The 55,559-nt window shown below is 73.3% G+C and carries 50 protein-coding genes (2 of these 50 only partly in view); 18 read left to right on the top strand and 32 right to left on the bottom strand.

Translation table 11 applies throughout. From position 1 onward, the window contains the following. On the top strand, positions 1-492 hold the 3' portion of the coding sequence (locus ACGF3A_RS33270) for a sigma-70 family RNA polymerase sigma factor (RefSeq protein ID WP_393734147.1). 435 nt of this gene lie to the left of the window's left edge; the window shows 492 of its 927 coding nt (coding positions 436-927); its start codon lies beyond the left edge, outside the window; its stop codon occupies positions 490-492. Here the strand turns inward: ACGF3A_RS33270 and ACGF3A_RS33265 are convergent. Both ACGF3A_RS33265 and ACGF3A_RS33260 read right to left on the bottom strand, forming a co-directional pair. Beyond that, positions 416-880 (bottom strand): hypothetical protein, encoded by a 465-nt coding sequence (locus ACGF3A_RS33265; protein ID WP_393734146.1) that lies wholly within the window; start codon positions 878-880, stop codon positions 416-418. The genes ACGF3A_RS33270 and ACGF3A_RS33265 overlap by 77 nt on opposite strands. Positions 881-918: 38 nt before the next feature. Beyond that, on the bottom strand, positions 919-1,686 hold the full coding sequence (locus tag ACGF3A_RS33260) for an SDR family oxidoreductase (RefSeq protein ID WP_393734145.1): 768 nt from the start codon (positions 1,684-1,686) through the stop codon (positions 919-921). Positions 1,687-1,872: 186 nt separating this feature from the next. Between ACGF3A_RS33260 and ACGF3A_RS33255 the strand changes: the two genes are divergently transcribed. Together ACGF3A_RS33255 and ACGF3A_RS33250 are read left to right on the top strand one after the other, a co-directional pair. Further along, the gene (locus tag ACGF3A_RS33255) at positions 1,873-2,793 is read left to right on the top strand and encodes an RNA polymerase sigma-70 factor (protein WP_393734144.1); all 921 of its coding nucleotides are present in this window, start codon (positions 1,873-1,875) and stop codon (positions 2,791-2,793) included. Between the two features lie 100 nt (positions 2,794-2,893). After that, positions 2,894-4,336 carry an alpha/beta hydrolase family protein gene (locus tag ACGF3A_RS33250; protein WP_393734143.1) on the top strand — a complete coding sequence of 481 codons (1,443 nt, stop codon included), beginning with the start codon at positions 2,894-2,896 and terminating at the stop codon, positions 4,334-4,336. A gap of 52 nt (positions 4,337-4,388) precedes the next feature. Here ACGF3A_RS33250 and ACGF3A_RS33245 read toward each other — a convergent pair whose 3' ends face one another. Then, positions 4,389-6,389, bottom strand: a complete 2,001-nt coding sequence (locus tag ACGF3A_RS33245) for a heavy metal translocating P-type ATPase (protein ID WP_393734142.1) — start codon at positions 6,387-6,389, stop codon at positions 4,389-4,391. 127 nt (positions 6,390-6,516) lie between these two features. On the opposite strand from ACGF3A_RS33245, the gene ACGF3A_RS33240 reads away from it, so the two are divergent. Then, the gene (locus ACGF3A_RS33240; RefSeq protein ID WP_393734141.1) at positions 6,517-6,936 is read left to right on the top strand and encodes an ArsR/SmtB family transcription factor; all 420 of its coding nucleotides are present in this window, start codon (positions 6,517-6,519) and stop codon (positions 6,934-6,936) included. Here the strand turns inward: ACGF3A_RS33240 and ACGF3A_RS33235 are convergent. Further along, positions 6,926-8,194, bottom strand: a complete 1,269-nt coding sequence (locus ACGF3A_RS33235) for a serine hydrolase domain-containing protein (protein WP_393734139.1) — start codon at positions 8,192-8,194, stop codon at positions 6,926-6,928. The genes ACGF3A_RS33240 and ACGF3A_RS33235 overlap by 11 nt on opposite strands. A 228-nt stretch (positions 8,195-8,422) precedes the next feature. After that, complete coding sequence (locus ACGF3A_RS33230; RefSeq protein WP_393734138.1) at positions 8,423-9,331, bottom strand: NAD(P)-dependent oxidoreductase; 909 nt, start codon at positions 9,329-9,331, stop codon at positions 8,423-8,425. 52 nt (positions 9,332-9,383) lie between these two features. Here ACGF3A_RS33230 and ACGF3A_RS33225 point away from each other — a divergent pair, with 52 nt between their 5' ends. Next, a complete protein-coding gene (locus ACGF3A_RS33225) occupies positions 9,384-9,752 on the top strand; it encodes a winged helix-turn-helix transcriptional regulator (RefSeq protein ID WP_393734272.1) in 369 nt (122 codons plus the stop codon). Between the two features lie 125 nt (positions 9,753-9,877). On the opposite strand, the gene ACGF3A_RS33220 is transcribed toward ACGF3A_RS33225, so the two are convergent. Next, positions 9,878-11,428 carry an MFS transporter gene (locus ACGF3A_RS33220; RefSeq protein WP_393734137.1) on the bottom strand — a complete coding sequence of 517 codons (1,551 nt, stop codon included), beginning with the start codon at positions 11,426-11,428 and terminating at the stop codon, positions 9,878-9,880. A gap of 89 nt (positions 11,429-11,517) precedes the next feature. Between ACGF3A_RS33220 and ACGF3A_RS33215 the strand changes: the two genes are divergently transcribed. Further along, positions 11,518-11,865, top strand: a complete 348-nt coding sequence (locus ACGF3A_RS33215; protein ID WP_393734136.1) for a winged helix-turn-helix transcriptional regulator — start codon at positions 11,518-11,520, stop codon at positions 11,863-11,865. 25 nt (positions 11,866-11,890) lie between these two features. Here the strand turns inward: ACGF3A_RS33215 and ACGF3A_RS33210 are convergent, their stop codons facing one another. The 4 genes from ACGF3A_RS33210 to ACGF3A_RS33195 are packed head-to-tail and all read right to left on the bottom strand — an operon-like array spanning position 11,891 to position 15,328. Continuing rightward, on the bottom strand, positions 11,891-12,463 hold the full coding sequence (locus tag ACGF3A_RS33210; protein WP_393734135.1) for a GNAT family N-acetyltransferase: 573 nt from the start codon (positions 12,461-12,463) through the stop codon (positions 11,891-11,893). Next, entirely contained in the window at positions 12,460-13,647 is a 1,188-nt protein-coding gene (locus tag ACGF3A_RS33205; RefSeq protein WP_393734134.1) for an alkene reductase, read from the bottom strand. Before ACGF3A_RS33205 ends, ACGF3A_RS33210 begins: the two co-directional genes overlap by 4 nt. Before the next feature lie 41 nt (positions 13,648-13,688). Then, the gene (locus ACGF3A_RS33200; RefSeq protein WP_393734133.1) at positions 13,689-14,291 is read right to left on the bottom strand and encodes an NADPH-dependent F420 reductase; all 603 of its coding nucleotides are present in this window, start codon (positions 14,289-14,291) and stop codon (positions 13,689-13,691) included. Then, a complete protein-coding gene (locus tag ACGF3A_RS33195) occupies positions 14,288-15,328 on the bottom strand; it encodes a zinc-binding dehydrogenase (protein WP_393734132.1) in 1,041 nt (346 codons plus the stop codon). Before ACGF3A_RS33195 ends, ACGF3A_RS33200 begins: the two co-directional genes overlap by 4 nt. A gap of 97 nt (positions 15,329-15,425) precedes the next feature. Here ACGF3A_RS33195 and ACGF3A_RS33190 point away from each other — a divergent pair, with 97 nt between their 5' ends. Beyond that, positions 15,426-16,025 carry a TetR/AcrR family transcriptional regulator gene (locus ACGF3A_RS33190; RefSeq protein ID WP_393734131.1) on the top strand — a complete coding sequence of 200 codons (600 nt, stop codon included), beginning with the start codon at positions 15,426-15,428 and terminating at the stop codon, positions 16,023-16,025. Positions 16,026-16,040: 15 nt separating this feature from the next. Here ACGF3A_RS33190 and sigJ read toward each other — a convergent pair whose 3' ends face one another. Continuing rightward, positions 16,041-16,991 carry an RNA polymerase sigma factor SigJ gene (sigJ, locus tag ACGF3A_RS33185; protein ID WP_393734130.1) on the bottom strand — a complete coding sequence of 317 codons (951 nt, stop codon included), beginning with the start codon at positions 16,989-16,991 and terminating at the stop codon, positions 16,041-16,043. 130 nt (positions 16,992-17,121) lie between these two features. On the opposite strand from sigJ, the gene ACGF3A_RS33180 reads away from it, so the two are divergent. After that, positions 17,122-19,305: an MMPL family transporter gene (locus tag ACGF3A_RS33180; protein ID WP_393734129.1), complete on the top strand. Its 2,184-nt coding sequence runs from the start codon at positions 17,122-17,124 to the stop codon at positions 19,303-19,305. Positions 19,306-19,332: 27 nt separating this feature from the next. Here the strand turns inward: ACGF3A_RS33180 and ACGF3A_RS33175 are convergent, their stop codons facing one another. Genes ACGF3A_RS33175 through ACGF3A_RS33165 form a run of 3 tightly spaced genes read right to left on the bottom strand, consistent with a single transcriptional unit; the run spans position 19,333 to position 21,504 of the window. Continuing rightward, entirely contained in the window at positions 19,333-19,704 is a 372-nt protein-coding gene (locus tag ACGF3A_RS33175; protein WP_393734128.1) for a hypothetical protein, read from the bottom strand. A gap of 50 nt (positions 19,705-19,754) precedes the next feature. Further along, positions 19,755-21,029 (bottom strand): cation:proton antiporter, encoded by a 1,275-nt coding sequence (locus tag ACGF3A_RS33170; protein WP_393734127.1) that lies wholly within the window; start codon positions 21,027-21,029, stop codon positions 19,755-19,757. Between the two features lie 4 nt (positions 21,030-21,033). After that, positions 21,034-21,504 carry a cation:proton antiporter regulatory subunit gene (locus tag ACGF3A_RS33165; protein ID WP_393734126.1) on the bottom strand — a complete coding sequence of 157 codons (471 nt, stop codon included), beginning with the start codon at positions 21,502-21,504 and terminating at the stop codon, positions 21,034-21,036. A gap of 208 nt (positions 21,505-21,712) precedes the next feature. Here ACGF3A_RS33165 and ACGF3A_RS33160 point away from each other — a divergent pair, with 208 nt between their 5' ends. Next, positions 21,713-22,450, top strand: coding sequence for a TetR/AcrR family transcriptional regulator (locus ACGF3A_RS33160; protein WP_393734125.1), 738 nt, complete (start codon positions 21,713-21,715; stop codon positions 22,448-22,450). Between the two features lie 3 nt (positions 22,451-22,453). Here ACGF3A_RS33160 and ACGF3A_RS33155 read toward each other — a convergent pair whose 3' ends face one another. Beyond that, complete coding sequence (locus ACGF3A_RS33155) at positions 22,454-23,023, bottom strand: hypothetical protein (protein WP_393734124.1); 570 nt, start codon at positions 23,021-23,023, stop codon at positions 22,454-22,456. Positions 23,024-23,212: 189 nt separating this feature from the next. On the opposite strand from ACGF3A_RS33155, the gene ACGF3A_RS33150 reads away from it, so the two are divergent. Next, positions 23,213-24,520: a pyroglutamyl peptidase gene (locus ACGF3A_RS33150; RefSeq protein WP_393734123.1), complete on the top strand. Its 1,308-nt coding sequence runs from the start codon at positions 23,213-23,215 to the stop codon at positions 24,518-24,520. On the opposite strand, the gene ACGF3A_RS33145 is transcribed toward ACGF3A_RS33150, so the two are convergent. Further along, a complete protein-coding gene (locus ACGF3A_RS33145) occupies positions 24,517-25,521 on the bottom strand; it encodes a LysR family transcriptional regulator (RefSeq protein WP_393734122.1) in 1,005 nt (334 codons plus the stop codon). The two genes, ACGF3A_RS33150 and ACGF3A_RS33145, sit on opposite strands and share 4 nt — an antisense overlap. 192 nt (positions 25,522-25,713) lie before the next feature. On the opposite strand from ACGF3A_RS33145, the gene ACGF3A_RS33140 reads away from it, so the two are divergent. Next, a complete protein-coding gene (locus ACGF3A_RS33140; RefSeq protein ID WP_393734121.1) occupies positions 25,714-26,643 on the top strand; it encodes an RNA polymerase sigma-70 factor in 930 nt (309 codons plus the stop codon). Then, positions 26,631-27,125 carry an SRPBCC family protein gene (locus ACGF3A_RS33135; protein ID WP_393734120.1) on the top strand — a complete coding sequence of 165 codons (495 nt, stop codon included), beginning with the start codon at positions 26,631-26,633 and terminating at the stop codon, positions 27,123-27,125. The genes ACGF3A_RS33140 and ACGF3A_RS33135 overlap by 13 nt, the downstream gene beginning before the upstream one ends. Here ACGF3A_RS33135 and ACGF3A_RS33130 read toward each other — a convergent pair. From ACGF3A_RS33130 to ACGF3A_RS33115, 4 genes are read right to left on the bottom strand one after another with little or no spacing between them, the layout of a single operon-like run. Next, on the bottom strand, positions 27,088-28,002 hold the full coding sequence (locus ACGF3A_RS33130) for a LysR family transcriptional regulator (RefSeq protein ID WP_393734119.1): 915 nt from the start codon (positions 28,000-28,002) through the stop codon (positions 27,088-27,090). The two genes, ACGF3A_RS33135 and ACGF3A_RS33130, sit on opposite strands and share 38 nt — an antisense overlap. Positions 28,003-28,041: 39 nt before the next feature. Next, positions 28,042-29,091: an FAD-binding oxidoreductase gene (locus ACGF3A_RS33125; RefSeq protein WP_393734118.1), complete on the bottom strand. Its 1,050-nt coding sequence runs from the start codon at positions 29,089-29,091 to the stop codon at positions 28,042-28,044. After that, the gene (locus ACGF3A_RS33120) at positions 29,088-30,359 is read right to left on the bottom strand and encodes an aromatic ring-hydroxylating dioxygenase subunit alpha (RefSeq protein WP_393734117.1); all 1,272 of its coding nucleotides are present in this window, start codon (positions 30,357-30,359) and stop codon (positions 29,088-29,090) included. Before ACGF3A_RS33120 ends, ACGF3A_RS33125 begins: the two co-directional genes overlap by 4 nt. Positions 30,360-30,416: 57 nt before the next feature. After that, a complete protein-coding gene (locus ACGF3A_RS33115; protein ID WP_393734116.1) occupies positions 30,417-32,468 on the bottom strand; it encodes an FAD-dependent oxidoreductase in 2,052 nt (683 codons plus the stop codon). A 242-nt stretch (positions 32,469-32,710) separates the two neighbouring features. On the opposite strand from ACGF3A_RS33115, the gene thiI reads away from it, so the two are divergent. After that, positions 32,711-33,937 carry a tRNA uracil 4-sulfurtransferase ThiI gene (thiI, locus tag ACGF3A_RS33110; protein ID WP_393734115.1) on the top strand — a complete coding sequence of 409 codons (1,227 nt, stop codon included), beginning with the start codon at positions 32,711-32,713 and terminating at the stop codon, positions 33,935-33,937. 13 nt (positions 33,938-33,950) lie between these two features. Here thiI and ACGF3A_RS33105 read toward each other — a convergent pair whose 3' ends face one another. The 3 genes from ACGF3A_RS33105 to ACGF3A_RS33095 form a co-directional block, all read right to left on the bottom strand. Then, on the bottom strand, positions 33,951-35,087 hold the full coding sequence (locus ACGF3A_RS33105; RefSeq protein WP_393734114.1) for a bifunctional 2-methylcitrate synthase/citrate synthase: 1,137 nt from the start codon (positions 35,085-35,087) through the stop codon (positions 33,951-33,953). 126 nt (positions 35,088-35,213) lie between these two features. Then, positions 35,214-36,125: a methylisocitrate lyase gene (gene prpB, locus ACGF3A_RS33100; RefSeq protein ID WP_393734113.1), complete on the bottom strand. Its 912-nt coding sequence runs from the start codon at positions 36,123-36,125 to the stop codon at positions 35,214-35,216. After that, a complete protein-coding gene (locus ACGF3A_RS33095; RefSeq protein ID WP_393734112.1) occupies positions 36,125-37,660 on the bottom strand; it encodes an MmgE/PrpD family protein in 1,536 nt (511 codons plus the stop codon). Before ACGF3A_RS33095 ends, prpB begins: the two co-directional genes overlap by 1 nt. 151 nt (positions 37,661-37,811) lie before the next feature. Between ACGF3A_RS33095 and ACGF3A_RS33090 the strand changes: the two genes are divergently transcribed. Further along, positions 37,812-39,335 (top strand): short-chain fatty acyl-CoA regulator family protein, encoded by a 1,524-nt coding sequence (locus tag ACGF3A_RS33090; protein WP_393734111.1) that lies wholly within the window; start codon positions 37,812-37,814, stop codon positions 39,333-39,335. Here the strand turns inward: ACGF3A_RS33090 and ACGF3A_RS33085 are convergent. The 3 genes from ACGF3A_RS33085 to ACGF3A_RS33075 form a co-directional block, all read right to left on the bottom strand. Then, entirely contained in the window at positions 39,319-39,819 is a 501-nt protein-coding gene (locus ACGF3A_RS33085; RefSeq protein WP_393734110.1) for a pyridoxamine 5'-phosphate oxidase family protein, read from the bottom strand. The two genes, ACGF3A_RS33090 and ACGF3A_RS33085, sit on opposite strands and share 17 nt — an antisense overlap. An 84-nt stretch (positions 39,820-39,903) precedes the next feature. Continuing rightward, a complete protein-coding gene (locus tag ACGF3A_RS33080) occupies positions 39,904-40,941 on the bottom strand; it encodes an enoyl-CoA hydratase/isomerase family protein (RefSeq protein WP_393734109.1) in 1,038 nt (345 codons plus the stop codon). 85 nt (positions 40,942-41,026) lie between these two features. Continuing rightward, positions 41,027-41,884, bottom strand: coding sequence for an SDR family oxidoreductase (locus ACGF3A_RS33075; RefSeq protein WP_393734108.1), 858 nt, complete (start codon positions 41,882-41,884; stop codon positions 41,027-41,029). A 171-nt stretch (positions 41,885-42,055) separates the two neighbouring features. On the opposite strand from ACGF3A_RS33075, the gene ACGF3A_RS33070 reads away from it, so the two are divergent. The 3 genes from ACGF3A_RS33070 to ACGF3A_RS33060 all read left to right on the top strand — a co-directional run bounded on the left by ACGF3A_RS33070 (position 42,056) and on the right by ACGF3A_RS33060 (position 45,571). Then, positions 42,056-44,578, top strand: a complete 2,523-nt coding sequence (locus ACGF3A_RS33070) for a penicillin acylase family protein (protein WP_393734107.1) — start codon at positions 42,056-42,058, stop codon at positions 44,576-44,578. Between the two features lie 89 nt (positions 44,579-44,667). Next, positions 44,668-45,246 (top strand): DsbA family protein, encoded by a 579-nt coding sequence (locus ACGF3A_RS33065; protein WP_393734106.1) that lies wholly within the window; start codon positions 44,668-44,670, stop codon positions 45,244-45,246. Between the two features lie 4 nt (positions 45,247-45,250). Then, on the top strand, positions 45,251-45,571 hold the full coding sequence (locus tag ACGF3A_RS33060; protein ID WP_393734105.1) for a GNAT family N-acetyltransferase: 321 nt from the start codon (positions 45,251-45,253) through the stop codon (positions 45,569-45,571). Between the two features lie 10 nt (positions 45,572-45,581). Here the strand turns inward: ACGF3A_RS33060 and ACGF3A_RS33055 are convergent, their stop codons facing one another. The 6 genes from ACGF3A_RS33055 to ACGF3A_RS33030 all read right to left on the bottom strand — a co-directional run bounded on the left by ACGF3A_RS33055 (position 45,582) and on the right by ACGF3A_RS33030 (position 54,683). Then, a complete protein-coding gene (locus ACGF3A_RS33055) occupies positions 45,582-46,604 on the bottom strand; it encodes a TIGR03842 family LLM class F420-dependent oxidoreductase (protein WP_393734104.1) in 1,023 nt (340 codons plus the stop codon). 11 nt (positions 46,605-46,615) lie between these two features. After that, positions 46,616-48,025, bottom strand: a complete 1,410-nt coding sequence (gene hydA, locus ACGF3A_RS33050) for a dihydropyrimidinase (protein WP_393734103.1) — start codon at positions 48,023-48,025, stop codon at positions 46,616-46,618. A 124-nt stretch (positions 48,026-48,149) separates the two neighbouring features. Next, complete coding sequence (locus ACGF3A_RS33045) at positions 48,150-50,090, bottom strand: serine/threonine-protein kinase (protein ID WP_393734102.1); 1,941 nt, start codon at positions 50,088-50,090, stop codon at positions 48,150-48,152. A gap of 67 nt (positions 50,091-50,157) precedes the next feature. After that, complete coding sequence (locus tag ACGF3A_RS33040; protein WP_393734101.1) at positions 50,158-52,293, bottom strand: protein kinase; 2,136 nt, start codon at positions 52,291-52,293, stop codon at positions 50,158-50,160. 213 nt (positions 52,294-52,506) lie between these two features. Continuing rightward, positions 52,507-53,844: an aspartate aminotransferase family protein gene (locus ACGF3A_RS33035; RefSeq protein ID WP_393734100.1), complete on the bottom strand. Its 1,338-nt coding sequence runs from the start codon at positions 53,842-53,844 to the stop codon at positions 52,507-52,509. Beyond that, on the bottom strand, positions 53,841-54,683 hold the full coding sequence (locus ACGF3A_RS33030) for a nitrilase-related carbon-nitrogen hydrolase (RefSeq protein WP_393734099.1): 843 nt from the start codon (positions 54,681-54,683) through the stop codon (positions 53,841-53,843). The genes ACGF3A_RS33035 and ACGF3A_RS33030 overlap by 4 nt, the downstream gene beginning before the upstream one ends. Before the next feature lie 230 nt (positions 54,684-54,913). Between ACGF3A_RS33030 and ACGF3A_RS33025 the strand changes: the two genes are divergently transcribed. Continuing rightward, positions 54,914-55,559, top strand: the 5' portion of a protein-coding gene (locus tag ACGF3A_RS33025) for a class I SAM-dependent methyltransferase (RefSeq protein WP_393734098.1). Its footprint extends 128 nt past the window's final position; the window shows 646 of its 774 coding nt (coding positions 1-646); the start codon lies at positions 54,914-54,916; its stop codon lies off the right edge, out of view.

Genomic DNA, 55,559 nt, shown 5'->3' with positions numbered 1-55,559 from the left:
ATTCTCGGCAAGTCCACCGACGCGACCAAGATGCTCACCAGCCGCGCCCGCCGGAAGGTGCGGAACACCCAGCAGCCGACGGGCACCGGGCGGCGGCGACGCGAGGTGGTCCACGCCTTCCTGGCCGCGGCGGGCGACGGTCGGTTCGAGCAACTGCTGGAGGTTCTTCACCCCGAGGTGAAGTTCACCGTCCACACGCAGAACGGTACGTTCGTCACGCTCGGAGCCACCGAGGTCGCCACCCGGGCACGAGTGGCCGCCGGCGCGGCACGGGGCCATGCGGCGACCGTCAGCGGTCTCCCCGGCGTCCTCTCCTGGAGTGAGGACGGCACCCCGCTCTCCCTCCTCGCCTTCACCGTCGTCGCGGGCCGCATCACCGAGATCACCGCCGTGACCGACCCGGCCAAGCTTGCACTCATGGACCTGCCGGACCCGGTGTGGCTCCCTGAGTGGACGGCCCGGGTCGCGGGGAGTGCCCCGCGCGGAGCGTGAAGGCCCGCAGGACGAGTGCCGTCTCCATCGCGCACAGGGCCACGCCGAGGGTGACGTGTGCGGCGAGCGAGCCCTGGAGGCCCAGCGCGGTCTGGGTGAAGGTGGCCAGCAGGATGCCGACGGTGGCCTTCAGCGGCCAGGTGAGCCAGCGGTTGCGGCGCCACAGCAGGACGGCGGCCACGACCTGGAGGAACACCAGGAGTTCGAAGACGTAGGCGTTGAAGCCGTGCGGATCGATCGAGCTGACGTCGCCGTTCAGCAGCATTCCGGCGAGCAGGCCCTGCACCAGGGTCTCCAGGCAGGCGAGGGCGGCCACGGTCCGCAGCAGCGTGACGGGGCCGCGGCCGTCCACCGCCCTGGCCGCCGGAGCCGCCGTGGGTGTGTGCATCGAAGTTCCCATTTCTCTTCGTTGTTCGGCGCGAGCTCTCAGGGCTGGGCTTCGAGCCATTCCTGGAACGTGGGACCGGCGAGCCTCGCGTGGGGGCCGGGCAGGAAGGCTCCGGCCGCCGCGAGCCCGGCGTCGGGCATGCCGGAGCCGTCCACCGCGACGACCTTGACGCCCCGGCGGGCGCCGAGCAGCGTGGCCGCCTCGGCCATGCTCTCCCTGCGGGGCCCGGCGACCTCGGGGACCGGCGCTCCCGGGTCCGGCTGGGCGGGGGCTTCCGGGTCGGTGGCCAGGTCGACCAGCGTTTCGGCCACGGTGCGGCAGGCCACGAGCTGGGTGGGCAGGTCGGGGACGTAGGCGACGTCGCCCCGCTGCCAGTCCAGGAGCTGGCCGACGAACTCGTGGAACTGGGCGGCCCGCAGGAGGAGAGCGGGCAGCGGCCCTGACAGGTTGGCCTCCTCGTGCGCCTGCTGCGCGGCGACGAACCCGGCGGTCGCCTTGTCCGCGCCGATGATGGACACGGCGACGATCCGGCCGACTCCCGCGCGGTGCCCGGCGTCGTGCAGATTGCGGGTGGCGGTGCGGAAGAACTCCGTGGCGGCCTCCTGGTCGGAGGCGTGCCAGGACGCGGCGTCCAGGATGACGTCGACGCCGGTCAGCGCCTCGGCCAGGCCCTCTCCCGTGATGATGTCCACGCCGGTGGCCCGGGCCATCGGCACGACCTCGTGCCCCTGTTCCGTGAGGACGTCCACGACGTGGCGCCCCAGCCGTCCGGTCGCTCCCGCCACCGCGAACTTTCTGGTGATCATGTTCCTTGCCCTCCGTCTTCCGGTCCCGACGCACACAGGACGCCGACGCCCCGGTGGCCGTAACAGCCGGGGTGGTGTGACGTGGGCCACCGCCGGACGGTGTTACGGAACGGCGGGGTCCGGCGTCCCGTGCGGAGGACAGAGCCTCGGAGAGCAGGGCTGGGAACGAACAGGCGGGAGCCGGAGATGAGCGAGCGCAGCACACCGACCACGGGCACGGCCGGGCCGGTGGATCCCGCCACCCAGGTGTTCGTGGCCCACCGCAATCTGCTCTTCACCGTCGCCTACGAGATGCTCGGCTCCGCCGCCGACGCCGAGGACGTCCTCCAGGAGACCTGGCTGCGCTGGTCGGGCGTCGACCTCGGGACCGTACGGGAGCCGCGCGCGTACCTCGTACGGATCGCCACCCGGCAGGCCCTGGACCGGATGCGTGTGCTGGGGCGCCGCAAGGAGTCCTACGTCGGGCCGTGGCTGCCCGAGCCGCTGCTGACGGCGCCGGACGTGGCCGAGGACGTCGAGCTGGCCGAGAGCGTGTCGATGGCGATGCTGCTGGTGCTGGAGACGCTCGCGCCGGTCGAGCGGGCCGTGTTCGTCCTGCGCGAGGTGTTCGCCCTCGGGTACGACGAGATCGCGGACGCCGTGGGCAAGAGCCCGACCGCCGTCCGCCAGCTCGCCTACCGCGCCCGGGCACACGTCGCCGCGCGGCGGCCGCGCGGCGACGTCTCCCCGGCGCAGACCCGGGCCGCGCTCCAGGCGTTCCAGCGGGCGGTCGAGACGGGCGAGTTGCAGCAACTGCTCGACGTCCTCGCGCCGGACGTCGTCGCCCTGAGCGACGGAGGCGGCGTCAGGCACGCCCTGCTGCGGCCCGTCGTGGGCGCCGACAGAGTGGCCCGCCTGCTGGCGGGCGGCTGGTGGAAGCGCGACGCCGACAGAACGGTCGAGCCGGTCCACATCAACGGCGGCCCGGGCCTTCTCGTCCGGGTCGACGGGGAGATCGACGGCGTGGTGGCCGTACGGGTCGAGAACGGCCGCGTCACCGGGGCCTACCACGTCCGCAACCCCGAGAAGCTCTCCCGGGTGGCGCGGGAGACCACCGTCAGCCGCTGATTTCCCGTGCGGGACCGATGAGTTCGGCCCCGGCCGCCGGTCTGCCCCGCGTACACACGTACACGCGTACACGCACGTTCACCGAGTGAGGGATGGGCTCATGACGCACAGACGCACGGGTGTTCTGGTCGCGGCCGCGACGCTGGTGGCGGCCTCGGCCGTCGTCGGGGCCGACGGCACGACCGCGACGGCCGGAACCACCGGGAAGCCGGGCGAACGGCGGTCGTACACCGGGGAGATCGACGGCGCGAAGTACCGCGCGGAGGTCCCGGAGAACTGGAACGGGACGCTCCTGCTCTACAGCCACGGCTACTACCCGGCGGGCTGGTCCCCGGAGAAGACCGCCCTGACCAACAGCGAGGAGGCCGAGAAGGCCCTGCTCGACGAGGGGTTCGCGCTGGCCGCCTCCGACTACAAGGGCACGTACGGGTACGCCGTCGAGGACGCGGCGGACGATCAGATCGCGCTCCAGGACTGGTTCGCCGAGCACGTCGGGCGCCCAGAGCGCACGATCAGTACCGGTCAGTCGATGGGCGGCGCCGTCGCCGTGCTGCTGGGCGAGCGGAACCCGGACCGGTTCGACGGCGTGCTCGCGATGTGCGCGGAGTACGACGGCAACGGGACCTGGAACACGGCCCTGGACATGACGTACGCGCTCAGGACGCTGTTGGTCCCCGAGGCCGACCAGGACATCGACCTCGTACGCCCGCGCGACCCCGAGCGTTCGGCGAAGGTGCTGGAGACCGCGGTCGACGAGGCCCTGAAGAGCGAGCGCGGCCGGGCGCGGCTCGCGCTGGCGGGGGCGCTGGGGAACGTCCCCGGCTGGTACTCGGCGCACGAGGCGCGGCCGGTGAAGGTCGCGGACCGGGTGCGCGCGCAGGCGCAGTGGCTGCGCAACGCCTACGTCGCGGGCATCGGCCCCGTCGGTCGCGTGGACCTGGAGCGGCGCGCGGGCGGCAACCCGTCGACGAACGTCGGCGTCGACTACCGCCGCCAGCTGGCCGGTTCGGCCCAGAAGGAGCTGGTCCGCAAGGCGTACCGGGAGGCGTACCGGGAGGCCGGGGCCGCCGGTTCCGGGCTGTCGGCGGACGTGGCGAAGCTGAACGCGGGCGGGCGGATCGCCGCCGACGCGAAGGCCGTGGCGTACATGAAGCGGTACTCGGTCGTGCGCGGCACCACGCCGCAGCCCGTGCTGACGCTGCACAACGCCCAGGACGGCGGCGCGGTCTCCGACCAGGCCGGGTGGTACGCCGGGCAGGTCGCCCGCAACGGCGACGCGGGCAACCTCCGCCAGACGTATGTGAACCGGGGCTCGCACTGCGCGTTCAGCGCCGCCGACGAGATCACCGCCCTCAAGGTCCTGCTGACCAAGGCCGGCACCGACCGCTGGCCCAGCACGTCCCCGCGCGTCCTGAACCGTACGGTCGCCCGCCACGAGCCGGGCCTCCACCAGGTGCTGGATCTCGGCACGTTCGAGAAGAAGGCCATGCCCCCGGCCTTCGTCCCCTTCTCCCCCGCCCGCTTCCCCCGCCCCACCCGCTGACGCCGCCGACCGCCGCCGACCGCCGTCGCCGACGACGACCGCGCGACGCGAGTCACGGGGCCGCCGGGCGGGACCAGGCGGTCTCGCGGAGCAGGCGCAGGCCGTTGAGGCCGACGAGGACCGTGGAGCCCTCGTGCCCGGCGACGCCGAGGGGCAGGGGGAGGGTGCCGAGGAGGTCCCAGGCGACCAGGGCGGCGATGAACGTACCGGCGATGACCAGGTTCTGGAGGACCAGGCGGCGCGCGGCGCGGGAGAGCCGTACGACGGCGGGAACGGTGGCCAGTTCGTCGCGGACGACGACGGCGTCGGCGGTCTCCAGCGCGAGGTCGGAGCCCGCCTTGCCCATCGCGACGCCGGAGTGCGCGGCGGCCAGGGCGGGGGCGTCGTTGACGCCGTCGCCGACGACCAGCACGCGGCGTCCCGCGGCCTCCCACTCCCGTACCGCCGCCACCTTGTCCTGGGGCAGGAGTCCCGCACGGACCTCGGTGATGCCCACCTCGTCGGCCAGGCGCCGGGCGGCACGCTCGTTGTCGCCGGTGAGCAGCACCGGGGTGCGGCCGGTCAGCGCGGTGAGGGCGGCGACGGTGGCCGCCGCGTCCGGCCGCGGCCGGTCGGTGATCCCCAGCACTCCCACGGGAGTTCCGTCGCGCAGGACGACGACGGCGGTGTGCCCGGCGTCCTCCAGCCCGGCCACCGCGTCCCGGTGCCGCGCGGTGCCGGTGCCGGTGCCGGTGTCGGTGCCGGGCAGGAGGCGGGCGGGCGCGCCGACCTGGACGGTGCTGCCGCCGACGGTGGCGGTGACGCCCTGTCCGGGCGCCGAGACGAAGCCCTCCGCGTCGATGAGCGTCAGGCCGCGTTCGCGTGCGGAGTCGACGACGGCGCGGGCGAGCGGATGCTCGCTGGGGCGTTCGGCGGAGGCGGCCAGCCGGAGCAGCGCGGACTCGTCCAGGCCGCTGCCGGGCAGCGGGCGTACCTCGGTGACCTGGGGGACGCCCTCGGTCAGGGTGCCGGTCTTGTCCAGGGCCACGGTGTCGATCTGTCCGAGGCGTTCCATGACGACGGCGGACTTGGCGAGCACGCCGCGGCGCCCGGCGTTGGCGATGGCGGACAGCAGCGGCGGCATGGTGGAGAGCACGACCGCGCACGGCGAGGCGACGATCATGAACGTCATCGCCCGCAGCAGGGCCGCCTGGAGCGGGTCGCCGAAGGCGAGCGGGACGGTGAAGACGGCGAGGGTCGCGAGGACCATGCCGATCGAGTAGCGCTGCTCGATCTTCTCGATGAACAGCTGCGTGGGGGCCTTGGTCTCCGAGGCCTCCTCGACCATCCTCACGATGCGGGCGATCACCGAGTCCGAGGGGTCCCGCTCGACCCGTACGCGCAGGGCGCCGGAGCCGTTGACCGTACCGGCGAACACCTCGTCGCCCGGCTGCTTGGCGACCGGCAGCGGCTCGCCGGTGATGGTGGCCTGGTCGACGTCACTGGCCCCGGCGGCGACCTGGCCGTCGGCGCCGATCCGTTCCCCGGGGCGGACCAGGATGGTGTCCCCGGGGGCGAGGTGCCTGGTCTCTACGGTCTCCTCCGCGCCGCCGCCCCGGCGGTCCGGGAGGAGCCGTGTCGCGGTGGTGGGCGCGAGGTCGAGGAGGCCGCGCACGGAGTCGGCGGTACGGGCGGTGGCGAGGGCCTCCAGGGCGCCGGAGGTGGCGAAGATGACGATCAGCAGTGCGCCGTCGAGGACCTGCCCGATCGCGGCGGCGCCGAGCGCGGCGACGACCATCAGCAGGTCCACGTCCAGCGTCTTCTCCCTGAGGGCCTTCACCCCCTCCCAGCCCGGTTCCCAGCCGCCGGTGACGTAGACCCCGGCGAACAGGGCTCCCGCCAGCCACTCCGGGCCGCCCAGCGGCCGCACGGGCAGGGCGAGGAGGAACAGCACCAGCGCCGCGAACGCCCAGCGGGCCTCCGGGAGCGCCAGGACGCGGGTACGGCGCCGGGGCGGGGCGGTGCGAGGGGCGTCGGCGGGGGGCGCGGAGCGCCGGTCCAGGACTGCGGGCATGGCGGAGCGACCCTTCATGGGGCGGGACGGGGGCAGGGCAGAGCGGGACGGGGGCAGGACGGGGCAGCGCCACCACCATACAAGAACATCTGAACAGGTCTTCAGGTGTAATCGGTATGATGGCGCCATGGGCCACGGACGCGACACCACCGGCACCGCCAGCGGTACCGGCGACACCAGCGGCGCCAGCACCCGCGAGCGTCTCGACGCGGTCGGCACCGCCGACGTCGCCGCCACGCTCCAGGCCCTCGCCACCCCGTCCCGGCTGCACATCCTGGCCCGCCTCCAGGAGGGCCCCTGCCCGGTCGGCGACCTCGCGGACGCCGTCGGCATGGAGGCCTCCGCCTGCTCCCACCAGCTCCGCCTGCTGCGCAACCTCGGCCTGGTCACCGGAGAGCGGCAGGGCCGCTCGATCGTCTACTCCCTCTACGACAACCACGTCGCCGAGCTCCTCGACCAGGCCCTCTACCACGTCGAGCACCTCCGCCTCGGCCTGCGCGACACCCCCGGCGCCGAGGCCCGCCCCGCCGATCCCGTCAGCCGGTGAGGGCCCGGGTCTCCCGCTCGCTGATCTCCCACAGCGGCACGCCGTCGCAGTTGCCGAGGACGACGCCGACCCAGCCGGTGTCCGGGTAGATGTTCCAGCTGGCGACGCTGCCGGGGTTCACGCCCGCGCGCCCGTTCACCCACTGCCCGTTCACGAGGCTGACCGGCATCATGTACGTCCCGAACGAGGCGTCGGCGGGGGCCGCCCCGGCCTTCCGCAGACCGCCGCCGCCCTGCGGGGCGAGGGGGAACTTGGCGCCGGTGAACAGCTGGGCGTAGGGCCGGTCCAGCACCGTGCCGTCGCGGAGCGCGTGCGCGAACCGGACCAGGTCAGGGGCCGTGGCGAAGCCGCCGTCCCCGGGGAGGTCGATGAAGGCGCGGCCCGGGTTCCTGCCGAGCTGGTTCGGGTCCGGGCTGCCCTTGTCCAGGTTGCGGACCGCGTCCACCAGGCCGCCGTCGGCCACTCGCATGTACGAGTGCGCGAGGTGCCCGTCGGTCAGCCACTGCGGCCGCGTGAAGAACGCCGTATCCGTCATGCCGCAGCGCGCGAAGACGTGCTCCTCGACGTAGTCCCAGTACGTCGTGCCGGTCACCGCCTCCACGATCAGCGCGGGGATGGCGACCTCGGCGCCCGCGTGGTCGGTGGGGGTGCCGGGGGCGGCCACCAGCTCGGCCTTACGGGCCCACCGCTCGTGGTACTCGTGCACCTCCTCGCGGCTCTCGAAGACGCGCTGCGGGTCCTCCTCCGGGGTGTTGAGCCCGGAGGTGCCGGAGAGCAGGTGGTGGAGGGTCACCTTCTCGGCGATCTCCCCGGCGAAGCCCTTCAGATGGGTGCCCACCGTGTCCGAGAGCTTCACCTTGCCCCGCTGCGCCAGCTGCAGCACGGCCACCGCGCCGAACGGCTTGCCCGCCGAGGAGAGGTGGAACGCGATGCCCTCGTGGTTGCGGACCTTCTTCTCCCTGTCGGCCATGCCGTAGCTGCGCGACAGCACCGTACGGCCCCGGTGCGACAGCAGCACGACGCCGGAGAACCTGCCCTCGGCGGCCAGCTTCGCCACGTACCGGTCGTAGGCCCCGCCGGGCCGGGCGTCCGGCGGAACGTCGTCGGGGCCGGGGTCGGGGCCGGGGTCGGGGCCGGGGTCGGGCCGGGCCTCCGCGAGCGGGGCACCGGCCGCCGCCGCTCCGACGGCCGCCACCCCGCCCCAGCCGAGCAACCGCCGCCGGTCCACGCCACGTTCGGAATCCGGGTCCACGCTCACGTCCCTCTCCTGCCTTCTCAGGTTCATGGCTCCAGGGAAGGCGGAGGAGTGTTGCTGTGGCGTATGCGTTTTCCGATACGCCCGCGATACACGGGCGGCGGTCGGAACAGGAAGGGCCTGGGACGCCGGGGGGGGAGGCGTCCCAGGCCGTGGCTGGGGGTCGTGCCCCACCACTATCCCCCGGCGAGCGCATATATGCACCCTCCGCGTCACCCCGAGGGGGAACGGTCAGCCGTTGCGGCCCATCAGCTCCGCCAGGCGGTGCAGTTCGTCGCCACCGTGACCCAGGCCGATGGCGCGGCGGGCCAGTCCCTCGGCCGCGCGCATCAGGCTCGCGTCGATGCCGTGGGCCTCGGAGACGTGGACGATGTGGGCCATCGTCGAGGCCGCCGAGGTGAGCGGGTTGACCGTGGCGGCATAGGTGCCGTTGTCCACCTCGGCCGCGGCCTCGTCGAAGGAGGGCGGGAGGATCGCCCCGATGCCCTTGGCGAACGGCGCCAGTTCCTGGGCGGTGATGCCCTCGGCCCGGGCGATGGCCAGGGCGTGCATGTAGCCGGTCATCGAGGTCCACCAGATGTCGAGCAGCGCGAGATCGAACGCGGCCGCCCGGCCGATCTCCTCGCCGAGGTGGCTGTGGGTGCCGCTCAGCGCGTCCAGGACGGGCTTGTGCTCGCCGTACAGCTCCCGCGAGCCGCTGTAGAGGAAGACACCGTGCGGCGTGCCGATGGTGGTGGTCGGCGTCATGATCGCGCCGTCGAGGTAGCGCACGCCGTGCTCGGCCGCCCAGGTCGCGGCCTCCCGGGCGCGGTCGGGGGTGTCGGCCGACAGGTTCGCCACGGTGCGGCCCTTGAGCGCGGCGGTGACCTCGGGGCGCTGCAAGATCGAGTCGGCGGCGGCGTAGTCGACCACGCAGACGACGGTGAGATCGCTTGCCGCGACGGCCTCTTCGGGCGTCGCCGCGTCGGCCGCGCCGCGTGCGACCAGCTCCCGGTCCCTGCCCGGCGTGCGGTTCCAGACCGTGGTGGCCACCCCGGCCGCCAGGAAGGCAGAGGCCAGCGCCCGGCCCATCGGGCCCAGTCCGATCACCGTGACGGAAGACTTGGAGGTGTTCTGGGCGTTCTGAGTGTGTGCAGACATGCTTGAGCTCCGTACAGAGAAAGAATCGATGGCGAGGGAGAGGGTGGTGGCGGTGACGCGGACGCGGGCACAGGACCCGAACGTGTGCGGGGTGACCGCCGCGATCGCGGTGATCGACGGCAAGTGGAAAACGGCGCTGCTCTGGCTGCTCGAATCCGGTCCGCGCCGGCCGGGAGAGCTGCGCCGGGAGCTGCCCGGCCTGACCGAGAAGGTGCTGACTCAGGCGCTGCGGGAGATGGAGGCCGACGGCCTGGTCCACCGCGAGGTGCACGATGTCCTGCCGCTCAAGACCGTCTATTCCCTGACGGAGTTCGGCGTGGACCTGTCCAAGGCCCTGGCCCCGGTCGCGGCCTGGGGCTACCGCCGCCTGGACAGCCTGGCCGCGCGGCAGGCCGCCGACCAGCAGCACGCCGTCTCCTGACTCCTCGTACCTCCTTGCTTGTCGGGCTTGCTTGTCGGGCTTGCTTGTCGGGCCGTCCCGCACCACCAGGTTCTCCCGGCCGCCGCCCGCCGCCAAGTACCCACAAATAGGTGGCTACCAGGTGACTACTCCCCCTTGCCCGGGCGGAGCAGGACGGCCGTCATGGCCGCGGTGGCGGCCAGCCCGAGGGCCGCGACCGCCGCCACGGTGGCGAAGCCGCGGTCGTACGCCTGGCGGGCCGCGTCCAGCACGGCGTCCGCGGCCGCCGACGGCAGGGACCGCATGACGTCCTCCGCGGCGGCGAACGACTCGCCCACGGCGGCCTGCCGCTCGGCCCCGAGGCCGGGGACCGGCGGGACGGCGGCGCGGTAGACGAGGGTCATGACGGTGCCGAAGAAGGCGACGCCCAGACCCGCGCCGAGTTCGAAGGAGGTCTCCTGGATCGCGGCGGCCTCGCCGGAACGCTCGGGCCTGGCCGCGCTCATGAGGGAGTCGGCGCCCAGCGTCATCACGACACCGGCTCCGCTTCCGGCGGCGAGCAGCGCCGGGAGGAGCGTCCCGTAGCGGGCCGGGTCGCCGAGGGCGGCGATGACCGCGCAGGCGAGGGCGAACGTCAGCAGCGCCGCGGTGAGCGCCGCCCGGTTGCCCCACCGGTGCGCCAGCCACGGCGCGGCGACGGCGCCGAGCGCGTTGGCGCCGGCCAGCGGCATCAGGGCGAGCCCGGCGCGCAGCGGCGGGTCCCCGCCGACCTGCTGCAGCCACTGGGTGAGGAAGAACAGCAGGGCCACGTAGCTGCCGAAGCAGGCGATCACGCAGACCGTGGCGGTGGCGAAGCGGCGGTCGGCGAAGAGAGAGAAGTCCAGCAGCGGTTCGGTCAGGCGGCGTTGGCGGCGTACGAAGACGAACAGCAGGGCCGCGCCGCCGAGGGCGAGGGCGGCGGCGAGCGCGAGGAACCCGGCATCGGCCCCCGCCCCCGCCCCCGCATGCCCGCCGACCAGCTCGCCCGCCTGCTTCAGGGCGTACACGACGCCCGCGAGGCCGAGGACGGAGAGCACCACGCTGGGCAGGTCCCAGCGCCGGGGTACGGGGTTCTTGGACTCCGGGATCACGCGCGTCCCCACGGCGAGGAGGCCGAGGACGACGGGGACGTTCACCAGGAAGACGGCCCCCCACCCCCACCGCTCGGCGACCAGCCCGCCGATCAGCGGCCCGACCGTCGCCCCGATGCTGTGCGCCGAGGTCCATACGCCGATCGCGAGGGCTCGCTCGCGGTCGTCGGTGAAGGTGACCCGGATGATCGCCACCGTCGACGCCATGATCATCGCCGCGCCGACGCCCAGGGCGGCGCGGGCGGCGACGAGCTGCCCGGTGGAGGCGGCGGAGGCGCACGCCGCCGAGGCCAGTCCGAAGGCGAACAGGCCGCTGAGGACCATGCGGCGGCGGCCGATCCGGTCGCCCAGCGTTCCGCAGGTGACCAGCATGGCGGCGAGCGCCAGGGAGTACACGTCGACGATCCACAGCGTCTGGGAGGCGCTGGGCCGCAGGTCCCGGCTCACGCTCGGCATGGCGACGTGCAGCACGGTCAGATCGATCCCGGAGAGCAGCAGGCTGCCCGCGACCACGGCCAGGACGGTCCACCGTCGCCGCGACGGTGCGAAAGTATCGCTGTTCGGCATACGGTCAGTCTCAGGAGGTACCAACTCGCCCTACAAGTACGGTCCTTTCTGTCCCCTACTGTCATTCCGTATACCGATGGAGGTCACAGATGCGCACCACGGCCGAGGAGACTCCGGAGTACTGCGCGATCGAGTCCGCCATGGAGGTGCTCGGGGGCCGCTGGAAGCTGGCCATCCTCAAGAAGCTGGTGCCCGGGACGCTGCGCTTCGGCGAACTCAGGCGCGCGCTCCCGGCCGTCACCCCGCGCATGCTGACCCGCCAGCTCCGGGAGCTGGAGGCCGACGGCCTGGTGACGCGGACGGTATACCGGGAGGTCCCGCCGCGCGTGGACTACACCCTGACCGACGCCGGACACCGGCTGGACGCCGTCATGGACCAGCTGGACGCGTGGGGCCGGTGGTACCGGGAGACGGTACGCCCGGCCCCGGAGCCCTGAGCCCTGAGCCCTGGCAGGCACCACGTCAGCGCAGGTCGAGCCGCATCAGCACCCGGGGATGACCGGCCAGCACCGAGGTGGTGTCGGCGGCGTGCGTGAACCCGGCGCGTTCGAAGTTCTTCCGGAGCCCGGGATACGCCATCGTCAGGTCCACCTTGGCCCCGCCGTTGTCGACCGGATACGCCTCGACCGCCGGTGCGCCCTGGGAACGGGCGAAGTCGACCGCACCGGCGATGAGGGTGTGCGAGATCCCCTTCCGCCGGTGCCCCGGGCGTACACGGACGCACCACAGGGACCAGACGGGCAGGTCGTCGACGTACGGGATCCGGCGGCTGCGCGCGAACGACGTCTCCGCGCGCGGCGCCACGGCGGCCCAGCCGACCGGCTCGTCACCGTCGTAGGCCAGCACGCCCGGGGCGGGCTGCTTCCGGCACAGCTCGGCGACGTACTCACCGCGTGCCGTTCCCCGGAGCTCGTTGTTCAGCTTGGCCGGGATCCGGTAGCTCAGGCACCAGCACACGTTGGCCCCGGGCGACTTCGGGCCGACGAGCGTACGGACGTCCTCGAAGGACGAGGCCGGGCGGACCGTGAGAGTCATCGCCCCACGATGCCACGCCCCCGCCCCTCCATCAGCTCCAGCGCGGCGGGCGCTGTGGGGTAGTCCGTGTATCCCTCCGCGCCACCCGCGAAGTGCGTGTCGCGGTTGTCGGAGGCGAGGGGGTGGCCGTGGGTGAAGCGGTCGACGAGGTCCGGGTTGGCGATGAAGGGGGCGCCGAAGGAGACCGCGTCGGCGAGTTGCCGTTCGAGGATCTCGTTGCCGCTCGCTTGTGTGAAGCCGAGGTTGGCGATGACGGCGCCTTGGTAGTGGGCGCGGTAGCGGGTGAATGCGGTGAGGGCGTCGGTTCCCGAGTCGGGTTCCGGGCCGAGGAGGTGGAGGTAGGCCAGGTCGCTGTCGCTGAGGCGCTTGAGGAGCTGGTCGTACTCGGCCAGCACCTCGGCGTCCGCGGTGAAGGCAGGCCCGTGCTTCCAGTAGGGGGAGAGTTTGATTCCGATGTGGTCGCTGCCCCACACGCTGCCGACGGCGTCCACGACGTCGAGGAGGAACTGGGCCCGCTTCGCACTGCTGCCGCCGTAGGCGTCGGTGCGCTGGTTGAGGCGTGGGTTGAGGAACTGGGCCACGAGATGGGATATCTGAGCGTGGATCTCCAGGCCGTCGAATCCGGCGCGCAGGGCGTTGACGGCCGCCTGCCGGTAGGAGTCGATCGTGGTGGCGATCTCCGCGACGCTCAGGGCGCGTGGCGTGAGGGAGTCCTTCGGGCCGTCGGGGGTGTAGGACATCTCGTGGGGATTGATCGCCGAAGGGCCGGCGGGGAGCCTGCCGCCGTGGTGGTCCGGGTGGGAGGCGGCACCGGCGTGGCCGAGCTGGGAGACGATCCTGCCTCCCGCGGAGTGCACGGCTTCGGTGACCTTGGTCCAGCCGGCGGTCTGGGCGTCGGTGTAGATGCCGGGGACGTTGATGAAGCCGATCGCGTCCGTGCTGACCCAGGTCCCTTCGCTGATGATCAGACCGGTGTCGGCGCGCTGCGTGTAGTAGGTGGCGTGCAGGTCGGTGGGGGCCAGTTCCTCGTTGTCGGCCCGGGAGCGCGTCATGGGGGCCATGACGACGCGGTTGGGCAGCTTGAGCGCGCCCAGCCGAACGGGCTGGAGGAGGGGCTGGAGGAGGGGCTGGGCGCCGGGTGCCGGGGTCTGGTGGGACATGAGGATCTCTTTCGTGGCGGACATCGCTCCTCGTGGGCTTGAGGAGCACGAGCGGGTCGGTGGGATCAGTCCTGCTTGAGGGCGTGGAGGGCGGACAGGGGGCCGCCGAGCTGGATGAGGCGTCCTCCCTCGCGCAGCGTGCCGAGGTCGACGGGAGCGAAGCCGAACTCGGAGGTCAGGTCTCTCACGGTGTTCTTGGCATCGGTGTCGTCACCGGCGAGGAACAGCACCTGCCGCCCCGCCTCATGGCGGGGATCGGGTGCGATGAACTGCCCGTAGAGGGCGTTGAACGCCTTGACCACGCGTGCGCCGGGAAGCAGGGAGGACACGTATTCGCTCCCGGTCAGGTCGCCCAGGTCGGCGATCTCCGGTTTCGGGGAGAGGGAGGCGAACTGGTTGGTGGCGTCGATGACGACGGTCCCGTCCAGGCGGGGGAGCCCGGCGACGGCGTCAGGAATCCGCGGCCAGGGGACCGCGAGCACGACGAGGTCCGCGGTGGCGGCCTCCGCAGGGGTCGCGGCTGTCGCGAGCGCGCCGAGATCCTGGACCAGCGGGGCGAGGGAGGCCGGGCCCCGGCTGTTGCTGAGCACGACCTCGTGGCCGTGACGGATCGCGTGCCGGGCGATGGCCTGGGCTATCGCTCCGGCTCCGAGTGTTCCGATCCTCATCGGGCGGCCCCGTTTCCGGAGTCGGCCGTCCGCGGTGTGGTGAGCAGGACGGTTCCGCGCTTGGCCGGGCGGCGGGCGTGCTCGACGGCCGCCTTGAAGTCGGCGAGGTCGTAGTCGGCCGCGACTTCGAGCAGGTCCGGCGTGTTCCGCGCCAGGTCCTGCGCGAAGGCCACGTCCTGGGCCCGCTCCTCGGGGGTGCGGTTCGTCCAGCGCAGTATCGACATCCCCCGCACCGTCAGCGCCCGCGCCATGAGAGGCAGCGCCTCCAACGGTGTCGTGCCGGAACCCAGACGCCCGTAGGAGATCAGGGTGCCGCCGTCGGCGAGCAGTTCGGCGAGGTCCTGGGTCATGGCACCGCCGACACAGTCGAGGACCACCCGGACTCCCCGCTCACCGGCGTGCAGGCGGACCTGTTCCCGCCAGTCGTCGTCGCACGTCGCGATCACGGGCTGGGAGGGGTACGACGTCCGCACCTGCTCGGCGCCGGAGGTGCTGCGCACGAGGTTGATCAACTGCAGGTCGTGCCGGACCGCGGCCGCGCTGATCAGCCTGCCGACGGACGAGCCGGCGGCGGTCTGCAGCACCGGACCCGTCTGCCCGCTCAGGGCCTCCTCCACCGCGCGGTACAGCATGCGCAGCGTCAGCGGGTTGACCAGCATCAGGGCCGCGGTCTCGTCGCTGACTCCGTCCGGCACCGGCACTGCCAGCTCGGCCGGGACCGCGACGAAGTCGCTCCACGTTCCCGGCGCCGGGAAGACCGCCACCCGCTGCCCCGGGCGCGGCGCGCGGACGTCCGCTCCGGCGCTCTCGACGACGCCCATCCCCTCCACTCCGGGGGTCCGGGCCCCCGACTGCTGCTCGGGCTGTTCGGGCTGCCCCGGCAGGCCCTCCACACCGATCAGGTCCCCCGGATGGACGGGCCGGACCAGCATCCGAACCAGAACCTCGCCGCTGCCGGGAACCGGCCGACGGGCCTCTTCCCGCAGCGTCAGCACCTGTGCGGCATCCCCTTGCCGCGTGTACTCCACGGTGCGCATGGACGCCTCCCCTCGCTCTTTGATGATGGACATCATTAAAAGAATGATGAGAGGTAACATTGAAAACGTCAAACAGTGCCGACGCGGGAGGGCGGCCATGCCGCGGATCACCAGGGAAGACAAGGCCAGGAACCGGCAGAACATCGTCGAGGCGGCCGGGCGCATGTTCCGCTCGCAGGGCGTCGATGCCGTGGGGATCGCCGAACTGATGAAGGAAGCGGGCCTGACCCACGGCGGCTTCTACAACCACTTCGCGTCCAAGGACGATCTGGCCGTCGAGGCGTGCGGCACCTCGTTCCAGGCCTCTCTGGGCTCCCTGGAGCACCTCCTTGAGGAGGGCGCCGATCTCACCGGCCCACCGCTGAAGCGCGTGGTGGACGACTATCTCTCGGCCGCCCACCGCGATGCCTCGGACGGCGGCTGCCCCTCCGCTTCCCTGGTCACCGACGCCGGACGGCACAGCGACACGGTCCAGGGCGCCTACGCGGCCGGAGTGGAGGGGTACCTCACCGGCTTCGCCGACGAGTTCGCCCGCGAGCACGAAGGGGAGATCACCTCACAGGAGGCGCGGGAACGCGCGGTGCTGCTGCTCAGCCGACTCGTAGGGGCGATGGCCCTCGCCCGCGCCGTGAGCCACGTCCAGCCCGAACTGTCCGACGAGATTCTGCGGACCTGCCGCACCCACGCCCTCGACTGACGGCTCCCCGCCCGCTCAGTCCAGGTCCGGGACCCTTGCCAGCTTGTCGGGGTTGCGCATGAGGTCGATCGCGGTGATGCGCCCCGCGTCCACCGTGAGGGCCAGGACGGACAGGCCGCCGTGCTCGTCCCGTACGACCAGGCCCGGGGCGCCGTTGACGGCGGCGACGCGGATGTCGAGGGTGCCGGCGGCGCGGAGCCTGTCGAGCATGAGGGAGGCGATGCGGGCCGCCGTCAGCACCGGGCGCGGGGCCGTGATGACCTTGCCGCCGCCGTCGCCGCGCAGGACGGCGTCGGGGTCGAGCAGGGCGACGAGGCCCGGCAGGTCGCCCTTGTGGCAGGCGGCCATGAACGCCTCGGCCAGCTCGCGCTGTTCGGCCTCGGTCGCGGGCGTACGCGGGCGGCCGTCCTCGACCCGGCGCCGCCCCCGCGAGGCGAGCTGGCGCACGGCGGCGGGTGAGCGGCCGACGACCTCGGCGATCTCGGGGAAGGGCACGCTGAAGACGTCGTGCAGCACGAACGCCGTACGCTCCGCCGGGGAGAGCTGTTCCAGGACGACGAGCAGCGCCATGCTGACCGACTCGTCCAGCGTGACCCGGTCCGCGGGGTCGGCCGGGGCGTACGGGGCGGCCGGGGCGTACGAGCGCGCCTCGACCAGCGGCTCCGGCAGCCAGGTGCCGACGTAGTGCTCGCGGCGCGCCCGCGCGCTGCTGAGCGCGTCGAGCGCGAGCCTGCTGACGGTGGTCGTCAGCCAGGCCGCGAGGTCGCGGACGGTGCCCGGGTCGTCGAGTCCGCGCAGCCGCAGCCACGCCTCCTGCACGCAGTCCTCGGCCTCGGCGAGCGAGCCGGTCATCGTGTACGCCACCCGCAGCAGCCGCGGCCGGTTCTCCTCGAAGGCCCGCGCGAGCAGCTCCTCGGACTCCCGTACGTGCCGCTCCCGGGCGTCCCGTCCTGTCGTCTTCTCCATGCCCTGGTGACGGTGCGGAGTCGCGCCGTGTGACATCGGCGCGTCACACCTCGGAGCGCTGCGTCGTCAAGTGGCAAACGCCGGCTCAGGCCGCCCCACGCGGACGCCTGACGACATTCGGGGAAGAGACATGACGCTCACCGATCAGAAACAGACACCCAGCGCCCGACCACCCGCGAGGGAGGGGGTGTTCGTCCGGGTCGCGCGCTTCGCCCACCGCCGCCGACGGCTCGCCCTCGTCCTGTGGGTGGCCGTCCTGCTCGGCGTGTGGGGCGCCGCCTCGGCGGTGGGCGACGACTACCGCAACGACGTCTCCCTGCCCGGCACCGAGTCGCAGCAGGCCGCCGACCTGCTGGCCGAGCACGGCGCGGCGCGCGCCGGGGACACCGTCGAGATCGTCCTGCACGACAAGGGCGGCCTGCGCGGGCCCGGCGTCGAGCAGCGCGTGCAGGGCATGCTCGACGACGTCGAGGAACTGCCCAAGGTCGGCCAGGTGAGCAGCCCGTACGGCAAGGGGGCGAAGGCGCTCTCCGAGGACGGGACGATCGGCTACGCCACGGTCGTACTGAAGGTGCCGTCCGAGGAGATGCCCAAGGACGACACGCAGCGCATCCTCGACACCGCGCAGAAGGCCGAGGGCGACGGGCTCAGCGCCGAACTGGGCGGCGACGCGGCCCGGTTGCTCTCCGAGGGCGGGACCGGCGCCGCGGAGGGCGCCGGACTGCTGGCGGCGCTCGTCATCCTCGTGCTGATGTTCGGCTCGGTCATCGCGGCCGGACTGCCCATCGTCATCGCCCTGTTCGCCGTCGGCTCGACGGTCGGCGTGATCGTCGTGGCCTCGCACCTCTTCACCATCGCCGACTGGACACCGCCGGTGATGATCCTGGTCGGCCTCGGCGTCGGCATCGACTACGCGCTGCTGATCTTCGCCCGGTACCGCGCCGAGCTGGTGCGCGGCTCGGACCCGGAGCGGGCGACCGTGAACGCGATGGACGCGGCCGGGCGTTCGGTGTTCTTCGCCGGATGCACCGTGATCATGGCGCTGCTCGGGCTCGTCGCCTTCGGGCTCGGCTCGCTGCAGGGCATGGCACTCTCCGTGGCGCTCACCGTGCTGGTGACGATGCTCGCCGCACTGACCCTGCTGCCCGCGCTGCTCGGCGTCTTCGGGCGCCGCTTCGCCCGCCGGTTCACGCGTCGCGCCGAGCGGCGCGAGGCCAGGGGCAAGGCCGCCGAGGGCACCGGCTGGCGCCGCCTCGCGGGCCTCGTCCAGCGCCGTCCGCTGGCCGCGCTGCTCACCGCGGGCGTGCTGCTGGGCGCCCTGGCCGTCCCGGCGACGGGCATGCGGCTCGGCTTCTCCGACGCCGGGAGCGACGAGCCGGAGAGCACCAGCCGTCAGGCGTACGACCTGCTCTCCGAGGGCTTCGGGCCCGGCTTCAACGGCCCGCTGCTGGTGGTGACCGACGGCGAGGACGGCGCGGGCGCCTCGCGGGCCGCCGCCGCGGTCTCCCGCGAGCTGAACGGCACCCCGGGCGTCGAGGCCGCCGCACCGCCCGTGCCCACACCGGACGGCAAGGCCGCGACGGTCCTCGCCTTCCCCACGTCAGCGCCGCAGGACGAGGCGACCTCCGACCTCGTCGGCGACCTGCGCGGCGAGGTCCTCCCGGAGCTGTCCGAGCGGAACGGCGCCCAGTACCTGGTCGGCGGCGCCACGGCCGCCGCCGAGGACTACTCGGAGAAGGTCGCGGACCGGCTGCCGCTCTTCATGGCCATCGTCGTCGGCCTGTCGGTGCTCCTGCTGATGGCGGTCTTCCGCTCGGTCCTCGTCCCGCTGAAGGCCGCGCTGCTGAACCTCCTCAGCATCGGCGCCGCGCTCGGCGCGATGACGCTCGTCTTCCAGGAGGGCTGGTTCGGCGTGGAGCCGGGTCCGATCGAGGCGTATCTGCCGGTGATGATCTTCGCCATCGTCTTCGGGCTCTCCATGGACTACGAGATCTTCCTGATCTCCCGGATCCACGAGGAGTGGTCGCGCACGAAGGACGCCTCGCACGCCGTACGGGAGGGGCTCGCCCACACCGGCTCGGTGATCACGGCGGCGGGCGCGATCATGGTCGTGATCTTCGGTGCCTTCATGCTCAGCCCCGAACGGCTGCTCCAGCAGACCGGCTTCGGCATGGCGGTGGCGATCTTCGTGGACGCGGTCGTCATCCGCTGCCTGATCGTCCCGGCCGCGATGGAGCTGATGGGCCGCCGCGCCTGGTGGCTGCCCGCGCCGCTGGCCAGGCTGCTGCCGAAGGTGGAACTGGAACGGCACTGACGGCCCGGCCGTGGGGCGGCGCGCGGGTCAGCCCGTGCTGTCGTGCGGCGTCACGCGGCGGTACGCGGCGCGGGCGTGCGCCACACGCCCCGCCGCCGTGCCGAGCACGGCGGCGGCCAGCAGGCACGCCACCCACTCCGGGTCGCGGTGCCCGGCCCAGGAGATCTCCCCCGTGGGCCGCGTCGCGCAGATGTTGAGCAGCGCCCAGCACAGCAGGGCCGTGCCGGGCGCCGCCGCGAAGCGGCCCCGCAGGCCCAGCCCGGCGGCCAGTACGGAGAGCGCGGCGAGCGCGAACTCCGTACGGTCCAGGGCGCCGAGCAGATCGAGCGCGCCGACCAGCACGAGGGCGCCGAGGGAGGCCCCGAGCCAGATGAAGGGCGTGGCCACGGGTTCGGGCACGGCCCGTGGCCCCCTCGCGAAGTGCCGCCACTCCGGCACCATCGGTCCGTTCACCGTCGTCCGAACTGGTCGGCGTCGTCCGTCTGCTCCTGCCCGTCACGGGGTGCGGGCACCGTACGGGCGGCGTCCTCGGAGCCCTTGGCGTCCTTCGCCTCCGCAGCGCGGCGCTGCCGGTAGCGGGTCACCCGGGTCGCGACCGGCTCCGTGAAGCGGGCGGTCAGGGGGCCCAGGATGACGAGGATGAGCACGTACGCGGTGGCCAGCGGGCCCAGTGAGGGCTCGATCCCGGCGCTGACCGCGAGGCCCGCGATGACGATCGAGAACTCGCCGCGCGCCACGAGCGTGCCGCCCGCGCGCCAGCGGCCCTTGACCGAGACCCCGGCCCGTTTCGCCGCCCAGTAGCCGGTCGCGATCTTCGTCCCGGCGGTCAGGACCGCCAGCACCATCGCGGGGAAGAGCACCGTGGGGATGCTGGAGGGGTCGGTGTGCAGGCCGAAGAAGACGAAGAAGACGGCGGCGAACAGGTCGCGCAACGGCGAGAGCAGGTTGTGGGCGCCCTCCGCGACCTCCTCGGAGAGCGCGATCCCCACGAGGAAGGCACCGACGGCGGCCGACACCTGGAGCTGCTGCGCGACACCGGCGACCAGCAGCGTCAGGCCGAGGACGACCAGGAGGAGCTTCTCCGGGTCGTCGCTGGAGACGAAGCGCGAGATGAGCCGCCCGTACCGGACCGCGACGAAGAGGACGAGGCCCGCGACGCCCAGCGCGATGGCCAGGGTGACGCTGCCCGCGGCCAGGCCCGCACCGGCCAGCAGCGCGGTGATGATCGGCAGGTAGACGGCCATGGCGAGGTCTTCGAGGACCAGGACGCTGAGGATGACGGGCGTCTCGCGGTTGCCGAGCCGCCCGAGGTCGCCCATCACCTTGGCGATCACGCCGGACGAGGAGATCCAGGTGACCCCGGCGAGCACGACGGCGGCCACCGGCCCCCACCCCATGAGCAGCGCCATCAGGGCGCCGGGCACGGCGTTGAGCGTCATGTCGACCAGTCCGGCGGGGTACTGGGTCTTGAGGTTGGAGACCAGGTCGCTGGCCGTGTACTCCAGCCCGAGCATCAACAGGAGCAGGATGACGCCGATCTCGGCGCCGATCGCGACGAACTCCTCGCTGGTGCCCAGCGGCAGCAGCCCGCCCTCGCCGAAGGCGAGACCGGCCAGCAGGTAGAGGGGTATGGGCGAGAACTGGAAGCGCGCGGCGAACCTGCCGAGCAGCCCCAGTCCGAGAATGATCGCCCCGAACTCGATCAGAAAGACCGCGGAATGCATCCGATCACTCCCTTCCCAGAATCGTGTCCGCCGCTTCCACGCCTTCGCGGGTGCCGATCACGATGAGCGTGTCGCCGCCCGCGAGGCGGAAGTCGGGGCCGGGCGAGGGGATGGCGTGCGTGCGGCGGATCACCGCCACGATCGACACGCCCGTCTCGGTCCGCATGCAGGTGTCGCCGAGCACGCGCCCGTTCCAGTACGAGTGCGGCGACAGCTCGACACGCTCCGCCACCAGGCCCAGGTCGGTGGTGTGGAGCAGGCTCGGGCTGTGGTGGGAGGGCATCAGGGCGTCGATGAGCGCTGCCGATTCGCCCGCCGTGAGCTGCATCGACAGCGCGCATTCGTCGGGGTCGTCCTTCTCGTACGCGTTCAGCGTCCGTGAGCCGTCGCGGCGGGCGACCACCGAGAGACGGCGGTGCTCGCGGGTGTTCACGTCGTACCGCACTCCGATTCCGGGCAGCGGCGTCTGGCTCATGCGTGAACTGGGCACGGTGATTCCCCCTGGGACGAGCGAGCTTTGCCGTCACTTTACCGAGGGACAACAACGGGCATTCCGCAGCATTTTCCCGTCAAGTCAGACAGAAACCCGGGCCAGAGGGGCAAATTTCTCGCCGACGAATTGCGTGATAGCGTCTAACGAAAGCTTGACTCCCTATCGGCCAGCGGAACGGGCGGCGGCAGCCATGGCGAAGAGCGACGCGGCGAAGAGCGACGCGCCCCAGGACGGCGCGCCCCAGGACAGCGCGGCCCAGGACGACGCACCCCAGGACGGCGCGGCCCGGAGTCCGCGCGAGCGCTACCGCGCCCAGGTCCGTGCGGAGATCAAGGAGCGTGCCTGGGAGCAGATCGCCACGGCGGGCGCCACCGCGCTCTCCCTCAACGCGATCGCCAAGAAGATGGGCCTCAGCGGCCCCGCCCTCTACCGCTACTACGCCAGCCGCGACGAGGTCATCACCGAGCTCGTCCGCGACGCCTACCAGAGCCTCGCCGACACCCTCCGTACGGCCGCCGACGACGGCGCCGGCCTGGATGGGCTCGCGCACGCCCTGCGCGCCTGGGCCCTGGAGGACCCCCAGCGCTACCTGCTCATCTACGGCACCCCCGTGCCCGGCTACCACGCGCCCGCGGACGTCACCGGCATCGCCACCGAGGTGATGGAGGTCCTCCTCGACGCCTGCGCGGAGCTCCCCGACACCGGCCCCGCCGCACCCTTCGCCGCACACCTGGCCGACCACCGCGACTGGACCGACGGCCACCCGGCCCCGCCCGCGGCCCTCCACCGCGCCCTGACCTTCTGGACCCGCCTGCACGGCGTCCTCTCCCTCGAAGCCGCGGGCCACTTCACCACCATGGGCTTCGACCCCGAGCAGCTCTTCAGCGCCGAACTGGACTCGCTCCTGGCCCCCGCCTCCGGCGCCTGACGCTCACGCGCACTGCCAGAGGAAGCGGCCCTCCTTGCCGTCCGGGGAGACGAAGGCGTAGCCGACGCCCGCGTCGCCGAAGTTGGGGTGGAAGGGCTCGCCGTCGGTCAGCTGGACGACGAAGTGCCAGTCCTCGCCGGGCTCCTCCTCGCCCTGGAGCCACTTCGGCTCGACGCCCGGACCGCCGAGGAACTGGAACGAGTCCGTGGGCTCGCCGGGCCCGGGCAGATGGTCGGAACCCGGCGTCGGGCCCTCGGCCTGGGCGCGGACGGCGAGGAAGTCCGGGACGCGGCCGCCCGGCTGGACCAGCAGCGCGTTCTCCCCGCCCTCGGGCTCCCAGGTGCCGTCCACGTACTCGTCCGCGTCGTCGGCGATGAAGAGGTACGCCAGCCTGCCGCCGTCCAGCGCGAACTGGCCCAGGAACAGCATCGGTTCGCCGGTCTCCCGCGAGAGCGGCCACTCCGGCTCCGCCAGCCACACCGGCTGCCCGCCGAGCTTGGTGACGGGGCGGTCGACCGGCCCGTCGGCGGAGACGAAGACGAGCGGATCGGGCTGCGGACCGGACTGCGGCATGGCGGCTGCTCCTTGCCTCGGGGCTGAACGTGCGGAACTTACGAACGTGCGGACACCACCGGACAGTAGCCTCGCCCACTGACAGGCCCCCGGCAGGAAAGGCCCCGCCCGAACTCTTGTCGGATCGTTCAACGATTCCCTAGGCTGCGCCCGTTCGGACCGTCCCGCCCGGTCGAGAGAAGGGTCCCCATGAGCAGCCGCACGAGCAGCAGACTGACGCGCCTCGGCGCAGTCGCGGTCACCACCGTTCTGGCATACGCGTCGCTCGCCGTGCCGGGCGCGCAGGGGGCCACGAGGGCCGGGGCGGGAGCCGGGACGGGTGCCGGGGCCCGGTGCCTCGACACCTCCGCGGCCGTGACCGTCGAGGGGCGGCGGCTGGAGCGGCCCGCGCCGCGCGAGATCCTGGACCGGAGCGGATTCGACCGGGCGCGGCCCGCGTTCGTACGCGACCTGTGCGCGGCGCGTTCGCTCCCCGCCGCGAAGCGGGCCGTGGACCGGCATGCCAAGGCGCTGTGGAAGGGCGCGGTCGAGCGGGCGCGCGACCCGCGCGGCGGTGACGACCGTCCGCTGTACTGGGCCAGGCTCTCGCTGGACACCGCGCTGCGGCAGTGGAAGCCCGGCTTCCCCGTGTCCGACCGCGAGCGGGACGCGCTGCTCGCCCGGCTCGAACGCGGGTCCCGGGGGCAGGACTCGGTCGCCTTCCCGGCCGGGAAGAAGGTCAAGCGCATCCTGGTCACCGGCTTCGACCCGTTCACGCTCGACCGGGACACCCGGATCGGCAACCCCTCCGGCGCCGCGGCGCTCGCCCTGGACGGGACCACCGTACGGACCGAGTCGGGCCCGGCGAGGATCGAGACGGTCGTCTTCCCCGTACGGTGGCGGGACTTCGCGGAGGGCACCGTCGAGAAGACCCTGCTCCCCCACTTCACGTCGGGGCCGCGGCGGATCGACATGTTCACCACCATCAGCCAGGGCCGCCCCGGGCAGTTCGACGTCGAGCGCTTCAACGGCGCCTGGCGCGGCGGCTTCGCCGACAACGAGAACGCGTCCAGCACCGGCACGGTGCCGATCCCCGACGGGATCCCCTCCCCCGCGCCGCAGCCCCAGTGGACCGTCACCTCGCTGCCGTACGGCGCGCTCGCGGGGTCCGGGACCGGCAGGTTCCCCGTCGTCGACCACACGGAGGTCACGGAGATCCCGAAGGGCGGCACGGAGCCCGTGGTCCGCGAGAACGGTCCCACGCCCGGTTCGCAGGCCCGCGAGGGAGGCGGCGGCGACTACCTCTCCAACGAGATCGCCTACCGCGCCACCCTGCTGCGCGACGCCCTCCGGCTCGACGTGCCCGGCGGCCATCTCCACACCCCGGTCCTGGACTTCGGCAAGGGCAACACCGACGAGATCACCGACCCGGACTTCGAACGCAACCGCCGCGACATCACCGCCCAGACCCGCACCCTCGTCGTCAAAGCGGCGGGGACGCTCAAACCGCAGGGCTAACCGACCGCTTCGCGCAGCTCCGCGTCCCGCACGACCTCGCGCGCGATCTTCCGGATCAGGGCGACGTCGGCGCGGTCGCGGTTCTTCGCGGACCACGTGAGGGCCATCGTGCACGAGGGGCCGCCCGCCAGCGTCCGGTAGACGATGCCGGGACGGGGGTAGAAGGCGCGGATCGAGGCCGGGAGGAAGCCGACGGCCTGACGGCGCGCGACCACGTGCAGCACGCCCTCCACGTCCGCCGCCATCGGGCCGTACCGGACCTGCGAGCCGTCGGGGCGCGGGTCGACGGCCCAGTGGTCGCGCCACTCCTGGGGCGACTCCCGCGGCATCGAGACGACGGGGCGCCCGGCGAGCTGTTCGAGCGTCACCTCGTCCTCGTCCGCGAGGGGGTCCTCGTCCGCGAGGCAGACGACGCGGGGCTCCTCGGCCAGTTCGAGGACCTGGATGCCGGGCGGCGCCGGCGGCTGCAGGAAGGCGATGTCCACCTCGCCGGTCGCCAGCGCCTCGTACTGGTTGAAGAAGTTGAGGCCGCGCGTCTCGACGCTCAGCCCCGGCTGCCGCTTGGCCAGCTCGTCGAGGATGGCCTGCGCCTGCGGCATCGCGGGCTCCGCCGACAGCGTGCCGATCACGAGGCGCCCGGACATCTGCCGCGACCGGGCGTCGGCCGCGCGGCGCAGCTCGGCCATGGCGTCCGTGACCGCCCGCGCGCGGGGCAGCAGCGCGTGCCCGGAGGCGGTCAGCTCCACAGTGCGGGACGTACGGTCGATCAGCTGGACGCGCAGGCGCCGTTCCAGGGAGCGGATCTGCTGGCTGAACGCGGGCTGGGTCATGAACAGCCGCGCGGCGGCACGGCCGAAGTGCAGCTCCTCAGCGAGTGCGAGGAAGAGCCGGAGCTGATGGGTGCTCGGGTCGGTGTTCCCGTTCCCGTTCGTGGTCGTGGTCGTGGTCGTGTCGGACGGTCCGGTGGGCGAGGGCACGGCCCCGTTGCCACGTGATGCCATGGGAACGAATCTACCGTCCGGTCCCGCCCCCGGTCCGGCCTCACCTGCGACGGGGCCGAATTCTCCCTCGGCCCCGCACACGCCGACCCCCATGTGAACCGAATCACACTCCCCAGGTGTCACGCTCTCCTCTCGCGGGGTGTCCCATGCGCGGACGCCGCCGCCACTGGCGTACGAGGAGAGGAGCCGGGCGTGGCCGAAGGCAGGGAGAGCGCGTTCACCGAACACCGGGCGCTGCTGTTCACCGTCGCCTACGAGATGCTGGGCAGCGCCGCCGACGCCGAGGACGTGCTCCAGGAGAGCTATCTGCGCTGGAGCGCGGTGGACCCGGCCTCGGTCGCGAACCCGCGCGCGTACCTCGTCCGCGTGGTGACCCGGCAGGCGCTCAACCATCTGCGCGCCGTCCGCGCCCGCCGCGAGGAGTACGTCGGCTCGTGGCTGCCGGAGCCGATCGGGACGGCCCCCGAGGTGAGCGAGGACGCGGTCCTGGCCGAGTCGGTCTCGACGGCGATGATGCTGGTGCTGGAGACGCTGGGCCCGGCGGAGCGCGCCGTGTTCGTGCTGCACGACGTCTTCGGCTATCCGCATGGCGAGATCGCCGCCTCGATCGGGAAGAGCGAGGTCACCGTCCGGCAGATCGCCCACCGCGCGCGGCAGCACGTCCACGCGCGCCGCCGCCGCTTCGCGCCGGACTCCGGCGCGGGCCAGGAGGTCGTCCGGCGGTTCCTGCGCGCGACGGCGACCGGCGAGGTGCAGGCCCTGATGGACCTGCTGGCGCCCGACGTCGTGCAGATCTCCGACGGCGGAGGGAAGGCGTCCGCCGCGCGCCGCCCGCTCACCGGGCGCGACGAGGTCGCCCGGTACGTCCTCGGCATCGCCCGTACGAGCGTCACCGCGTCGACCCGTATCGAGGCCACCACCTGCAACGGCATGCCCGCGGCCCGCTGTCTGACGGCGGACGGCGCGGTCGACTGGCTGCTGACCTTCGAGATCGACGACAGGGACGGCCGGATCACCGGCCTGTACGTCGTCCGCAACCCGGACAAGCTGCGCCGCGCCAGCACGGTGCGCCCGCTCGACAGAGGGCTCGACAGAGGAGGACTCCCGCCATGGAGACCATGACCGTCGAACGCGTCATCCACGCACCGATCGAGGACGTGTTCGACTGGCTGACCACGACCACCCACTACACCCGCTCGCCGCTGGTGCTGCGCTGCCGCCTCGCCCGCCCCGGCGAGGACGCGCCCTACGGCGTCGGCGCGGTGCGCAGCCACCTGTGGATGATCGGCTGGCTCCGCGAACGCATCACGCGCTACGAGCGCCCGTACGTCACGGAGTACGTCGTCGAGCGCAGCCTGCCGCCGTCGCGGCACGAGCTGGGCCGGATGACGTTCGCCGAGGCCGACGGCGGCACCCTGGTCACCTGGACGACCCGCGCGGAGATGCGCGCCCCGCTCGTCGGCGGTTTCCTCACCCGCCACCTCGTACGGCCGCTGATCACCCGCAGCTTCCGCAGCATCCTCGACGCCGCCGACACGGCGCTGAGCCGGGAGGGCGGCCGTCCCCTCAGGGCGGGGGAAGGAGGCGCGCAGCGGTCGCGGTGATGGTGTCGACGGCGTGCGTGAGGGTGGGGATCTCGCGGGCGCCGAGGCGGGTGACGGCCACGATGCGGCGGGCGGGCGCGGGTTCGCCGTGCAGCGGGACGCGGACGACGGGCGAGTCCTCGCGCAGCCGGGCCAGGCGCGGTACGAGGATCACGCCGAGCCCGTGCGCGACCAGCGCCGTGCCCGTGTCCCACTCGTCCGCGTGGTGGGCGACGTGCGGGGTGAAGCCCGCGCTCATGCAGGCCGCCAGGACGAGTTGGTGGTACGTCGTGCCCGGGGTGCCCACGATCCACGCCTCCCGCGCGGCGTCCGCGAGCGTGACCCGCCCGCGCCCCGTCAGCGGATGCCCCTCGGGGACGACGAGGTCCAGCGGGTCGTCCAGCAGCGGGCGCTGGTCGAAGCGGCGGTCGGTCATGGGCGGCGAGTCGGCGGTGACGACCAGCAGCGCGAGGTCGGCCTCCTCGGAGAGCAACAGGTCGAAGCAGCGGTCGGGTTCGGCCTCGATGAGCCGGACCGTCAGCTGGGGGTGGGCGTCGCGCAGCGCCGCCGCCGCGGGCGGCAGCAGACGGCTGGCGGCGGTGGAGAAGCCGCACAGGGTGACCTGCCCGGTGGGCTCGGTGGCGGCGGTGGCCAGCTCGGCGCGGGCCAGCTCCCACTGCTCCTGGAGGCGTTCGGCGTGGCGCAGCAGGATGCGCGCCGCGTGGGTCAGGCGGATGCCCCGGCCCTGGTGCACCACCAGCTCCACACCGACGTCGGCGGCGAGCTGCCGCAGCTGGTAGGAGACCGCGGACGGCGTGTAGTGCAGGGCCTGCGCCGCCGCGGTCACCGTGCCGTGCTCGGCGACCATCTGAAGGATCCGGAGCCGGGCGTCTATCACCCGCACAGTGTGCACGGCCGCCGCGCCGCGGCGGTCCCGTCACGCATCGATCACCAGGTCCTCCAGCGGCGTCGAGCAGCACAGCAGGATCCTGTCGCGCGCGATGTCGCGGGGCCGGATGCCGCCGTTGTGGCGCATGTCGACGGAACCCTTCTCCAGCGTCGTCGCGCAGGAGCCGCACATGCCCTGGCCGCAGGAGGACGGCAGGGTGATCCCGGCCCGCGCGGCGGCCTCCAGGACGGAGGTCCCGGCCGCGCACTCGACGCTCGTACCGGTACGGGAGAGGGCCACGGTGTACGTGGCGCCGCCGCCCGGCACCGGCACCGGGACGGGCGGCGCGGCGCGCTCGGCGCTCTCGGTGCCCCCGGCGCTCTCGAAGCTCTCCTGGTGGTAGCGGTCCATCGGGAAGCAGGCGGCGGCGAGCATCTCGCGGACCGCGCGCATGTAGCCCGGCGGCCCGCACGTGAACACCTCGCGCGCCCCGAAGTCGGGCGCGATCCGCCGCAGCATGCCGGGGGTCAGCCGCCCCCGGAACTCCGGGGGCCCGCCGTCCTCGCAGACGTGGACGACCCGGACGCGCGGCGGCCCGCTCGCGGCGATCCGCTCCAGCTCCCGCCGGAAGGGGACGTCGTCGGGCGTACGGGCGCTGTGCGCGAAGACGACGTCCGCCGGGGAGCCGAGGTCGTGGAGGGCCCTGGTCATCGACATGAGCGGCGTGACGCCGCTGCCGCCGGAGAGGAAGAGGTACGCGGGCGCCGGGTGGCGGGCCGTGGAGAACGCGCCGAGCGGCCCCCGCGCGCGTACAGCCGTGCCCGGGGCCAGCCGCGTGTGCAGCCAGTTCGAGACCCGGCCCCCGGGGACGCGCTTCACGGTGATCGCGGCGGTACGGGGGCGGGTGGGCGGCGAGGCGAGCGTGTAGCGGCGCTCGACCTCCTCGCCGTCGATGTCGAACGTGAACGCGAGGTGCTGGCCCGGGTCGTGGCGGAAGGGGCGCGGCACGGCGCGTTCGAAGACGAAGGTCTTCATGTCGTGGGTGACGCGCTCGACGTGCGTGCAGACCAGTTCCTCCGCCTCCCCCGGCCCCGTCATCGCCCCAGCTCCTCGCGCAGCCGCGCGACGTACCAGGCGCAGAACGCCTCGACCTGGTACTCCGTCGGCGCGTACGGGCCGGGTGCGTAGGCCGGGCTGGAGACGCCGCGCTGGGCGCGGGCGACGAGGCGGGCGTCCTGCTCGTTCGTCGCCGTCCACACCTTCAGCAGGGTGTCCGGGTCGTAGTCCTCGCCCTCGACGGCGTCCGGGTGGACGAGCCAGGTGGTGCGCAGCAGCGTCCGGTCGGGGGCGAGGGGCAGGACGCTGAAGGTGATCGCGTGGTCGCCCACGACGTGGAACCAGGCGTTGGGCTGGAGGTGCAGCGCGAGGTGCCCCAGGCGCGGCGTGGGCAGGCCGCCGAGCGGGCGGCGGCAGGCGGCCGTACCGTCCGGGGTGAAGGACTCCCCCGCGAGGTCGAGCGCGTCGCGCTGGACCCGGAACCCGGTGACGCGGTCGTCCAGCTCCTCGATCAGCGCGTAGGGCAGCCCGAGGCGCTCGTACGTCGCGCGCGCCTCGACGTCGGCCCGCAGATAGCGGTCGTGGGCGGCGCGCAGGTGCGGGGGCAGGTTCGCCTCGGTGTAACCGTAGGTGGGGAAGAAGGTGCGGAGCAGCTCGGGGTGGCCGTCGCAGTGGTAGCACTCCCGGTTGTTCTCCATCACCAGCTTCCAGTTGCCCTCCTCGACGAGGTCCACGCGGGCGGCGACCCGCGCCTCGCGCAGCGCGTGCGGCAGCAGGTACGGCTCGACGCGCGCGGCGAAGTCGGCGAAGTCGGCGGGCGGCCCGTCCGGTCCGTCGGCGAGGCAGACGAAGACCAGCCCGCCGACGGCGCGTACGTGCACGGCCTTCAGCCCGTAGCAGGACGGGTCGAAGTCCGCGGGCTGGGAGGGGGCGTGGCGGAGGGCGCCGTCCGTTCCGTAGGTCCATTTGTGGTAGCCGCAGACGAGGTTGGCGACCGAGCCGCGCCCGGCGTCCAGCAGGCGGGCGCCCCGGTGGCGGCACACGTTGTGGAAGGCGCGCAGCCCGCCGTCGTCGTCGCGCAGGACGACGAGGGGGTACGGGCCGATCTCCGCGGTCGTCCAGTCGCCCGGCTCGGGGATCTCCGCCTCCACGGCCGCGAAGAGCCAGACGCGGGTGAAGACGGCGGCGAGGTCGAGGGCGTAGAAGTCCCGGTCGGTGTAGAACGGGCCCTCCAGGCTGTGCCCGGGGCGCCGCCGCGCCACCGCCTCGTGGAGCCGGGCCTGCTGCGGGATGGCCGTCGGTGCTGTCACGGTGCTCTCCTCTCCGTGCTGTCAGGGGCTGAACGGCTGAACGGCTGAACGAGCGCGTCACATCGGCAGGCAGAGCCGCAGCGCGTCCAGGACCGCGGCGTGGATGTTGCGGCTGGTGACGGCGTCACCGATCCGGAAGAGCTGGTAGCGCCCCTCGGGGTCGGCGTCGGTGCGGTCGCGCTGCGGCTCGCAGGCCAGCAGCGCGCGGTGGTCGACCCGGCCGAGGTTGGAGGAGCCGGGGAGCAGCTCGCGGTAGAGGCCGGCCTGCGGCAGCGTGCCGTGCTCGACCACGACGTGGTCCACGGTGAGCTCCGACTCCAGCGGCGCGTACTCGCTGCGCAGCGTCGCGGTGAGGCCCCCGCCCGCTGCCCGGCGCACCGCGACCAGCCGGTGCGCGAGCGTCGTGGTGACCCCGTGCTCGGCGAAAGCGCGGAGGTAGGCGGGGGAGTTCATGCTGCCGACGTCCGGGGCGAGGGTGCGCTCGGGCGTCACGTACGTGACCGGGACGCCCCGCGCGGCCAGCACCTCGACGGCGTCCAGGGCCGGGTAGGCGCCGTTGTCGTCGTAGACGAGGACGGGGCCCCGGGGGCGCAGGGTCCCGCCGAGCACGTCCCAGGTGTCGGCCACGAGGTCCGCGCCCTCCGTCAGGAACGAGGCGTCGGGCAGCCCGCCCGTGGCGACGAGGACGACGTCGGGACGTTCCGCGCGGACGTCGTCCGCCTCGGCCAGCGTGCCGGTCCGCATCTTGACACCCAGCAGCTCGCACTCGGCGACGCGCCAGTCCACGATGCCGAGGAGGTCCCGCCTGCGCGGGTTCCCGGCGGCGATACGGATCTGGCCGCCGGGCCGTTCGTTCGCCTCGAACAGCACGACGTCGTGGCCGCGTTCGCCCAGCACACGGGCCGCCTCCAGTCCGGCGGGACCGCCGCCGACGACCACGGCCCGCCGCCGGACGGCGGCGCGCGGGACCATGTGGGGGAGGCGCAGCTCCCGCCCGGTGGCGGGGTTGTGGACGCACTTGGTGTCGCCGGAGTCGTAGATCGCGTCCAGGCAGTAGCTCGCGCCCACGCAGGGCCGGACGCGGTCCTCGGCCCCCGCCGCGACCTTCGCCACCAGGTGCGGGTCCGCGATCTGGGCCCGGGTCATGCCGACCAGGTCGAGCATTCCCTCGCGGACCGCGTGCCGCGCGGTGGCGACGTCGGCGATGCGTCCGGCGTGCATCACCGGGACGTCGATACGGCGCTTGATCTCCGCAGTGAAGCCGAGGAACGGCGCCGAGGGCGTGCCCATCGACGGGATCGCCCGCGCCAGCGAGGCGTCGCTCTCGATCGAGCCGCGGATCGTGCTGAGGAAGTCGATGCCGTCCCCGACGTACGTACGGGCCGCCTCCATCGCCTCCTCGAAGGTCAGCCCGCCCGGCCGGTCCTCGTCCATCATCATCCGGATGCCGACGACGAATCCGGGCCCGACGGCGGCCCGCACCGCGCGGATCACCCGGCGCGGGAAGGCCATGCGCCGGGCGAGGCTCCCGCCGAGCGCGTCCTCGCGCCGGTTCGTCGTCGGCGACAGGAAGCTGTCCAGGAAGTGGCCGTAGGACTGGATCTCGATGCCGTCGAGCCCGCCCTGCTCGCAGCGCGCCGCGGCGTCGGCGTAGTCCTGGACGACGCGGTCCAGGTCCCACTCCTCGGCCTCCTTCGGGAAGGCGCGGTGGGCGGGTTCGCGCAGCGGCGAGGCGGAGAGGACGGGCAGCCAGTCGCCCGCGTAGTTGCTGGTGCGGCGGCCCAGGTGGGTGATCTGGCACATGACGGCGGCGCCCTCGGCGTGCACGTCGTCGGCCAGGCGGCGCAGCCAGGGCACCACCTCGTCCCGGTAGAGCAGCAGATTGCCGAACGAGGGCGGGCTGTCGGGCGAGACGACCGCCGAGCCGCCGATCATCGTCAGCCCGACCCCGCCGCGCGCCTTCTCGCGGTGGTACGCGCGGTACCGGTCCCGGGGCAGCCCGTCCTCCCCGAAGGCCGGTTCGTGCGAGGTGCTGACCACCCTGTTGCGCAGGGTGAGGCCCTTCAGCGGGAAGGGCTGGAGCAGGGGATCCGTCACTCGCGTACGCATGGCGCTCCTCAGAACGTACGGAAGGGGGCGTCGCGCCGGGCCCCACGCTGGGGGTGCTCCGGCGGCGCACCCCCAGCGTGGGGCCGGGGACGGGTGCGGACAATCAAGCGGAGTCGCAGGAAACCGTGCGAACCGCCTGCACGATCGACATCCGCCGCCGCACTTCCCCCGCCGCCCGGCGACTGCTACCGGAGCGCCGGGCCGGGCTACCGTGGGTCTCCCGACTCGACAAGGAGAGTTCCGTGCCCGGCACCCCGGACTGTGTCCTGCTCAAACACGGTGAGGTCTACCTCAAGGGCGGCAACCGGCACATGTTCACGCACCGGCTGCTCGACAATCTGCGTCACGCCCTCGACGACATGGACGGCCCCACCTGGGTCCGTACGAGCCGCAACGTCACCGTGATCGGCGGCGACGTCCCGCTGGACGCGCTGACCGCGCGGGCCCGCCAGGTGATCGGCTTCAACGCGGTGGAGCCCGCTGCCCGCGTGCCCTCCACCGAGGAGGAGATCACCGCCGCCGTGCTGGACGCGCTGGGCACCGCGCGGGCCGAGCGGCCGGGGATCTCGTTCGCGGTGCGGGTCAAGCGGCGCGACAAGAGCTTCCCCATGACCGGCACCGAGTTCGCCCGGGTGCTGGGCGCCCGCGCGCAGGAGGCGCACGACGGGCTGCCGGTGAACCTCTCGCGGCCCGACGTCCGCGTCTCCGTGGAGATCGACCGGGACGTCAGCTACGTCTCCTGGCGCCGCCTGCCGGGCCTCAGCGGCCTGCCCGTCGGCTCCAGCGGCCGCGCCCTGGCGCTGCTGTCGGGCGGCTACGACTCGCCGGTCGCCGCGCACCGCGCGATGCGGCGCGGACTGCGCTGCGACTACGTCCACTTCACCGGCGCCCCGTACACGAACCCGGCCTCGCTCTACAAGGCGTACGCCCTCGCCCGCGAGCTGAACCGCTACCAGCCGGGCGGGCGGATGTACGTCGTGGCGCTGGGCAAGGCGCAGAAGCAGCTCGCGCTCGCGGGCGCCGACCGGCTCCAGGTCGTCGCGCAGCGGCGGCTGATGGTGCGCACCGCCTCGGCGCTGGCCCGCCGCGCCCGCGCCGAGGCGCTGGTGACGGGCGACAGCCTCGGCCAGGTCGCCAGCCAGACGGTCGCGAACATGGCCGCCGTGGACGAGGCGGCGACCCTGCCCGTGCTGCGGCCGCTGCTCGGCTGGGAGAAGCAGGAGATCATCGACGAGGCCCGGACCCTGGGCACCGCCGAGATCTCCGTCCTCCCCGACGAGGACTGCTGCCAGCTCCTCGCCCCGCCCCGCGTCACCACCCGTGCCCCGATGCGGGAGCTGCGCACGGTCGAACGGCGGCTGGAGATCGACGAGCTCGTCGAGGAGCTGCTGAGCGGCGTCCAGGTCCTCCGCCCGGGCCGCGACGTCACCGAGGGCGCCGAGGGCGCCGAGGCCGTGCCCTCCGTCTGAGCGTCGCCCGCGCTCAGGGCGACGGCACCGGCCGCGTACCCACGCCCGTGTACGAGGCGAGGGGGCGTATCAGCGCGTTGTGGGCGAGCTGCTCGGTGATGTGCGCCGTCCAGCCCGTCACGCGGCTCATCACGAACAGCGGCGTGAACACGGAGGTGTCGAAGCCCATCAGGTGGTAGGCGAGCCCCGCCGGGTAGTCCAGGTTGGGGTGGATGCCCTTGCGGTCGAGCATCGCCTCGCGCAGCGCGGTGTGCAGAGCGGCCAGCCTGGCTGTCTCCGGGTCCCCGGAACGGGCGGCCACGAGCCGGTCGGTGGCCTCCTGCATGAGCGGGACGCGCGAGTCGCCGTGCTTGTAGACGCGGTGCCCGAAGCCCATGATCTTCCGCCCGGAACGCAGCGCCTCCGCCAGCCACTCCCCCGCGCGCTCCGGCTCGCCGATCTCGTCGAGCATGCGCATCACCGCCTCGTTGGCCCCGCCGTGCAGCGGGCCCTTGAGCGCGCCGACAGCGGCGGTGACCGCGCTGTAGAGGTCGGAGAGGGTCGAGGTGACGACGCGCGCGGTGAACGTCGAGGCGTTGAAGCTGTGTTCGGCGTAGAGGATCAGCGAGATCTCGAAGCAGCGCACGACCTCCGGCTCGGGGACGGCGCCGAAGCACATGTGGAAGAAGTTCTCGGCGTAGCCGAGCGAGGGGTCGGGCTGCACGGGGTCGAGCCCGCGCCGTCCGCGCTGGTCGGCGGCGACGACCACGGGCAGCTTCGCCAGCAGCGCGAGCGAGGCGGCCCGGTGCGCCTCGGGCGTGCCCACCCCCTCCAACGGATCCTCGGCCCCGAAGAAGCTGACGGCGGTGCGCAGCACGTCCATCGGGTGGCAGGTCCGGGGGATCCGCGCCAGCAGCTCGGCCGTGGTCCGGTCGAGCGGGCGCAGGGCACGCTCCCGGGCCCGGAAGTCGGCGAGCTGCGCGGCGTCGGGGAGTTCGCCGTGCCAGAGCAGATGAGCGACCTCCTCGAACGTACGGTGCGCGGCGAGCTCCTGGACGGGATAGCCGCGGTACGTGAGGGAGTTGATCTCCTCGATCACGGTGGAGATCTCCGTGGTGTCGGCGACGACCCCGGCGAGCCCTCTGCGGACTTCGGGCGCGGAACTGGTCATGGAACGGGCCTCCGGCATGGGTGGAGTGGATGCGCCCCGCAGGGGCGCGGGGAACTGCGCGACCGGCCACGACGCGCTCGCGGTCGGCAGCGGTCCGCAGGGGCACCCCCGCGGAACCGGCAACGGTCACCCCCCGGGCGGCAAGGTGAAGTCGTGGATCGTGTGGTCGAACGCGGTCCAGTCCGCGTAGCCCAGCACCTCGTAGAGCCGCGCGCGGGTCTGCATGCTCGGGAGCAGGGGCTCCTGGGTGCCCTCGATGGCGAGGGTGCGCAGGCCGTCCTCGATCGCGCCGTTGGCGAGGCGGAAGAGGGTGACGGGGTAGAGCGCGACGTTGTACCCCAGCTCCTCCAGGGTCCGGGTGGTGAGCAGCGGGCTCTTGCCGAACTCGGTCATGTTGGCGAGCAGTGGCACGTCCAGGGCCTCGCGGAACGCGGCGAACTCCCGTACGTCCGCGAGTGCCTCGGGGAAGACCGCGTCGGCCCCCGCGTCGACGTACGCCTTCGCGCGGTCGATCGCGGCGGCCAGCCCCTCCACGGCGCGCGCGTCGGTGCGGGCCATCAGCAGGAAGTCCGGGTCGCGGCGGGCCCCGGCGGCGGCGCGGACGCGCTGGGCCATCTCCTCGCGGCTCACCAGGGTCTTGCCGTCGAGGTGCCCGCAGCGCTTCACGGCGGTCTGGTCCTCCAGGTGGAGCCCGGCGAGCCCGGCGTCCTCGAAGAGCTGGACGGTGCGGGCGGCGTTGACGGGGCCGCCGAAGCCGGTGTCGGCGTCGATCAGCACCGGCAGGTCGGTGACGCGGGTGACCTGCTGGGCGCGGGCGGCGATCTCGGTGGAGGTGGTCAGCCCGATGTCGGGCAGGCAGAGTTCGGCGGCGAGGACCGCTCCCGAGAGATAGGCGGCCTCGAAGCCGTGCTCCTCGACGAGCCGTGCGGTGTACGGGCTGGTCGCGCCCGGCATCCGCAACAGCCGCCCGGAGGCGAGCTGTTCGCGGAAGAGGCGGCGCCGGTCGGCGGGGGTGGCGCGGGCGGTGCTGGTGTGCATCAGAGCAGCCCCTTCGGGAGCGTGGCGTCGTAGGCGGCGAGGGCGGCGGTGTCCACGGCGGGGAAGAGCCCGGCCAGCTCGTCGGCGCCCAGCTCCGGCAGCCGTCCGGCGGCGGTGAGGAAGGCGTCCTGGGCGCCGGGCACGACGATCCCCTCGGCGAGGGCGCGGAACTTGCGCGCGTACGCCTCCCGGTCGAACGGGCGCGCGCCCGCCGGGTGCGCGTCGGCGACGGCGAGCTCGTCCTCTATCACCGTGCCGTCCTCCAGCGTGACGACCGCGCGCCCGCCGAAGGCCCGTCGGGCGGGGTCCGGGTGGTGGTAGCGGCGGGTCCACTCCGGGTCCTCGACGGTGGTGATCCGCCGCCAGAGCGCGACGGTCTCCGGGCGCCGGGCACGCTCGGGCGCGTACGAACGCTCGTGGTGCCACTCCCCGTCCTCCAGCGCGACGGCGAGGATGTACGGCACCGAGTGGTCGAGGGTCTCGCGGCTGGCCTCGGGGTCGTACTTCTGCGGGTCGTGGGCGCCGGAGCCGATCACCTGGTGGGTGTGGTGGCTGGTGTGCAGCACGATCTCCCGTACGCGCGCGAGCGGGCCGGTACGGGTGCGCAGCCGCCTGGCCAGGTCGATGACGGCCTGCGCCTGGTACTCGGCTGAGTGCTCCTTCGTGTACGTGTCGAGGATCGCGCGCCGCGCCTCGCCGGGCTCCGGGAGGGAGACCGTGTACGCGGCGGCGGGGCCGTCCAGCATCCAGGCGAGGAAGCCGTCCTCCCCCTCGTAGACCGGCGAGGGGGCGCTCTCGCCGCGCATCGCGCGGTCCACGGCCTCGATCGCGGCCTTGCCCGCGAAGGCGGGCGCGAACGCCTTCCAGCTTGAGATCTCGCCCTTGCGGGACTGCCGGGTGGCGGTCGTGGTGTGCACGGTCTGCTGGACGGCCTGGTACACGGTCGCGGTGTCCAGCCCCAGCAGCGCCCCCAGCCCGCAGGCGGTGGCGGCGCCGAGGTGCGCCACGTGGTCGATGCGGTGCGCGTGCAGGCAGATCCCCCGCACGAGCGCGACATGGACCTCGTACGCGGCGACGATCCCGCGGAGCAGGTCCGCGCCGCCGCGCCCGGTGTGCTGGGCGACGGCGAGCAGGGGTGGGATGTTGTCGCCGGGGTGGGAGTAGTCGGCGGCCAGGAAGGTGTCGTGGAAGTCGAGTTCACGCACCGCGGTGCCGTTGGCCCAGGCCGCCCACTCGGGCGCGGCACGGACGCCGGGGGCCGCGCCGAAGACCGAGGCACCGAAGACCGAGGCGCCGGGCGCCGCCGTGCGCGTGAGCGCCTGCGCGCGGGCCACGGCGACGGGGCGGCGACGCAGGGAGGCGACGGCCACGGCAGCGTTGTCGATGACCCTGTTGACCGCCATCGCGGCGGCCTCGGGGTCCAGCTCAGCGGCGCCCTGCATGCTGGTGGCGACGGCGGCCAGCCGCCATGCGAGCTGCTCCTCGCGCGGCAGCCGGGCGGCGCTGGCGTGGACACGTACCTGATGGTCGATCACGGGACTCCTCGGGCCGTACGAACCGCTCTGTACGCATCGAGCATCCCTCTTCCCCCACCACCTCCGCGAGGCCTCCAGGCTGCGGAATCCCTCCATCTCAGGGGCACCGAACGGCGAATTCTGCGAAAGATGCGGATGCTAACTTCGCAGAATGGCAAGGACCGCTAGGACCACGAGGACCGCGAAGCCGAAGATCTACGCCCGCGCCAAGCTGCGCAAGCTGCGCCGCGAGCGCGGCATGAACCAGGTCGAGCTGGCCCGCGCCCTGGGCCTCTCCACGAGCTATCTCAACCAGATCGAGCACAGTCAGCGCCCGCTCACCGCGCCCGTGCTGCTGCGGCTCGCCGAAGTCCTCGGTGTCGAGCCGGAGTTCTTCTCGGAGGCCGACGAGGAGCGGCTGGCCACGGACCTGCGCACGGCGCTCGCCGACGAGGCCGCGGGCGTCTCCGTCCCGGCGGAGGAGGCCGCCGACCTGGCCCGCGACCACCCGGCGGCGGCGCGCGCCCTGGTGGCCCTGCACCAGCGCTACCGCGCGGCCGCCGAGCGCGCCGCGGCGCTGGCGGCGCCCGGCGAGCGCACGGTCCCCGCGCCGTTGCCCGCCGAACCGCACGACGAGGTGCGGGACTTCTTCTACGCCCACCACAACCACTTCGCGTCGCTCGACACCGCCGCCGAGCACCTGGCCGGAGTGCTGGGCCTCACCGGCGAGCCGGGCCCGGGCCCCGGCCCGGGCGCGGAGCGCGCCGCCGGGCCGCTGGAGGAGCGGCTCGCCGCCCGGCACGGGGTGCGCGTCGTGCACGCGGCACCGCGCCGGGGCGCCGACGCGCGCCGCTTCGACCCCGCGAGCGGGCTGCTGTACCTGTCGCCGTGGCTGAGCGAGGGGCAGCGCGCCTTCCAGCTCGCCACGCAGCTCGCGCTGCTGGAGCACGGCCCGCTGCTGGACACGCTCGCGAGCGGCGGTGACGGCAACGGCGGCCGTACGGAGCTGGGTTCGCCGGAGGCGGTGGGCCTGGCCCGTATCGGCCTCGCGAACTACTTCGCGGGCGCGCTGCTCATGCCGTACACCGCGTTCCACACGGCCGCCGAGGAGTCCGGGTACGACATCGAGCTGCTGCAGGCCCGGTTCGGGGTGGGCTTCGAGACGGTGTGCCACCGGCTGAGCACCCTGCAGCGCAGCGGGCGGCGCGGGGTGCCGTTCTCGTTCCTGCGCGCCGACCGCGCGGGCAACATCTCCAAGCGTCAGTCGGCCACCGACTTCCACTTCTCCCGGTTGGGCGGCACCTGCCCGCTGTGGACGGTCTACGCGGCGTTCTCCGCGCCGGGCCGGATCCTCACCCAGGTCGCGGAGATGCCGGACGGCAAGCGGTACTTCTGGGTGGCGCGCACCGTGACCCGGGGCGGCTACGGGCACCACGCGCCGCGCGCCGAGTTCGCCGTCGCGCTCGGCTGCGAGCTGCGCCACGCGCACCGGCTCGTCCACGCGGAGGGCGTCGCCCTCGACGACCCGCGCGCGGCCACCCCGATCGGCCTCGGCTGCCGCATCTGCGAGCGCCGCGACTGCGCCCAGCGCGCCCGCCCCCCGGCGGGCGGCCGCCTCACGGTCGACCCGGACCGGCGTACGACCGTGCCGTACCCGGTGGATTCACCCGCCGCCCCTCCTATTGAGGGCGGGTGACGCGGAGACGGCCGTCCGTGACGTTGTCGAAGCGTGAGTCCCCGCCCCGGACCAGCACGAAGTGCCGCCGTACGTCGGCGCGGTACGCGAGGAGCGATCCGGAGGGCGCGAGGTCCTCGTCGGTCAGCTTCTTGTCCTCGGGGAGACGGGCGTTCAGTGCCGCCACGGCCGCGACGGGATCGTCGGCAGGTCCCGCGGTCACTTCGAGGTAGAGCGCCTCTGCGCCGCCCACGGGCGCGTGGGAGTCGAAGACGGTGACGGCCGCGTCCGGGCGTCCGGCGAGGTTGCGGGAGTGCCTGCTGTCCGGTGCCGACACCCAGTAGAGCCGGTCCTCGTCGTGGGCGGCGAAGAAGACGGGGGTGGCCCACGGCAGCCCCTGGCCGTCGGCGGTGGCCAGGACGAGGTAGCGGCAGTCGCCGAGCAGCCGGGGGACCGTCTCCCACATGCCGGTCCCCGGCCCGTCCGCCGCACTCAAGTCCGCCATCACGCCTCCAGGGAACGCCGGTGTACGGGAACGCCCGCGCACGGGGAACGTCCGTGCACGGGAACGCCCGTGCACCGGCTCACCCTACGAGCTGCGGTCCTCCGGGACGAGGCCGATCCCGCCGTCCCCTCGCGGGGCGAAGAAGCGCTCGACGTCCGCGTCGCTCACGCCGTCGAGCGAGGCCGGGTTCCAGCGCGGGTTCCGGTCCTTGTCCACGATCTGGGCCCGGATGCCCTCGACCAGGTCCGGCGAGTCCAGGAGGGCGCATCCGAGCCGGTGGTCCTGCTCCAGGACCTCCTCGACCGTGTCCAGCTCCCGGGCCCGGCGCAGCGCGGCCAGCGTGACCTTCAGCGAGGTCGGCGAGCGGCCCGCCAGGGTCTCGGCGGCCTCCTTCGCGCCGCGCGAGCCCTCGGCGCGCAGTCGCTCGACGATCTCCTCGACGGAGTCCGCGGCGTAACAGGTGTCGATCCACTCGCGCGCCGCCGCGAGTTCGCCGGGCGGCGCCTCCCGTACGGGCATCTCCGTCAGCTCGTCCCGCAGCAGCGCGGGCAGTTCGGCGGAGGGCACGAAGTGGTCGGCCAGCCCGCACAGCAGCGCGTCGGCCGCGCCGATCGCGGCGCCGGTCAGCGCGAGATGCGTGCCGAGCTCGCCCGGCGCCCGGGAGAGCAGGAACGTGCTGCCGACGTCGGGGAAGAAGCCGATGCCGGTCTCCGGCATCGCCACCCGCGAGCGCTCGGTGACCACCCGCAGGCTGCCGTGCGCGGAGAGCCCGACGCCGCCGCCCATCGCGATGCCGTCCATCACCGCCAGGTACGGCTTCGGGTAGCGCGCGATACGGGCGTTCAGCCGGTACTCGTCGCGCCAGAACGGGCCCGAGGCCCCGCCCCGTACCCGCGCGTCCTCGTAGATCGCGCGGATGTCGCCGCCCGCGCACAGCCCCCGCTCCCCCGCGCCGGTCAGCACGACGGCCTCGACCGAGGGGTCGCCCTCCCACTCCGCCAGCGCGGCGTCGATCACCCGGACCATGCCGTGCGTCAGCGCGTTCAGCGCCCGGGGGCGGTTCAGGGTGATGCGCCCGAGACGTCCGTCGACGCCGGTCAGGACCTCTTCCTCGTGCGGCATGCGCGTGGTTCCTTCCAGGAGCGGGAGGTGCCGGACCGCACCGCGCGGGCGGCCCGGACGATCTTCCCACAGCGGTTTTCCGCCCTCAGCCCCGGAAGTCCGCCGCATGGTCGGCCGCCCACTCGCCGTACGTGCGCGGCGGGCGCCCCATCAGCTCCGCGAAGGCGGTGTCCGTGGGCACCGGGTTGGCCTGCATCTCGGCGTGGGCTTCGAGGATGCCGTGCGCGTAGTCCTCGGGGACGCCCGATTCCACCAGGTCCTTGACGGCCTCGTCGTAGGGCGTCTCCTCGACGCGCAGCGTACGGCCCAGCGCGCGGCCGATGGCCTCCACCTGCTCGGCCTGCGTCAGCACGTCGTTGCCCATGAACTCGGGCGCGGTGCCCAGGAGTTCGTCCGTGAGCAGGCCCCTGACCGCGACGGCGGCGATGTCGGCCTCGTGGAGCATCGAGCGCGCGGCGCCGGGGTACGGCATGCGCACCGTGTCGCCCGCGCGGGTCTGGGCCGCCCACCCCAGGGTGTTGGTGGCGAAGCCGCCGGGGCGGACGGTGACCCACTCCGGGACGGACTTCCTGACCAGCCGCTCCAGGACGGTGTGGAAGCCGAGGATGCCCTCCTCCACCTCGCTCGTGTCGTCGTCGGAGGCGCCGATCGTGGAGAGGTAGACGACGCGGCGCGCGTGCCGGGCGATCGTCGCCACGACCTCGTCCGCGCCGTCCCAGCCGAAGAGCGGCCACATCAGGAAGACCGCGTCGACGCCGTCCAGGGCCGCGTCGAGGCTCGCCGGATCGGTGAGGTCTCCGCGCACGGCCTCGACCCCGTCCGGCAGGACCCGCTTCGCCTTCTCGGGGTCGCGCACCAGCGCCCGTACGTCCACGCCCGCGGCGTGGAGCTGCGAGGCCACCTGGCCGCCGACACTGCCCGTCGCTCCGGTCACGAGAATCACGGCATGCTCCTTCGGTCCGAGCCGCCCGGTGGGGGCGGCGCCTGGGAAAGACCCTCCTACTTGAAGTCAGGTTGAAGTCAACGCGCCGTCCACCCGTTCGCCCTTCTTCCCGCCATACCGACCGATCGGTACGCTCAACGGGCCCTGCCCGCACTCTCGTTGGGAGGCACGATGCGCACACGGCTCAGAGCCGTCCGCACGACCCGGAAGATCCGCAAGGCCGCCCTCGCCGGTGCCGCTCTGCTGCTCGCCGCGACCGCCCTGCCCGCGGGCGCCCTCCAGGCCACCGCGGCGCCCCGCGCCGACGACCCGCAGGACCACGGTTCCGGTTCCGGTTCCGGTTCCGGATACTCCGCCACCATCCGCTGGACCGAGTACGGCATCCCGCACATCACCGCGAAGGACTATCCAGGCCTCGGCTTCGGCAACGGCTGGGCACAGGCCACCGACCAGATCTGCGTCCTCGCCGACGGCTTCACCACCCTGCGCGGCGAGCGCTCCCGCCACTTCGGCGCCCAGGGGAAGCCCGACGGCTCGCTCTCGTCCGCGGGCACCAACCTGGCGAGCGACCAGTTCTTCACGGGCGTACGGAAGGCCCGTACGGTCGAGAAGCTGCTGGAGCAGCCGCCGCCCGCCGGGATCAGCCGCGAGATGCGCGCGCTCTCGCGCGGCTGGGCCGCCGGGTACAACGCGTGGCTGCGCGAGCACCGCGACGAGATCACCGACCCCGCCTGCAAGGGCAGGTCCTGGGTGAAGCCGATCACCGCGACGGACGTCGCGCGGCGCGCGTTCGCGCTCTCCGTCCTCGGCGGCCAGGGCCTGGCCGCGGACGGCATCACGGCGGCGCAGCCGCCGGGCGCCACTGCGAGGAAGGGCGCGAAGGCCGCCAAGCCCCCCGCCAAGCGGGCGACCGAGCGTGCCGCGCGGCGGCTCTTCGACCGGCGCGACGCCGACATGGGCTCGAACGCCGTCGCCTTCCACGGCTCCACCACGGCCAGCGGGAGCGGCGCGCTGCTCGGCAACCCGCACTACCCGTGGTCGGGCGGGCGGCGCTTCTGGCAGTCGCACATGACCATCCCCGGCGAACTGGACGCCTCCGGCGGCTCGCTGCTGGGCTCGCCCACCGTCTCCATCGGGCACAACAAGCACGTCGCCTGGAGCCATACGGTCGCCACCGGCACGACCCTCAACCTGCACCAGCTCACCCTCGACCCGGCCGACCCGACGGCGTACACGGTCGATGGGAAGACCGAGCGCATGACGGAGCGGAAGGTGACCGTCCGTGACAAGGACGGCAAACAGATCACCCGTAGCCAGTGGTGGACCCGCTACGGCCCCGTCGTCACCTCGCTCGAAGGGATCGACCTGCCCTGGACGGCCGGGGCGGGCGGGACAGCCGGGACGGCGTACGCGCTCAACGACCCCAACGCCACCAACCTCCGCCTCTCCCAGGCCGGGCTCGGCTTCAGCAAGGCCCGCTCGGTGGACGGCATGGCGAAGGTGCTGCGCACCACGCAGGGGCTGCCGTGGGTCAACACCATCGCCGCCGACTCCGCCGGGCACAGCTACTTCGCCCAGGGGCAGGTCCTCCCCCGCGTCACGGACGAGCTGGCGGAGCGCTGCGGCACACCGCTGGGCAAGATCACGTTCCCGGCTGCCGGGCTCGCGGTCCTCGACGGCTCACGCGCGGACTGCGCCCCCGAGACGGGCCCCGGCGCGCTCCAGAAGGGCACCTTCGGCCCCTCGGAGACCCCGGTCGTCAAGGACACGCCGTACGTGGAGAACTCCAACGACAGCCCCTGGCTCACCTACGCCCCCCGCCCGCTCACCGGCTACGGCCGGATCTTCGGCGACCAGGACACCCCGCGCCGGCTGCGCACACGCGGCGGCATCGAGGACGTCTCCGCGATGGCCGCCAAGGGCGGGGTGACCCTCGACGACCTGCAGAAGCAGCAGTTCGCCAACCGGGTGGTCACCGGCGACATGGCGGCGGCCGACGCCGCGAAGGCCTGCGCCGCGCTCCCCGGCGGCACCGCGCCCGGCAGCGACGGCAAGCCCGTGGACGTCTCCCGCGCGTGCCAGGTCCTCGCGGACTGGGACCGTACGTCGAAGACCGGCAGCAAGGGCGCGCTGCTCTTCGACCGGTTCTGGCAGAAGCTGTACGCCGCGGCGAAGCCCGGCGAGCTGTGGCGCGCCCCGTTCGACCCCGCGTCGCCCGTCAGCACGCCGCGCGACCTGAACACGGCCGCGCCCGCGTTCCGTACGGCCCTGGCCGACGCGGTCGCCGAGCTGGACCGGCACGGCATCCCGCTCGACGCGCGGCTCCGCGACCACCAGTACGTGGTGCGGAACGGCGAGAAGATCTCCCTCCCGGGCAGCACGGAGGCCCTGGGCACCTGGAACCAGACGCGCGCCGTCTGGGACGACGCGAAGGGCGACTACCGGGAGGTGGACAACGGCTCCAGCTACATCCAGGCCGTCACCTTCGGCGGCAAGGGGAAGGGCGAGGACAGGACCTGTCCTGTCCAGGCCCGGACCCTCCTGACGTACTCCCAGTCGCAGAACCCGCGCTCGCCGCACTACAGCGACCAGACGAAGCTGTTCGGCGCGAGCCGCATGGTGAAGGAGCGCTTCTGCGAGCGCGATGTACGGAAGGCCCCCGGCCTCCGGACGGAGCACGTGAGCGACGACTGAGCGACGGCTGAGCGGCACTCCGGCGGGCGGGCCACCCCAATGGCCCGTCCGCTGTTGCCCGCGCGCGGGCGCGCGCCGAGGCTGGCCTCATGATCCCCGCGCACACCACAGGCCAGGGCGGCACCACCGTCGTGTACGGCGAGTCGGCGGGACCCGTCCTGCACGTCTACGCCGACCCCCGCTGCCCGTACTGCAAGCGCATGGAGAACGGGCTCGGGGAGACCCTGCGGCACCTCGCCGACGAGGGCACGTTCCGGCTGCACTACCACTTCGCGACGTTCCTCGACGAGGCGCTCGGCGGCAAGGGCTCCCACCAGGCGCTGAACGCCCTCGGGGCCGCCGCCAACACCGGGCAGGCCGAGTTCCTGGGGTACCTGCGGGCGCTCTACGCGAACCAGCCGCACGAGGAGCACGACGGCTTCGCCGAGCCCCGCACGCTGCTCGGGCTGGCGAACGACGTCGAGGGACTGCGCTCCCCCGAGTTCGAGAACGCCGTGCTGGAGTACGCCTTCGAGTCCTGGGTCGAGGACGTCTCGCAGGCCTTCGAGGACAGCGGCGTCGAGGGGACCCCGACCGTGCTCTTCGGCGAGCGCCCCGTAGCGGTCCTCGACCGTACGGGGCACGCCGTGACACCCGAGATGTTCATCGCTCAGCTGCAGGAAGGGTAGGGCCATGGCCGACGACGACGTCACGGTCACCGTCACCGACAACCCCGGCGAGAGCCGTTACGAGGCCACGCTCGGGGACGCCGTCGCCGGGGTGGCGCAGTACATGCGCTCGTCCCAGGTCGTCGCCTTCACGCACACCGAGGTCGACCTGGCCTACGAGGGCCGGGGCGTGGCCGGCGCGCTGGCCCGCACCGCGCTGGACGCGGCCCGCGAGGAGGGGCTCAAGGTGGTGCCCGTCTGCACCTTCTTCGCGAGCTACCTGCGCAAGCACCCCGAGTACCAGGACCTGGTCTACGAGAAGGAGAAGGACGGCGACCGGGCCTGACCCCGCGCGCTCAGCCGGTCCCCGCCCCCACCACGGGGATGATCCCCGCCCCGTACGCGTCGATCGTGCGCTCCTTCGTGTCGTGCATCGCGTAGACCGCGAACTGGTCGACACCGAGGCCCGCCAGCTCGCGGAGCCGGGCCACGTGCGCGTGCTCGGGCCCGATCACGCAGAAGCGGTCCACGATCTCGTCCGGCACGAAGGCGGTGTCCGGGTTCCCGGCCCGCCCGTGGTGCGCGTAGTCGTACCCCTCACGCTCCTTGATGTACGAGGTCAGGGCCTCGGGGACCATGTCGGAGTGCTCCCCGTAGCGGGCGACGAGGTCGGCGACGTGGTTGCCGACCATGCCGCCGAACCAGCGGCACTGCTCGCGCGCGTGGGCCAGCGCCTCCGGGGTCTCCTCGCAGACGTAGGCGGGCGCGGCGACGCAGATCGTGACCTCGGCGGGGTCGCGCCCCGCGTCCGTCGCGGCCTGCCGGACGGCGCGCACCATCCACGCGGTGAGCACGGGGTCGGCGAGCTGGAGGATGAAGCCGTCCGCCTCCCGCCCGGCCAGGGCCAGCGCCTTCGGCCCGTACGCCGCCATCCACACCGGCAGCTTCCCGTCCCGCACCCACGCCAGCCGCAGCGGCGTGCCGTCGACGACGGCCTCGCGGCCCTCGGCGAGGTCGCGGATGGCGGACATGGCCTCGCCCAGCCGGGCGAGGGTGTTCGGCTTGCGCCCGGCGACGCGCATCGCCGAGTCGCCGCGCCCGATGCCGCAGACGGTGCGGTTGCCGTACATCTCGTTGAGCGTCGCGAAGGTCGAGGCGGTGACCTCCCAGGCGCGGCTGCCCGGGTTGGTGACCATGGGGCCCACGGTGAGCTGCGTGGTGTGGGCGAGGATGCGGCTGTGGATGACGTACGGCTCCTGCCACAGCACGGGCGAGTCGAACGTCCAGCCGTAGCGGAAGCCGTTCCGCTCGGCGCGGCGCATCAGCCCGACGGTGGCCGAGCCGGGCGGGTCGGTCTGCAGGACGATCCCGAAGTCCATGGCGTGCCCCCTCAGTTCAAGAGCTGGCAGATGCCGCGCGGCACGTACTGGCCGTGTCCGGCGCGGCCCGTGTACGTCCGCCGGTCGATGACCGTCTCGCCCCGGGAGAGGACGGTCTCGACGCGGCCGGTGATCCTCTTGCCCTCGTACGCCGAGTAGTCGACGTTCATGTGGTGCGTCTCGGCGGAGAGCGTCTGCTCGGCGTGCGGGTCGTAGATGACGACGTCCGCGTCGGCGCCGGGCGCGAGCGTGCCCTTCTTCGGATAGAGGCCGAACATCCGGGCCGGGGTCGCGCAGGCGATCTCGATCCAGCGGCGGCGCGACACATGCCCGTCGAGGACGGCCTGATGGAGCAGGTCCATGCGGTGCTCGACGCCCGGCATCCCGTTGGGGATCTTCGAGAAGTCGCCGCGCCCGAGCTCCTTCTGGCCCGAGAAGCAGAACGGGCAGTGGTCGGTGGAGACGACCTGGAGGTCGCCCGTCCGCAGCCCGCGCCAGAGCGCCGCCTGGTGCTCCTGGGGACGCAGCGGCGTCGAGCAGACGTACTTGGCGCCGCCGAAGTCGGGCTCGGCCAGGTTGTCCGTCGAGAGGTAGAGGTACTGCGGGCAGGTCTCGCCGAAGACGGGGAGGTCCATGCCGCGCGCGATCGCGAGCTGTTCGACGGCCTGCTGCGCTGAGACGTGCACGACGTACAGCGGCGAGCCCGCGACGCGGGCGAGCTGGATCGCGCGGTGCGTGGCCTCGGACTCCAGCAGCGCCTTGCGGACCTCGCCGTGGTGGCGGGGGTCGGTCTCGCCGCGCTGCAGGGCCTGTTCGACGAGGACGTCGATGGCGATGCCGTTCTCGGCGTGCATCATCGTCAGCCCGCCGTTGGCGGCGGTGCGCTGCATGGCGCGGAGGATCTGCCCGTCGTCGCTGTAGAAGACGCCGGGGTAGGCCATGAACATCTTGAAGGAGGTGATGCCCTCCTCCACCAGCAGGTCCATCTCCTTGAGCGTCGAGTCGGTGACGTCGGAGAGGATCATGTGGAAGCCGTAGTCGACGGCGCACTGCCCGTCGGCCTTGGCGTGCCACAGGTCGAGCCCCTCGCGCAGGGCGTGGCCCTTGGTCTGGACGGCGAAGTCCACGATCGTCGTGGTCCCGCCCCAGGCGGCGGCGCGGGTGCCGGACTCGAAGTCGTCGGAGGAGAAGGTCCCGCCGAACGGGAAGTCCATGTGCGTGTGCCCGTCGACGCCGCCCGGGATCACATAGCGGTCGGTGGCGTCGAGGGTCCGGTCGGCGCTGAACGACTCGGCGGCGGCGCTGTGATGGGCGGCGAGCGCGGCGATCCTGCCGCCCTCGATGAGGACGTCTGCGTGGAGTTCGTCGGAGGCGGTGACGACGAGGCCGTTCCTGATGACGGTGGACTCGGGGGATGGCATGAGCGGCTCCTTCACAAGGGCAGCAAGCGCAGCAAGCCTGTTCGACACGCGTAGACATACGTGAGGCTGCGACAGTAGGTCGCCTCCGGGGCCCTGACAAGAACCCCCGCACCGCCGGGTGGGGTCAGCGGGCGCGCTTGAGGACGACGGGCTTGCCCGGCTCGACGGGGCTGGTGATCCGCGCCTCGCCGGGGCCGTGCGCCGTGACGCGCACCGGCGCCGCCATGTCGACGCTCCCCTCGCCGCACGTGCCCTTGCCGCCCAGCAGCCCCGCGTAGACGAGCGTGCCGTCGTCGGCGGCGCCGAGGACCTTCGCCCACGAGCAGCCCTCGTTCTGCCCCTTGCCGACGAAGCGCATCATGGCGGCGTCGACCCGGCCCTGGTTGAAGCGGATGACGGTCCCCTCGTTGCGCTGGGCCGCCGCGCCCGTCATCCTCCAGTCGCCGACCAGGGCCTTGGGAACGGGCTTCTTCTCGCTGCCCCGTACGCGTTCGAGGCGGACGGGCTGCTTCTGCCCGGGGGCGGTCCACACCAGCGCGCCGTTCCGGTGGACCATGTCCTGCACCGCGCGCCGGGGACACGTCGCGCCGTCCTCGTACGGCTTGGACGGCCCGCTCCGTACGCGCACTACACCGTCGTACGACACGAGGTTCGCCACGGTCCTGCACAGGGTGTCCTTGTACGTGCCGTAGGCCGTCATGACGGGCTCGCCCTTGGCGCCCTGCTGGACCTCGACGCGGTGCAGCACCGCCTCCTCGCCCTCGGGCTTCTCGGGGGCGGACTGCCAGGAGCCCAGGAACTGCTTGGGCAGCGCACCGCCGGGCGCGGGCTTCAGGCTCTTGCCCGGGGAGGGCCGCGCGGAGGAGCCGCCGCCCGCCTTCTTCCCCTCGTCCCCGGACCCGTCCCCGTCCATGGCGCGTACGGCGAGGAGCGTCCCGCCCGCGACCAGCGCGAGGGCGACGGCGCCCGCGAGGACGACCGTCCTGCGGCGGTTGCCGCGCTCGCGCTCCGGCGGAGGGCCGAAGCCCGTGGCGGGCGGCTCGGGCGGCTGAGGGGGAATCACCTGCGCGACGGCGGCGCGGTCGGCGGCCTCCCGCGCGCCCGGCACCTCCGCGTCGAGCAGCCGCGCCGCGTGCTGCCCCAACTGCGCCACCAGACCGGCCGGAAGCCACGGCTCCGCCGCGCCGTCGCCCCGCCCGTCGGGGCCCCGCCCGCCGTCGCCCCGCCCGCCAGGCCCCGGCTCGCCCTCCGGGTCGGCCGTACGGGCGACGATCTCGTCGAGGCCGGGGCGTGCGGCCACGTCCTTGGCCAGGCAGGCGGTGAGCAGGTCCCGCAGGCCCTCCGGTACGCCCGTGAGGCGCGGTTCGTCCTCGGCGACGCTGAAGAGGAGCCCGTGCGAGGAGAGGTTCTCGTCCCCGAAGGGCACGCGGCCCGTCGCCGCGAAGGCCACCGTGGAGCCGAGCGAGAAGACGTCGCTCGCGGACGTCAGCTCCTTGCCCCGCGCCTGCTCGGGGGACATGAAGGCGGGCGAGCCGACGACGGCGCCCGTGCGCGTCAGCTGCGTGTCGTCGGCGGGCTCCAGCGCCCGCGCGATGCCGAAGTCGATCAGGCGCGGACCGTCGAGGGTGACCAGGACGTTCGACGGCTTCACGTCGCGGTGGATCAGCCCGGCCCCGTGCACGCTGCCCAGCGCGAGCGCCAGCCGGTTCAGCAGGATGCGGACGGTGCGCTCGGGCAGGGGTTCGGACTGCGCCCGTACCGCGTCGTCCAGCGGTACGCCCGGGAGGTAGCCGGTCGCGAGCCACGGCTGCGGCGCGTCGGGCTCGGCGTCGAGCACCGGCGCCGTCCACTCGCCGCCCACCTGCCGTGCGGCGCGCACCTCGCGCGCGAACCGCCGCCGGAAGTCCGCCCGTTCCGCCAGGTCGCTCCGGACGAGCTTGACCGCGACCGTCCGTCCGCGCGAGGACTGCGCCAGGTAGACGCTGCCCATGCCGCCCTCGCCGAGCCTCCCCAGCAGCCGGTACTCCCCGATCTGCCGCGGGTCCCCCGCCCGTAGCGCGTCCATCCACTCCCCCAAGAGCCGTACACGGTCAACTCCCGGGCGATCGTACGTGCTGGGGGTACGGGAGGGGTCAGTCGGCGCGTTCGAGGATCACGGACCTTCCGGGGTCCACGGGGTTGTTGAACCGGACCTCGTCGGCGCCGTTCATCGTGACGCGCATCGGCACCCGCATCGTCATGCCCACCATGGGCACCGCGAGGTCGCTGCCGTCGCCGCACGCGGCGATGGGGCCGGTCAGACCTCCGTAGATGAGCGCGCCGTCCTCGACCGCGCCGAGGGTCTTCACCCACTCGCACGCCTCCTTCGAACCCCGGCCGGTGAACTCGAAGTTCATCAGGGCGTCTCCGACGGGCCCCTGGTAGAAGTCGACGCGGATGTCCTCGCCCTCCTTGGCCGCCTCGCGCGTCATCTTCCACTGGCCGATCATGGCCTCGGGCACCAGCTTCTCCCGCTCCTTCTGGACCCGGTCGAGCCAGACCGTCTCACGCCGCCCGGGGGCGCTCCAGGCCAGCGCCCCGTTCTTGTGGGCCAGCTTCTGCCTGGTGTGCTGGGGGCAGGGCTTCTGGGAGCCGCGGCTCTGGGAGATCTCACTCTTGATCCGCAGGCCGCCCTTCGAGGAGACGAGGCTCCCCTCGGAGTAGCAGAGGTTGTCCTTGTAGACGCTGACGGTCTTCGCGACGGTGTCGCCCTCGCGGCCCTGCTCGATCTCGACGTGCTGGGTGACGACGCCGTCGCCGTCGGGCTTCCGGACGGCGGACTGCCAGGTGCCCAGGTACTTGTGGGGCACCTCGCCGCCGGAGGCGGGCCGGGGCCCCGCGCCGTCCGTGCCCTCGTTCTTCCCCTGCGCCCCGGTCGTCCGCGGCGGGGCCGCCTCGCCCGTGCCCTCCCCGCCGCGCAGGTCCGGGCCCAGTAAGGCGAGGAGCGTCCCGGCGCCCGCGATCAGCGCGAGGGCCACGAGGGCGCCCATCACGGCCCGTACGCGCCGGGGTCTCCGCTCCTCGCGGGGCGCCGGGCCGTGCGGCGGACCGGCAGGAGTGACGGGCGGCAGCGAGGGGGCGACGGCGGCACCCGCACCGGCACCGGACCTCGCTCCGGCTCCCGCACCGGCGCCTCCGGACGGGCCGTCCGACGCCGACCAGGTGGTCTCGGCCCACTCCGACCATTCCGAGGGGAGTTCGGGGATCTCGGGCGGCTCGGGGGACTCCGGCAGCACGGGCGCCCGCACGTACGCGTCGGCCGCGCGGTCCGCCGCCTCCCGCGCCCCCGGCACCTCCGCGTCGAGCAGCCGCGCGGCGTGCTGGCCCAGCTGGGCGACCAGTCCGGCCGGGAGCCACGGCTCGGTGACGCCGCTCTCTCCGGCCTCTCCCCGGCCGGGCCCCGGGTCGCCCCCGGGGTCGGCGGTCCGCGCGACGATCTCCGCGAGCCCCGGGCGCGCCCGGGGGTCCTTCTCCAGGCAGGCGTCCAACAACTCCCTGAGCCCGTCCGGCACCCCGGCGAGATCCGGCTCGTCCTCCGCGACGCGGAACAGCACCGCGTGCGCGGCGAGGTACTCGTCGCCGAAGGGGACGCGGCCCGTCGCCGCGAACACCAGCGCGGAGCCGAGGGAGAAGATGTCGCTGGCCGCCGTCAGCCGCTGGCCCCGCGCCTGTTCGGGCGACATGAAGGCCGGGGAGCCGACGACGGCGCCGGTCCGGGTGAGCTGGATGTCGCCGGTGTGCTCCAGCGCCCGCGCGATGCCGAAGTCGATCAGCCGCGGGCCGTCGATGGTGACCAGGACGTTCGACGGCTTCACGTCCCGGTGCACGAGCCCCGCCTCGTGCACGCTGCCCAGGGCCAGCGCGAGCCGGTTGGCGAGGATGCGGACGGTGCGCTCCGGCAGCGGATCGGGCTGCCCCTCGACCGCGTCCGTCAGCGAGATGCCCGGGATGTAGCCGGTCGCGAGCCAGGGCTGCGGCGCGTCGGGCTCGGCGTCCAGCACGGGCGCCGTCCACTCGCCCGTCACCTGCCGCGCGGCCCGGACCTCCCGCTCGAACCGCAGCCGGAACGCCGGGTGTTCGGCCAGTTCGCTCCGGACCAGCTTGACCGCCGCGGTCCGGCCCCGTGACGACTGCGCCAGATAGACGCTGCCCATCCCCCCGTCGCCGAGCCTCCCCAATAATCGGTACTCGCCGATCTGCCGCGGGTCGCTCGCCCGTAACGGCTCCATCCACTCCCCCGAGCTGTCCGTGGTCCCATCCGGTCAACTGCGAAGCGATCGTACGCCGTTGTGGTCCGGTTCTTGGCCCTGTCAGCCATCTCCGGCCCACGCGACGGGACCTGGACGCAACCTGGACGGAACCCCTCCGGGGCCCGTCCGGAATCCGTCCGGAATCCGGACGGGCCCCGGGGCAGAACCGGTGGCGGAACCGGGGGACGGGACCTACGGGGCGACCGCGCCGCCCAGCTCGATCTCGGCCCTGCGGAGCGCCCGTTCGAGGACGGTGGCGCCCGCCTCCGCCTCGGCCACGGTGAGGGAGAGGGGCGGGGTGATCCGCAGGACGCTGGCGGTGGCGTGACCGCCGCCCTTGCCGACGAGCAGCCCGCCCTCGCGCGCCGTCTCCAGCACGATCGAGGCGGCCTCGGGCGAGGGCGCGTCCGTGCCGGGCAGCACCAGCTCGATGCCGATCATCAGTCCCCTGCCGCGCACCTCGCGGACGACGCCGAGCCCGGCGGAGGCGGCGCGCAGCCGCTCCAGCAGCAGCCCGCCGACGCGCCGCGCGTTGCCCTGGAGGTCGTGCTCCAGCAGGTACGCCAGGTTCGCGTTGCCCGCCGCCATGGTGACGGGGCTGCCGCCGAAGGTGGAGATGGAGTTGGCGTCGAGGCAGTTCATGACCTCGGCGCGGGCGACGACGCCGCCGACCGACATCCCGTTGCCGATGCCCTTGGCGAAGGTGAGGACGTCGGGCGGCCCCGCCGCGTCATGGGCCTGCCAGCCCCAGAAGTGGTCGCCCGTACGGCCCCAGCCGGTCTGCACCTCGTCGCTGATCCAGAGGATGCCGTGCTGCTGGAGGACCTCGCGGAACGCGGCGTAGAGCCCGTCCGGCGGGGAGGTGAAGCCGCCGACGCCCTGCACGGGCTCGGCGATCAGCGCCGCGACGTTCCCGTGCGTCTGGCCGAGCACGTCCTCCAGGTCGGCGACGCAGGCGGCGGTGAACCCGGCGTCGTCCAGGCCCGCGAACGGGCCGCGCGTGCGCACCCCGCCGTGCACGTACAGCGTGTGGAACGGCGAGAGGGACGAGGGCGACCACGAGCGGTTGCCCGTGATGCCGACGGCGGAGAACGAGCGGCCGTGGTAGCTGTTGCGCATCGCCAGGACCTGGTTCGACTGGCGGTACGCGGTCGCCAGCAGCAGCGCCGTGTCGTTGGCCTCGGTGCCCGAGGTGGTGAAGAAGACCCGCGCGTCGGGGATGCCGGAGAGCGAGGCGACGCGCTCGGCCAGCTCGACCATGGGCCGGTCCAGGTAGAGCGTCGAGGTGTGCAGGATGCGCCCGGCCTGCTCGCTGACGGCCTTGGCGACCTCGGGCAGCGCGTGCGCGGTCATGGTGGTGAGGATGCCGCCGAAGAAGTCGAGGTAGCGGTTGCCCTCGGCGTCCCAGACGTGCCGCCCCTCGCCGTGGGTGATCTCCAGCGGGCGGTCGTAGTAGAGCGCGAGCCAGTCGGGCAGCACGGCCCGGTGCCGGGCGTGCAGCTCGTCGTGCGGATCCCTCTGCGCGGTCACGGCTGCACCAGCCCTCCGTACGCGTCCGGCCGCCGGTCCCGGTAGAAGGCCCACTGCTGCCGCACCTCGTCGATCATTCCGAAGTCGAGGTCGCGGACGACCAGCTCCTCCTCCTTGTCGCTCGCCACCTCCCCCACGAACTGCCCGCGCGGGTCCACGAAATAGCTCGTGCCGTAGAAGTCGTTGTCCCCGTACTCCTCGACGCCCACGCGGTTGATGGCCGCGACGAAGTACTCGTTGGCGACCGCCGCCGCGGGCTGTTCGAGCTGCCAGAGGTAGGCGGAGAGGCCGCGCGAGGTGGCCGAGGGGTTGTAGACCAGCTGGGCGCCGGACAGGCCGAGTTCGCGCCAGCCCTCCGGGAAGTGGCGGTCGTAGCAGATGTAGACCCCGACGCGGCCGACGGCCGTGTCGAAGACCGGCCAGCCCTGGTTGCCCGGGCGGAAGTAGAACTTCTCCCAGAAGCCCCTGACCTGCGGAATGTGGTGCTTGCGGTAGGTGCCCAGCACGGTGCCGTCGGCGTCGATGACGGCGGCGGTGTTGTAGTAGAACCCGGCGCCGTCCTCCTCGAAGACGGGCGCGACGACGACCATGCCGGTCTCCCGGGCGAGGGCCCGCATCCGCCGGCACGTCGACCCGTCGGGCACGGACTCGGCCCAGCGGTAGTGCGCGGGGTCCTGGACCTGGCAGAAGTAGGGCGCGTTGAAGACCTCCTGGAAGCCGATGACCTTCGCGCCGCGCCGGGCCGCCTCTCTCGCGTGCTCCTCATGCTTGTCGATCATGGACTCGGTGTCCCCGGTCCAGGTGGCCTGCACCAGTGCGGCTCGTACGACCTCGGGCATGAACAGCTCCTTCGGTGGAGACGGCAAGCCTGTGCGACACGCGTAGATATACGTGAGGATGTGACCGTAAGTCCCGGCCGGGCCGCTGACAAGAACCCCGGCGGGGACCGTTGCCGGGCGGCGCCGGCCGATCTGCCGGAAACCGTCTGGGCAGCGGCGGGGACGGTGCGTAGATTCGCGTCCGGACCAGCCGGAACCAGCGAGCTACGAGGCACCGAGGGAGTTCCCGCATGCCGGACGAATCCGCACCGCGATCGCACATGGCGTCCCCCGAGGAGACCATGGCCGCCGTCGACTTCGACGCGTTCTACCAGGGCAAGCAGGCCGTCGCGGGTCTCGACATGGCGTTCGAGACGCCGCCATGGGTGATCGGCGGGCCCCAGCCCGTGCTCGTCGACCTGGAGAGCACGGGCGTCCTCGGCGACGGCCACCTCCTCGACGCGGGCTGCGGAACGGGCGACAACGCGCTCTTCCTCGCCTCCCGAGGCCACCGCGTCACCGGCTTCGACGCCTCCCCCGCCGCGCTGGACCAGGCCAGGAAGAACGCCCAGGAGCGCGGCCTGGACGTCGAGTTCACCGAGGCGGACGCCACGCGGCTGGACGAGCTGCCCGCCGAGGCCTTCGACGCGGTCGTCGACTCCGGGCTGTACCACGTGCTCGGCCCCGCGCAGCGGAGCGCGTACGCACGGGCCCTGAGCCGGGTCGTACGGCCGGGCGCGCTGCTGCACATGCTCGCGACAGCCGAGGCGGAGGGCCCCAAGACGCCCCTGCCGCCCCCGGTGAGCCCCGACGACCTGCGCACCCACCTGGGCCCGTACTGGGACGTCGAGCGGATCCGGCTGACCCGGTTCACCACGTCGTTCACCGAGGAGTCGC

This window comes from Streptomyces sp. NPDC048172, from assembly GCF_043202595.1.
Classification (GTDB): Bacteria; Actinomycetota; Actinomycetes; order Streptomycetales; family Streptomycetaceae; genus Streptomyces.
The sequence above is the reverse complement of the archived record's forward strand: the minus strand, read 5'-3'. Positions and strand labels throughout refer to the sequence as shown.

Excerpts from the sequence above, each read along its gene's own strand:
- ACGF3A_RS33045 (WP_393734102.1), bottom strand. The coding sequence starts at position 50,090 with ATGGACGCGCTACGGGCGGGGGACCCGCGGCAGATCGGGGAGTACCGG.
- ACGF3A_RS33150 (WP_393734123.1), top strand. The coding sequence starts at position 23,213 with ATGAGCAGCCGCACGAGCAGCAGACTGACGCGCCTCGGCGCAGTCGCG.
- ACGF3A_RS33145 (WP_393734122.1), bottom strand. The coding sequence starts at position 25,521 with ATGGCATCACGTGGCAACGGGGCCGTGCCCTCGCCCACCGGACCGTCC.
- ACGF3A_RS33055 (WP_393734104.1), bottom strand. The coding sequence starts at position 46,604 with ATGGACTTCGGGATCGTCCTGCAGACCGACCCGCCCGGCTCGGCCACC.
- ACGF3A_RS33265 (WP_393734146.1), bottom strand. The coding sequence starts at position 880 with ATGCACACACCCACGGCGGCTCCGGCGGCCAGGGCGGTGGACGGCCGC.
- ACGF3A_RS33060 (WP_393734105.1), top strand. The coding sequence starts at position 45,251 with ATGGCCGACGACGACGTCACGGTCACCGTCACCGACAACCCCGGCGAG.
- ACGF3A_RS33260 (WP_393734145.1), bottom strand. The coding sequence starts at position 1,686 with ATGATCACCAGAAAGTTCGCGGTGGCGGGAGCGACCGGACGGCTGGGG.
- ACGF3A_RS33125 (WP_393734118.1), bottom strand. The coding sequence starts at position 29,091 with ATGACGGGGCCGGGGGAGGCGGAGGAACTGGTCTGCACGCACGTCGAG.
- ACGF3A_RS33220 (WP_393734137.1), bottom strand. The coding sequence starts at position 11,428 with ATGCCGAACAGCGATACTTTCGCACCGTCGCGGCGACGGTGGACCGTC.
- ACGF3A_RS33160 (WP_393734125.1), top strand. The coding sequence starts at position 21,713 with ATGGCGAAGAGCGACGCGGCGAAGAGCGACGCGCCCCAGGACGGCGCG.
- ACGF3A_RS33080 (WP_393734109.1), bottom strand. The coding sequence starts at position 40,941 with ATGCCGCACGAGGAAGAGGTCCTGACCGGCGTCGACGGACGTCTCGGG.
- ACGF3A_RS33215 (WP_393734136.1), top strand. The coding sequence starts at position 11,518 with ATGCGCACCACGGCCGAGGAGACTCCGGAGTACTGCGCGATCGAGTCC.
- ACGF3A_RS33245 (WP_393734142.1), bottom strand. The coding sequence starts at position 6,389 with ATGCCCGCAGTCCTGGACCGGCGCTCCGCGCCCCCCGCCGACGCCCCT.
- ACGF3A_RS33170 (WP_393734127.1), bottom strand. The coding sequence starts at position 21,029 with ATGCATTCCGCGGTCTTTCTGATCGAGTTCGGGGCGATCATTCTCGGA.
- ACGF3A_RS33205 (WP_393734134.1), bottom strand. The coding sequence starts at position 13,647 with ATGTCCGCCACGAAAGAGATCCTCATGTCCCACCAGACCCCGGCACCC.
- sigJ (WP_393734130.1), bottom strand. The coding sequence starts at position 16,991 with ATGGAGAAGACGACAGGACGGGACGCCCGGGAGCGGCACGTACGGGAG.
- prpB (WP_393734113.1), bottom strand. The coding sequence starts at position 36,125 with ATGCACACCAGCACCGCCCGCGCCACCCCCGCCGACCGGCGCCGCCTC.
- ACGF3A_RS33210 (WP_393734135.1), bottom strand. The coding sequence starts at position 12,463 with ATGACTCTCACGGTCCGCCCGGCCTCGTCCTTCGAGGACGTCCGTACG.
- ACGF3A_RS33040 (WP_393734101.1), bottom strand. The coding sequence starts at position 52,293 with ATGGAGCCGTTACGGGCGAGCGACCCGCGGCAGATCGGCGAGTACCGA.
- ACGF3A_RS33155 (WP_393734124.1), bottom strand. The coding sequence starts at position 23,023 with ATGCCGCAGTCCGGTCCGCAGCCCGATCCGCTCGTCTTCGTCTCCGCC.
- ACGF3A_RS33255 (WP_393734144.1), top strand. The coding sequence starts at position 1,873 with ATGAGCGAGCGCAGCACACCGACCACGGGCACGGCCGGGCCGGTGGAT.
- ACGF3A_RS33230 (WP_393734138.1), bottom strand. The coding sequence starts at position 9,331 with ATGTCTGCACACACTCAGAACGCCCAGAACACCTCCAAGTCTTCCGTC.
- ACGF3A_RS33250 (WP_393734143.1), top strand. The coding sequence starts at position 2,894 with ATGACGCACAGACGCACGGGTGTTCTGGTCGCGGCCGCGACGCTGGTG.
- hydA (WP_393734103.1), bottom strand. The coding sequence starts at position 48,025 with ATGCCATCCCCCGAGTCCACCGTCATCAGGAACGGCCTCGTCGTCACC.
- ACGF3A_RS33190 (WP_393734131.1), top strand. The coding sequence starts at position 15,426 with ATGCCGCGGATCACCAGGGAAGACAAGGCCAGGAACCGGCAGAACATC.
- ACGF3A_RS33240 (WP_393734141.1), top strand. The coding sequence starts at position 6,517 with ATGGGCCACGGACGCGACACCACCGGCACCGCCAGCGGTACCGGCGAC.
- ACGF3A_RS33165 (WP_393734126.1), bottom strand. The coding sequence starts at position 21,504 with ATGAGCCAGACGCCGCTGCCCGGAATCGGAGTGCGGTACGACGTGAAC.
- ACGF3A_RS33115 (WP_393734116.1), bottom strand. The coding sequence starts at position 32,468 with ATGCGTACGCGAGTGACGGATCCCCTGCTCCAGCCCTTCCCGCTGAAG.
- ACGF3A_RS33180 (WP_393734129.1), top strand. The coding sequence starts at position 17,122 with ATGACGCTCACCGATCAGAAACAGACACCCAGCGCCCGACCACCCGCG.
- ACGF3A_RS33090 (WP_393734111.1), top strand. The coding sequence starts at position 37,812 with ATGGCAAGGACCGCTAGGACCACGAGGACCGCGAAGCCGAAGATCTAC.
- ACGF3A_RS33070 (WP_393734107.1), top strand. The coding sequence starts at position 42,056 with ATGCGCACACGGCTCAGAGCCGTCCGCACGACCCGGAAGATCCGCAAG.
- ACGF3A_RS33085 (WP_393734110.1), bottom strand. The coding sequence starts at position 39,819 with ATGGCGGACTTGAGTGCGGCGGACGGGCCGGGGACCGGCATGTGGGAG.
- ACGF3A_RS33195 (WP_393734132.1), bottom strand. The coding sequence starts at position 15,328 with ATGCGCACCGTGGAGTACACGCGGCAAGGGGATGCCGCACAGGTGCTG.
- ACGF3A_RS33065 (WP_393734106.1), top strand. The coding sequence starts at position 44,668 with ATGATCCCCGCGCACACCACAGGCCAGGGCGGCACCACCGTCGTGTAC.
- ACGF3A_RS33030 (WP_393734099.1), bottom strand. The coding sequence starts at position 54,683 with ATGCCCGAGGTCGTACGAGCCGCACTGGTGCAGGCCACCTGGACCGGG.
- ACGF3A_RS33105 (WP_393734114.1), bottom strand. The coding sequence starts at position 35,087 with ATGACCAGTTCCGCGCCCGAAGTCCGCAGAGGGCTCGCCGGGGTCGTC.
- ACGF3A_RS33135 (WP_393734120.1), top strand. The coding sequence starts at position 26,631 with ATGGAGACCATGACCGTCGAACGCGTCATCCACGCACCGATCGAGGAC.
- ACGF3A_RS33200 (WP_393734133.1), bottom strand. The coding sequence starts at position 14,291 with ATGAGGATCGGAACACTCGGAGCCGGAGCGATAGCCCAGGCCATCGCC.